The organism is Chloroflexus sp. (assembly GCF_049970315.1).
GTDB lineage: Bacteria > Chloroflexota > Chloroflexia > Chloroflexales > Chloroflexaceae > Chloroflexus.
Genome location: NZ_JBMFNE010000004.1, coordinates 108,296 through 165,966, shown reverse-complemented (window position 1 = coordinate 165,966; position 57,671 = coordinate 108,296). Strand labels below are relative to the sequence as shown.

Here is a 57,671-nt window from a genome sequence, read left to right as displayed (position 1 = left end):
CGTTGTGGAGTAGGTTGAGTAACATCGTAGCGCTCAATCTGACGAGTAGCGAGATTCATAATGTACAATGTAGTCCCATCAGGACTAATTTCCATATCGCCGAGACCGGTTTTTCCAACATCCTCTAGAATTGCCATATCATTCTGATCGCCGCTCGGACGATCACGACCTGTATTTGGTACGGTAAACGACTCATACCACTGCCCATCATCAAACCGATACTCATATACTCCCCCAACACCCAAAGGACCAAAACTGGTAAAGCGTCGGGTAAACGCGGCAGCAAATAACCGCCGAACGCCACTGATGGAGCCATCGTCATAAGCTAAGCCGTATACCGAACCAATACCACTATGGCGCGCTATTCGCTGACCATAACCACCCTGTCTCGTCCCAATCGACGCGAGCGGTTGTTTAGCACCACTGAGCGTCACGCGCACAAGGGCCGGATCGCTAGCCGGCACCGGTGCAAAGATCGTGTCGGCGAAACAGGTGGTAGCAATGGCTACATCTCCGTTCAAACACGCAACGGCACTCGCAAAACCACGACCATCGGTTTGGGCTTCAACAGATACCGGTAATGTCAGCAACGGTATGATCGCGAAGATAATAACAAGTATCCAACTGATACATCGGTATACAGATCGGTGGCAGCGAGTAAGAGCAGTCATAGCAGCTCCTTATGGTAGTTCGATGCATGCACTCACCCAAGGCGACACCAATCGGTGTCACCGGTGAGTACATTCAGTTTGCACAAACGAGCGGAATTAACGACCGACAAGAGGTACGTACACGGTGTGTACCGTCGGCGGGGTAGTAAACATCATCGGTTCGCTGGTTTGACCATTACCGGCCCGATCGAAGAGCTTAAAACTGATACCAGCAGCTTGAGTGGGGATAGTTTCAACGCCGATAGTGATTTGGAACGGCGTTGCAGCGGTGGCAAGACGCACTGTTTCCGGTAATAGCACTTCACTTTCGCGCAGGATATGGAACACCGGATCGCCGATTGACACTCCTGTGTGATCGATAAATTGCCATTCAATCGCCCACGGGAGTTGAGCATAGGTATCGGTAAATTGCCCGGTAATGGTCAACTGATGACCTTGATCGGCTGGCGCAATCGTTGCTGCAATTGCGGATATTATGGGTGGTGTAGTGTCGCGAATGATCTCAATTTGACGGAACTCAAGATTATTTGCTCTGTCAACAAATTCAAAATAGATCGTTATTGGTCCTTCGTTGAAAGGTAGCCTGTACGTATAGTATTCATCAGTAAGGGGAATATTATAACCCACCACCATATCACTGGTTATACCCGCCGACATAATACCGGTACATTCTTGATCGTCGAGTACCTTGATCTTAATGGTATCTCCATTGGTATAACCAACCATCGCACGCGATGACCATAAGAGATCAACCTCTACGTCAACCGACCGATCGATCGCGAACGGCGAACTCAACACAAACGTACTCCCATCCTGCTTGCGTAACTCAGCATAGAATGTGTGGTGCTGACATAAGGGGTTGCCGGTATCTGGTGGTGGTGATACATATTGATGTGCAAAACCGTTCCCAACCGGTAACTCTTCCCACGCATCGTCATCAGTTGGTCGTTCATTCCAACGCCAACGTAATTCTTGTGTCGTTGGCGGAAGATTGGCAAAGTCAACCAACACTTCACCAAACCGGTCTATGTAATTGCTAAGATACATCAATGGTCCCAGAGTAGAGGATTGAGCAACGACCCGATGTGGAATTAAGCTAACAGACCCGAGCAAGCCAACCAGTACAATGAATACAATCTGCCGACGAAGCCTCATTGTTCAACTCCTCTCAAATGTTAGCGGGTGAGCACATAATTAACCACATCACGTCCTAATGCCATTCCTTGCGATCCATCTATCACCCAATGCACACCACCAACAATCCGCGAGCGCGTCGCATCGTCGGCAAATTGGGCAAACACCTCACGATGTTGCGGAAAGGCAGCGATCAGGATAGACGCGGCTGCCGAACTTACAGAAGCATGACCTGACGGATACGAGGGATGCGGTGGTGTCGGTAGCTCTGGTTGCCACGAAGGATCGAGCGTTGCCATCCATTGCTCTGGACGAATAAAACCGTAGCGATACTTGTTGTTCCAACACGCTACCGTCGTGTCATGCATTGCTACCCCCAGATGAGCGAATAACGACGTTATCTGCATCTGATCGAGATTACTCAGAAGAGCTGTTGTAATTGCCGTCTTAAACCAGATCCCAGCAGGGGTGACCGTGCCAATGTCTGCATGCCAATGCCAGGCCAATTCCCGATGCTTATCGGTAATCGCCTGTTGGGCGCTGTAAAAAACCTTACGCTCCTCCTCCATCTGATCGCTATCCCACGCTGGTGGCGGCGGAAGGATGATGGTATCGCCGGCAGGCAAAGCTACCGTTTTCACCGCACCCCAATGCGGATCAAGTGGCAATTTATCCGTCTGCCAGCCACCCGTCATCGGTAATAACACCTCGACAAAAGCGTCACTACCATCCTGCTTGGCCCACGCTACGATCTCATCACCCACAACACGCCCGATTTGAAAACTGTATTCGAGTCGCTCTGGCGAAGCCGGATCGCGTAACCATAAACTCTGCCAACGTGCCTCTTGCACGTACTGGTCGATCAGATCGCTGTGCTGCGGATGAAGGTAGCGCAAGACAGACCAAGCAGCACCGGCGAGCAGCGCCGGTTGATCGACCGGTTCGACGGTACCGGCCTCTTGCCCGATGATCATGGCATCGTTCAAAGCAACCGATACCAACATTAATTCGCGAGCAGCCCGATTGGGCGTCACACCATCCTGGGCAATCAACGCTAGTAGTTTCTTTAGCCATTCGGCCGAAGATGTCACGGCTAGTCCTCGAAATGGCTCCGTCGGCGGTTCAGGGCTAACGCTGTTAGCCCGTGCGGTCAACAGTACTGCCGACGGATCGGTGACGAGCCAGAGACGTGGGATCAGTGGACTCGTTAATTTCCCCTGTGGTGGCCTATCGTGCATCGGTGTTGCACCGGGTAAAGGCAGCGCCGGCGCATTCGTCAGTGGTGCCGAACAAGCGGTGAGCATAACGAGGAGAAGGAGCAAGTTCACAAGACGCATGGAACACCTCGGCGGTTCAAAACGTGTGCTCATATATAAACCGCACGAGATGACAAAAAGATGCGCGGAAAATTGCGTAAATTGTAAAGACACTGTGGAGCCGGTTGGCGCCGGCTATGTACATGGCCTAGGAGCTGACATGGGTGAGATGAGGTAAGGTGGGGAATAGTATCTGTCCCGTCAATGAGGGGAACTAGAAGGAGATGTAGCTAGCTGTATACTACCTACACCTCCACCACAAAACCCTACATGGCAACGAGTGTCGCAGGATACTGCGCAATGCCCGTTGCTACCGAGTTATGACGAGGCACTCTCCACCAATGGCAACTGGCGTGCTTCACCGGCCAGCAAGGTCTGTGCCGCAGCGGCAATGAATCCACGGAAGAGAGGATGCGGCTGACCCGGACGCGACTGAAACTCGGGATGGAATTGGCTTGCGACGTACCACGGATGATCGCGCAATTCGATGATCTCAACCAACTGCCGATCCGGCGAGAGGCCACTAATCACAAGACCAGCCGATTCTAAGATGGCGCGATAGCGGTTGTTAAACTCGAAACGGTGACGATGGCGCTCCTCAACCCGATCACATCCATAGGCGGCATAGGCCCGAGTGCCCGGCACCAAATCGCACGGATATAGCCCTAACCGCATTGTGCCACCCTTCTCGGTAATATCACGCTGATCCGGCATCAGATCGATGACCGGATGCGTAGTTTGTGGATCGAACTCGGTGCTATTCACATCGTGCGTACCCAAGACGTGTCGGGCAAAGGCGATGGTTGCACACTGCATCCCCAAACACAAACCGAGATACGGAATGCCATGCACACGCGCATAATCGGCGGCAGCAATCTTACCCTCGATCCCACGTTCACCGAATCCACCCGGCACGAGGATGCCGTATACACCCGATAGCAGGCGAGCCGGTCCCTCACGCTCGACATCTTCAGCAGCAATCCAGCGAATATCAACATCGATTAATTGTTCGATGCCGGCGTGATGTAACGCTTCTACAACGCTGATATAGGCATCATGTAATTCAACATATTTACCGACGAGGGCAATAGGCAAACGACGCTTCTCTTGGCGAATCCGCGCCACCAACGATCGCCAGTCTTCGAGATCGGGTGGTGTGGCCGGCAAGCCCAACCGCTCAACCAGATAATCACCTAGCCCCATATCTTCAAGGACCAGCGGTACTTCATAAATCGAATCGACAGTTGGTACCGGTATCACCGCCCGCACATCAACATCGGCAAAAAATGCTATCTTCTCACGAATATCATCATCAATCGGACGATCTGCCCGACACAGGATCACATCGGCACTAATACCGACGTTGCGCAGTGCCATGACCGAGTGCTGGGTCGGTTTCGTTTTTAGCTCACCAGTGCTGATATGAGGCAATAACGTTACGTGAATGTAAAGAATATTGTCACGCCCGACATCTTTACGCATTTGGCGGATCGCTTCAAGAAAGGGTAAACTCTCAATATCACCAACTGTCCCACCGATCTCAACAATCACCACATCGGCTTGGCTGCTGCGAGCCAATGCACCGATCCGCGCTTTGATTTCGTTGGTGATGTGAGGAATGACCTGAATCGTCCCGCCTAAATAATCACCGCGTCGCTCTTTAGCAATCACCGCCGAATAAATCTGGCCGGTAGTAACATTACTGAGACGACTGAGATTAACATCGATAAACCGTTCATAGTGACCGAGATCGAGGTCGGTCTCGGCGCCATCGGCAGTGACGAACACTTCACCGTGTTGATACGGCGACATCGTACCGGGATCGACATTCAAGTACGGGTCGAGTTTCATCACCGATACTGAAAAGCCACGGCTTTTGAGTAAACGGCCAATCGAAGCTACCCCAATGCCTTTACCAACTGAAGAAACAACGCCGCCGGTTACAAAAATGTACTTCGTCATAGCAGAAGTTCTCCCCACCCTAAAGAATTTGTGGGTCGGTCAACCTTCGGGTTGAACCGACCCACACTGGTAGCGGTTTATCTTGTCCTAAAAACGATTGCATGCTTCACAATCGCAGACGATGAATATGTAAGAATTACCTCACCTACATGCAGTGGCTGCCAGTTGCCACCTGTTTTTGCACTTCAACCATTAAGTATACCACATGGAATAGAGAGCGCACTAACCGTTCATCGGACGTAATATTACAATCCGTGTCTGCTCGTCGTCGGCGGGTAATGCGTTGGCATTGATAACCAGCTTCTCCTCTGGCGTATACTCTTTCAGCCCCATTTCACTGACAAACTTCTCGAGCGGAGCCAGCGGTGGGTCGAAATCAACTTGTCCCATTGCATAATGCATCGGTATCACAAAACGCGGCTCGATCTGGCTAATCACATTACTTGCCGCAGCCGGCCCAATGGTCTCCCCACCACCAACCGGTACAAATAATACATCAACGTTTGAGCCGATCTCCTCAAGTTGACCGGTTGTCAATTCGTGACCGAGATCGCCAAGGTGGCAGAAGACGAGATCATCAAGATGAATAATATAGACCGTGTTAAAGCCACGCTCAGTGCCTTTGACGTTATCGTGAGAGGTTCGCACACCGGTAATCAATACACCGCCAATCTCATACTCACCGGGACCATCGACGACGAACACCCGATCACGCAGCGGACGTACCGCCGCAGCATTATTGTGATCGGGATGGTGGTGACTTATAGTCACAATTGTCGCTGTTGGACGACCAAGGTCAAAACCAATCGAGCGATGGTAGGGATCACAAACGATAGTACCATCGCGACCACGCAAACGAAAGCATGCATGACCTAGATATTGTACTTCTGCCATTGTCGCGTTCCTTATGATGACGAACTTGTGCCCGTGAGGCAAACTCTCTGTGGTATTCCCGATTTATGCTATGCATCGTACTGGTCGCCACCTACGCCATCCTGTCCACCGGCCCGCCCGCTTGGCGTGCCGGGCATCGAACACCCAACTGCACACGTTCATTTCCCCACGCTGTGCCGGGCACCACCCACCTACGCCATCTTGCCCACCGGCCCGCCCGTATGCTCATGCACATCACATCATCGCGTTCTACTGCCTAAGCCTTTATGAACAACGGAGCGCAGACCAAACGTTCGTCTACGTCTTCATCTAAAGATTGCAGTACAACAACAGCGAATGGGGTTTAACGACCTCAGCGCGAGTCTGCGCTCACCACAAGGACGACTGTAATCAGGCCAGCACGATTCTTTGCCCCAAACTCACTCCGGAACCTCATCTGACGGGTGCAATTCACGCCAAAGCAATTCGAGAATAGGGCGAACAATCTCGCCGGTAAAGCCTCGTCGCAGCAAGTAGCCACCGAGTCGGCGTTGAAAGACGGCCCAATCGGTGAGAGCTGCATAGCGTGCTAAGACAGAGCGGGCAACGGAGATAGCCCGTTCACGCTCACCAACTCCATCATCTTCCGCGGCCAACGCTGTCTCGATAACTTCCGGGTCAATTCCCTTCTGACGCAACTCAGCACGTAACACACGCTCACCGCGTGGCCGCAAAGCGCGACGGTTAGCGATCCAACGTGCAGCAAAGTCAATATCATTAAGTAGACCCAACTCTTGCAAGCGCGCAATAGTCTGAGCACATACCTCTTCGCCAAAACCCTTGCGTTGCAAATAGCGGTAAAGCTCAACAGTAGAACGCGGACGTCGTTCAAGTTGCTGTAAAGCCTTCTGCAACGCTTGATCGGCCTGTTCGCTGGTAACTAGTCGCTGCCAACCCTCCTCATCAACGACAACCCCAACTGCCAAACGCTCACGTACAAGGGTATTGAGGCTGATGCCAAGGGCAAACTCGCCGTCAATAAAAATAGTAACACGCTGTGGATCGTTCGTTTGTTGACGAATAGCAGTAATGGTACCGGTGGGCATAGCGCTGTCTGTAATGACGGGCACGTCACAATGAGGCAGAATCGGAGCACCGTTATGAGAACGGTACTCCACATTCCTATGGTATTACCTACTCCTCAAAGACACCATCGTCATCGCCAATATCGGCACTCGGTGCGATCGCGGACGGATTAGTTAACGCTTGCGCTTTAATCAGGCGTTCGATTTCATCAGTCAGCGCCGGATTATTCTTGAGAAACTCGCGCACATTTTCGCGCCCTTGGCCAAGCCGATCCTCGCCGAGGTAGAACCATGCGCCGCTCTTGCGGATGATCCCCAACTCGGTACCGATATCGATGATGTTACCCTCGCGCGAGATACCTTCGTTTGCCAGAATATCGAATTCGGCCTGCCGGAAGGGAGGGGCGACTTTGTTTTTGATCACCTTGACGCGAACTCGTGAGCCGATCGCCTCCTGGCCTTGTTTGAGCGTTTCAATCCGCCGAATATCAAGCCGTACCGATGCGTAAAACTTCAGTGCCTGACCACCGGTAGTAGTTTCCGGTGAACCGAACATGACACCGATCTTCATCCGCAACTGGTTGATAAAAATGACGACAGTACGACTCTTACTGATGGCACCGGAGAGCTTACGCAAGGCTTGACTCATCAGACGCGCCTGCATACCGGGCATCGAGTCGCCCATGTCGCCCTCGATTTCGGCCCGTGGCACGAGGGCGGCAACCGAGTCGATCACGATCACGTCGACCGCATTCGAGCGAACCAGCATTTCACAGATTTCGAGTGCCTGTTCACCGGTGTCGGGTTGTGATACCAACAGATCACTGATGTTAACACCACAACGGGCAGCGTACACTGGATCAAAGGCATGCTCGGCGTCGATGAAAGCACCTACTCCGCCCATCTTTTGTGCTTCGGCGATGATGTGTTGGGCAAGAGTGGTTTTGCCGCTGCTCTCGGGGCCAAAGATCTCGATCACACGCCCACGCGGTAACCCACCAATGCCAAGCGCAATGTCCAGTGCAATCGAACCGGTGGGAATAGCTTCGATAGCCAGCCGACTCCCAACCTCCCCCATCTTCATGATGGAGCCTTTACCGAATTTGCGATCGATCTGCGCCATCGCTGCCGCGAGTGCCTTTTCTTTTTCCGGGGTAATTGCCATCGCGGGCGCTCCTCCATTGTTCGTACTCACACGTGTTCTCCTCTTGCTACTCTAATCGATGGGGATGGTGCTGTCAACGCCGTTGCCTACCCCGTACATATGTGCTATAATAGCACAAGTGTACGACTATTGCAAGAGGGGCGTAGTTTTCTCCCTATTAGTATACCGCTAGACGCACCATTTTGATGCGCGCAGAGCAGAAATCTCATGTTTCAACTGTACATTCCTTTCGATGATGTACACCGGTGTGCCGCACGTCAATATGTTCTCGATCCCCCTACCTAAGGTTTCAGTGCTCATTCATCCCTTAGCTTTTCATCACACGAATAAACTGGCAAAATCATGGTATAGTGCAACTAGTCCAATTCCGATACCACACGAGGTTTGCTATGGCACGACGTATTCCACCGGGACCCGGCCAAGAATCGGTGTGGGATTACCCGCGACCACCCCGTCTGGAACCGACTACACGCCGAATCCGGGTTGTTTTTGCCGGTATCACCCTTGTTGATAGTCGGCGAGCACTACGAGTGCTTGAGACGAGCCATCCACCTGTTTACTACGTGCCGCCAGCAGATGTGCAAATGACGTTTCTGCGGCCTAATCCCGCTCGTTCTTTTTGCGAATTTAAGGGTGTAGCTATGTATTACGATGTCGTGGTCGGCGAACGGATTGCGCGTGAAGCTGCATGGTCGTATCCCGATCCAACACCGGCGTTTACCCCCCTCCGCGGGTACCTCGCGTTCTACGCCGGCCCGATGGATGCCTGCTACGTCGACGATGAGTTGGTCACTCCACAACCGGGCGGGTTTTACGGCGGTTGGATCACCTCTGACATTGTCGGGCCATTTAAAGGCGGGCCGGGTACATGGGGGTGGTAAGATAGAACGACCGGCAGGCTCCGCACTATGAGATGTGTTTAGACGAAGCGACCTCACTTTACACAGAAAGGAACCTCAATGCATGGATCAGATGAACGATTACAGATATTGCAAATGGCCCGATCTGAGGTATTGGCCGGACGCATGAGCCGGCGCGCTTTTTTACGGCTTGGGCTGGCACTTGGTCTCTCGGCAGGAGCAACCGCAATAGTAGCATGTAGCAACTCCTCATCCACACCCACACCTGTTCAATCTTCACCGACTCCTACCGGAGCTGGTGGTCGTTTGCGTGTCGCTACCGAGATTCCCGTACAACTCGACCCGGCATTCGCCTCTTCCGATGCCGAAATCCTGGTTTTGAATCATGTGTATGATTACCTGGTCGATATCGATGCCAACAATACCATTACACCTCGCCTTGCCCGTGAGTGGACGGTTAGCGATGATGGTTTGCGCTATCGCTTCACCCTTCACGACGGGGTAACATTCCACGACGGCAGTCGCCTGACCGCCGCCGATGTGGTATGGACGTTTAATCGCCTGCGCGACCCCGCTCTCCAATTGCCAACTGCCGATCTCTATGCCAATATTGCCGATATCGCCGAGGAAAACGAAACTACGGTTGTTTTTACCTTATCAGAACCTAACCCCTTCTTCCTCTACGATCTATCCGATAATCACGCCCTCATTCTGCGTGCCGGAACGACAAATGCAGCAACGTCGTTTAATGGGACCGGCCCCTTCAAGGTCGTCGAATATCGCACCGAGAATCGGATCGATCTGGTTGCAGCCATACCCTATTTTCAGGCCGGTAAGCCTCTCGTCTCTGCGCTAGAGATTATCTTCTTTGCCGATCAAGCAGCGGCCGTTGATGCATTGCGTGGCGGGCAGGTCGATCTGGTGCTGCGGATGTCAACGCCGTTGTTCCAAACGCTGCAACAAACCGCCGGCATTGTGACCGTACAAACGCCAACCAACGGTTTTGATCTGGTGCGATTACGATCTGACCGTGAACCGGGTAATAAACTAGAGGTGATCCGTGCGCTCAAACTGGCTACCGACCGGCAAGCTATCTTCCAACAGGTGAAGGCCGGGTTGGGTGCTGTTGGACGCGATAGCCCGATCGGACCGCTCTTTAGCGCGTACTATTCGGAAGAGACACCGTTGCCACCGCGCGATCCGGCGGCAGCCCGCGCGTTACTCGAAACGGCCGGTTATCGTGATGGCTTGCAGCTCGATCTCCACGTACCCGATTCAGGTGACCGACCTGATCTGGCAGTGGTGCTGAAGGAGCAGTGGGCTGAAGCCGGGATTGATGTTAACGTGATCGTCGAACCCGAAAGTGTGTACTATGGCGATGATCGGTGGCTCGAAGTCGATCTCGGGATTACCGGCTGGGGTTCACGTCCGGTACCACAATTCTATCTCGATGTGATGCTGGTCAGCGGAGCAATTTGGAACGAGAGCCACTTTAGCGATGCCGAATTCGATGCACTCGCAGCTCTTGCCCGCACCACGCTCAACGAGGACGAACGTGTACGAGCGTATCGGGAGATCCAGCGGATTCTGATCGAGCGCGGGCCAATTATTATTCCCTATTTCTTTGCTCAGCTTAGTGCGCACCGCGAGGGTCTGCGCGGATATGTCGCGAAAGCTTTTCCCGGTCGCACCGATTTGGCAAGTATTGCTGTTTAGACACGAACCCATCGTCACACAGCATGCCTGTGCGACGATGATAGTCCATTTTCCAGGCAGTTGTGACAAGAGCTATGAACGTTCGACAGGTTGGCCGTGCCTTCTTTGCCGATCCGGCAACTGCGGCCGGTACCATCATTGTGATAACTTTTCTCGTGCTGGCGCTCTTTGGCCCGATCATTGCACCGTACAGTCCAACCAAACAACATAGTAACGCTATCCGCCAACCACCATCACTTAACCATCTCTTCGGCACCGACCGCCTCGGTCGCGATCTGTTCAGTCGCGTGGTGTATGGAGCACGCGATATTTTGGCGTTGGCCGGTGGTGGTACAGCGCTTGCCGTGGTATTGGGTACACTCATTGGAGTCAGCACCACCTACCTCGGCGGTTGGATCGAAGAGTTAGTATTCCGCTTATTCGACGGGATCCTTGCTCTGCCTGCCCTATTACTGGCACTGCTCCTGCTCGGCGCTGTGGGACCATCACGTACCGGTGTCCTGCTCGTCATCGTTGTTGTCTACACTCCCATTGTCGCCCGAGTGGTGCGTAGTGTCGTCCTGTCGCTCAAACCGCGTGGTTTTATCGAAGCGGCCCGTATGCGCAACGAGCGGCTGAGTTATATTCTGTGGCGCGAATTGTTGCCCCTGGTTGCCCCAACTCTCGCCGTCGAGGCAGCACTACGCTTTTCATACGCAATTTTTTTGGTGGCGTCGCTCGGTTTTCTTGGAATCGGGGTACAGCCACCAAACCCTGATTGGGGTCTGATGGTTCTTGAAGCTCGTAACGAAGCTGTTCTCGCCCCTTGGTCGCTGTACGTGCCGGCAACAGCTATTGCCCTTTTGGTGATCGGAGTGAACCTGATGGCTGAAGGGGTGCGGCGAGCACTGAATACCTGATGGTTTGTGATCTACCACGATACATCCATGACAATATCTACCCTCGAAGTTCAGCAGCTTTCAGTGGTCTACCACACCAATGGACGCATGCTACCGGTCGTGCGCGACGTGAATTTCACCGCTGCCGCCGGTGAAGTCATCGGCATCGTCGGCGAGAGTGGTAGTGGGAAAAGCACGCTTGGGTTAGCCCTCTTACGCACTTTGCCGGCGAACGGTCAGGTCAGTAGTGGTCGGGTGTTGCTCGATGGCATCGATCTCTCCCAAATGGAAGGATCCGCGTTACGTGCTCTCTGGAAACACTCACTGCGACTGGTGCCACAAAACCCGCTAGCGGCACTTAATCCAACGCTGCATATCGGGGCACAGTTGATTGAAGCAATTGGCGGTAATCGGCGAGAAGCCGAACAGCAGGCCATTTCCCTCTTGACGCGCGTGCAGATTAACGACCCCAAGCGCGTCATGCGCAGCTATCCGCATGAGCTGAGCGGTGGTATGCAGCAACGGGTAATGATTGCGATGGCGTTGCACGGTACCCCCCGCCTCCTGGTGCTCGATGAACCGACAACCAGCCTTGATGTCACCACGGAAGCGGCTGTGGTCGACCTACTGGCGGAACTGATCCGTGAACGGCAACCGGTTTCCTTATTCATCTCGCACAATCTCGGTCTGGTAGCCCGCATCGCGACACGCACAGCGGTGCTGTACGCCGGTGAAGTAGTTGAAATTGCACCGACAGCAGCGTTGTTTTCCCAGCCCCGCCATCCCTACACGCAAGCCTTACTACGGAGCCTACCGCGACCGGGCTTGCGCTACGATCAACATCCATTGCAACCGATTGAAGGATCGATTCCGCAACCCGGTGAGCTAACGACAGGATGTGTCTTTGCCCCACGCTGCCCGTTGGCCGATACTCGATGCTGGCAAGAACGACCACCGCTGATCGCACTGACCGACGATCACGCGACGCGCTGCCACTACTGGTCACACATGACTGCTGAATCGGATAATCCATCGTTTACCATACCATCACCGAGTACCGGCAATGAGCCACTCTTGACCACGGTCAATCTCACGAAAACGATGATCCAACATCGTACCCTCACCGATCTGTTTCGGATCAATAAGACGCCGAATGTCGTTGCCTTGGCCGGCGTCGATCTCACCATCCATCGCAATCGCACGCTCGGTATTGTTGGTGAGAGTGGCAGTGGCAAAACAACACTGGCCCGCTGCATCATCGGATTAACTCCTCCATCGGGAGGCAGCATCGAACTGCTCGACATACCACTCGCCCCGCTGATCCAGCAGCGAACACGCGAGCAACTACGACGCTTGCAGATGGTTCTGCAAAACCCGCAAGAGGCGCTCAACCCGGCCCTCACAATTGGTGAGACACTCAGCCGACCGTTAATCCGGTTAGGGGGGATGGATCTACAGACGGCTCATCGTCGGGTTCCCGATCTCTTACGGTTGGTGAAACTTCCGCCTGAGTATGCCACACGCCGCCCTGCCCAACTGAGCGGTGGTGAGAAACAGCGCGTCGCGATCGCCCGTGCGTTAGCAGCAACCCCCGACATACTCGTGCTTGATGAAGCAGTCTCGGCCCTTGATGTATCGGTGCAGGCGGCAGTGCTCAACCTTCTCGCCGAAGTGAAAACTCAAACCGGCATTGCTTATCTCTTCATCACCCATGACTTGGCCGTCGTGAGCTACTTGGCCGACGATGTCGTGGTGATGTACCGCGGGCACATTATCGAGCATGGCCCGATCCATGCAGTGTTGGCCCCACCGTTGCATCCTTATACCGAAGCACTCCTCGCCGCAACCGAGCCACATGGCATTCGCATCGGTGAAGCAGAGACGACCATACCGGAACACGGTTGTCCGTTCCAGCCCCGCTGCCCGCGTGCGATTGGCGAAATCTGCGTGAGTACGCCGCCACCCTGGCGTGATGCCGGTAATGGTCATCGGATTCGCTGTCATATTCCATTAGAAACGTTACGGGCTACTCAGCAACCTGAATTGATTGAGCGTTAATCTGGTTATACGACGTATGGTTCGTTATCTGATTCGGCGAATAGTTTTACTCGGAGTGACGTTTCTGATCAGTTCGTTGATCATCTTTCTCATCTGCCGGCTCTTACCCGGCGATGTGGCACGGGTATTGTTAGGACGCGAAGCCGGCGAGGCAGCCCTCGCCAGACTACGCGCCGAACTAGGCCTCGACCGCCCATTGCCCATTCAGTATCTCGATTGGCTACGCGGCTTTTTCAGCGGTGATTGGGGTATCTCGTACAGTACGCGCCAGCCGATTCGTCCTCTCGTGCTTGAGCGGCTAGGCAATTCACTACTCCTTGCCGGTGTTACCCTCGCCCTCGCCTTACCCCTCGGTATTGGACTGGGAGTTTGGGCCGGTTGGCGGGCCGGAAAACCCGACGATACGATGATTAGTGTCGCGACCCTAGCCGTGACCGGTTTACCGGAGTTCGTCACCGGCTTATTGCTGATCGACATTTTCGCATTCCGTCTACGGTGGCTGCCTGCCAATTCCTCCATTCGGCCCGATGCAACTCTGCTCGATATTGTTCCCCAACTGATCTTGCCCGCTATTACCGCTACGCTCGTTTTGCTCGCCTATATTGCCCGCCTTACGCGCACCGGGGTTATCACCGAATTAGAGCAAGAGTATGTCCGCACTGCTATGCTCAAGGGTCTCGCTCCGCTATCGATCTTAAGCCGTCACGTTTTACGCAATGCTCTCCTACCTACAATCACGGTGATTGCGATCAGCTTTGGCTGGTTGATCAGCGGATTAATCGTAGTGGAAAATGTGTACAACTATCCCGGCATCGGTCGTTTGCTCACGTTCGCCATCGACCGCCGAGATCTGATCTTGCTCCAAGCAGTTGCAATGGTTACCGTCATGATCTTTGCGGTAGCAAACCTTGTTGCCGATCTGCTCTATGCGTTCCTCGATCCGCGTATCCGGCTGGGACAGGAAACAGAATACTAGTTGACGGGATACTGCCTTGCCCGTTACGAAAGCAGAAGGGGGGAGGGCGTTCCTCACCCCACCATACTATACCAAAACGAGAACGCTCCATTGTGTGGAATGCTCAATGCACCAGAAACTGATCGAGCAGCGTCACCACTTGTTGACGATACTGTGCCCAAGCCCGCCGGCCGATTAATCCCTCAAGCACATGTTCAAGACCTTCACGATTACTGAAATACGCCTCTAGGCCATCAGCGGGCCGCAACACATGCCCACTCCAAGGTTTTGCCCCATCGAAGATAATCCGCAGTGCCTGATCGGCGACAAAGAGACGATACTGTACAGGATTATCACTTTCACGTTTGTATGTCATCATCGCATACGTATTGGGTAGTCGATGCGTAGCGTCAAGACAGAACAACATTGTTAGCCCTCCATCAATATCTGTATGAGACTCAAAAACACCTGAACATTTGCCAAAGCCGACAAGTGTCAGGTGTTAATCGGGGCGCTGGAGGTCAGCTCAGCGCACATACACTGTACCACAGCACAAAGCACAAACATACCAACCGAGGGTGGATCAACGGGTGGAATAGAAGGTGGATTGAACGTTGGGTTGCAGATCATCCTCGTTTACGCAATGGAGTAGGTAGTTACCAAGAAGCACTGTGCAAGTGGTATAATGCGGTGCGACAGAGAGGAGGGTGCTTGAAATATCAACTAACCCTACATCCCGTCGCCGGAGCATGGCACAGCGAGCAGCTTACGCTTACGGTCGAGGGTGAATACATTCGTGATGTTGAATACCGACCGGCTACCGGTGATGGCGCGTATGCCCAACGTCTTCTCCAAGGTAGCGTAGAGAGTGCAGTACGGGCAGCAGCACGAGTCTGTCCGTATTGCAGTGTTGCCCACACCTTTGCGCTGAGTTTGGCGCTCGAAGCACTAGCCGAGATCACAGCACCATTACGGGCGCAAGCGATACGGGTTATAGTAGCCGAACTTGAACGTGCAGCATCGCATATGAATACGTTGGCGGCTCTTATAGCCGCCTTAGGCCTGAACAGTGCAACACGCCTAAGTCAACTGGAAACCCGGATTCGTTCAATCCTGTTGGCGCTCTTGGGCCACCACGAGGCTGCGTATATCCGGCCGGGTGGATTAGCCGAACCGCTCGACGAAGCACGCTTAGCTGACACCGAACGAGCTATCAACGAGCTACTACCACATATGATTGAACTTGCCGAGCAAACCATTCCGCGACGCACGTTGGTAGCGCGAATGGTAGACATCGGCGTACTCACCACCGACGCTGCCCGGCAATTTGGTCTAGCCGGTCCATTAGGACGAGCCAGCGACATCGCAACCGATCAACGCATCGATGCGCCTTACGCCGGTTATACCGTACTCACACCGGCTCTGGTCGTCGAACAAGGTGGTGATGTCCATGCCCGAGCAGTAGTCTTATTAATTGAAGCAATTGAATCCTTGCGATTGGCAGCACGTTGGTTGCATAACCTACCCATTGGAGAAACGTACACCGCATTTACGCTGAGGTTAGGTGAAGGGACGGCAACCGTTGAAGCACCACGCGGACCGTTGCGCTATACTGTGCGCAGTGATGGTCAACGATTGACGACGGTGGAGATCGGGATTGCGCCACAACTAGATCGGTTACTGGCCCGCACGCTCTTGCAAAACGCCGCAGTGGATGATACCTTGCTGATCGCTATCTCGACCGATCCTTGTACTGCGTGCTGGCGCGCAGCAACCTCTGCGATTGGACGCGAGCATCTACCATTGTAACGTTCGTCGAGACGACAGAGAGGGACACCGATCTGCACCGTCGCCATAATCCACGGATAGAAGTTTCATGGGTGTCACAATCGGTCTGATCGGCCTGTTAGCGGCAGCGGTAATGTGTTTTTTACTGACCACAACCGGTCTTACCCGCCGGATGGGATTATTTGCTGCGTTGGCCGCAGGACTAGCAACCGTCGGCGTTGCACTTGACCCAGTAGTTTTGGCTCCGACCGACCCGTTGCTGACTATCGGAGCAATCCCACTAACTTTACCATCAGCGGTTGCCCTCAGCGAGCGGGCAATCGTCGTTGCCATCTTGCTGAGTGGAACCGTTGGGTTACTGGCGCTTGCCTTGACGGCTCCGCCGTCAACAATCGGTTTGGGGGCATTATTTGGCTGGCTTCTCATCAGTCTGGCGGCAGCGTTATTGAGTTGGACTATTTCCCCGCTGAGTTTTTTTACCCCACTGAGTTGGGTACTAGCGGTGGTATCAGTGCATGGAAGTTTACTCGCTGCTAGTATGCAGTATGAACCAGATCGCTTACCGGGCTATCTCATCGCCGGAGCTGTGGCCGTCGTGGCGGCAAGTAGTCTGATCACGACGATGGCCCTCCAACCACCAGATACCTTACCGGCGCCGGTGATTGTGGTAATTGCCATCATCGGCGCCTTAGCCCTCGCCGGAGCACCACCGTTTGCCGGTACACGCCTCGATGCGGTCGGCGCACCGCCATTGATCGGCGCATTGACCGTTGGCGTAGTCTTACCATCGATTGGTTTAGGTTTTATCGTGCGCATCTTACCCCAATTACCGCCGCTGCCCGATCTGGCGAGTGCAGTGCTCGCGGCTGCCGGTACGCTCGGAGCATTGGGTGCTGCGTTCGGCGCATTACGGTCAACATCGGGCCGCGAACTCGTCTTTTGGCAAGGGGCAATGCAGGCAGGCTTGGTGGTCTGCGCTTCAGCAATCAACGATCCACTGGCCGGCTTAGCCGCATCGGCGTTGTTGTTGGTCATACCACTTCATGCGGTGACCGGCGGTTTGGTGGTAGCCGCGATCGAACGGCATCAAAGCAGCGATACGCTTGATGGTACACCGGCGCAGATTCGCTTACCACTCACCGGAGTGCTCTGGATGGTGATTACGGCAACGGCTACCGGCTTCCCCGTCAGTTGGAGCTTCTGGGGTTGGCGCTGGCTGAGCGAAGCACTGGTCACCCGACTTGCGTGGGCCATACCACCCCTGATTGCGGCAGCAGTGATAGGGTTGGCGGCCGGTCTCCCGCTCCTCTTTCGCTGTTGGTACGGCCGTGCCGGTGTCAACGAACGCGGTCGCGAACAGATCCTTGGCGTTCTTATACTCGCACCACTGGTGCTAGCGGGCATAGCGCCGTGGCTAGCGTGGCCGCTCTGGCTCAGTTGGTCACCCTTTGCTCCGCCAATCTTGCCCGCTGAGCCGATTGCATGGCCATTTGTCGGACTCGCTCTGGCTATCGGGATTGGTGGGTGGTTTCTCGCGCGGCACGCAGTCTCGTCACCGTCGCTCAACCCCGGTGAGGCAGTCATTCCAACGTGGCAAGGTATGGGTAAGGTACTCGGTTGGCCGGTCGAAATTGCCAACGCGCGCACCATGTTGACTCTGATCGGGCGCGGCCTTGATCGAGTAGCGACTCTGCTGCATACAGCGATGATCATCTTCGAGCAGCGCTACTATCTGTTTGGCGTGATTGTTGCACTGATTGCTATCCTCGTGTTGATGGCACAGTGAGCAGGAACGATATGACGATTGATATTTGGATCATACTGCTTAGCATCTCAGCAGGTGGTATCTTGTTGCTACGCGACTGGCGGCTCACTGTTGGGCTGTTACTCTTGAATTATATTGCACTAGCCGGTTTGCTGAACCAACAACCGTTTATTCCACCTGATCTTGGTCAGTTTGGGCTGAGTTCACTAGCCGTGATAAAAGTGCTGACCGGCCTTTGCGCCACTTCAATTCTTGCCGTAACAGCACTGACCTTTTCTCGTGACTACGGCCTCGAAGACCTTGACGAATTCGGGCAAGCGGAGCTACGACGCGCCTTGCGGGCAGCAGCTCGCCAACGCTCAACCGAAACGTTTCGACTCATCGATTATATGCTACCTTTTGGATCAGGCCTGGCAGCGCTTGGCACAAGTATCCTCTTACCACTTATCTACCCAATCGCTCCTAGCCCGGTCCTCGATTTCGCGTGGTACTGGCTCGCCCTCAGTGGCGTCTTAACCATTGCCACGGCAAGCGATGTCTTGAAGATTGGGCTAGGAATGTTACTCTGCACCAGCGGCATCGATCTGCTCTACAGCACCGTGATCAGCGCACCGGCGGCAAGTGGCTTGAAGATTGTACCGCTATCACTCCTCAGTACGGTGCAAATCTTACTCGCCTTAGCCATTGCATATCTTGCCGGCTTGGTCTACGGTCGCCTCAAGACACTCGCCATCAGCGAACTCTTCCGCGGATAACCATGCTGTACCTACTACTCATCTTCTTCCCCATCAGTATGGCGTTCACCACCTTCCTCTTGCGCCGTCGATCGCGGATCGCCATCGGATTGGCTATCGGCACCCTGATAACCGAACTCTTGCTCGCGGTGCAAGTGCGGGTTGACGATCCGATCCGGGTGTTGGGCGTGACATTACTCCTCAGCCCATTACATCAGATTTTCCTCTTTCTCTTTCTTGGAGTGGGCATCGTCACCCTTATCACTGCGCTGATCCTGCCTCACGGGGAAAATCTCAGCGCGATTGGTTTGCTTACGATCGGGCAGACCATCGCCATTCTAGTCATGCAAGACTCGTTTGTCACCGCACTCGTGCTCGTTTCAATTGGTCTCACCACCGTGCTGGCGATTGTCGATCTGCCGGTCGGTGCGGGGGTTTTGGTGAGTCGGCAAGTCTTAGCGGCGGCACTTAAATATCTGGTTCTGATGGTTGTCAGCGGGATTTTGCTCTACATCGCATATGTGCTCACCGACATCTTTCGACCGGGCGAACTGCCGGGACGAATCTCACCGGCCCGTTTCATTTTGGCACTGTTGGCTGCCGGTTTTGCGTTGCGGATGGCATTGACTCCATTTCATTCATGGCTGGTTGATCTCGTCTCATATAGCGGTTCTCTAGCCAGTATCTTGTTGATCGCACTACCGGCGCCGGCCAGTCTCCTCATCTTCCTGCTTACCCTCCAAAGTTTTCCCACGCTGATCTTTGAAGGTGGGCAGGCGCTCAACGTCTTGCGCACCGGGGCTGCAATCAGTGCCGTACTTGCGAGTGCTTTGGCGTTAACCGCGGGGTCACTACGTGGTCGAATCGCTTACCTTATCGCAGGACACTGTGGAATCATCTTCTACAGTTTTGCCTCATTGTCACTGCCCGGTCTGAGCGGGGCTATCTTAGGCAGTATCAACCTGGCATTAGGCGTAACCGCAGTCCTCCTCAGTTTAGCGCTGATCGAATATCCCGACGGACAATTAGCGGCAACAACACGCAGTGACCTGTTTTGGCAGCGCCCGATGGCCGGCGCGGGTTTACTCGGTGGTGGGCTGGCACTCATCGGATGGTTCCCGTTTCCGGGCGGCACGAGCTATCTCCTTGCATTACAGGCGGCCGCGGCCATCAACTGGATCGAAGTACTGGTTTTGGCAACAGCGATGGCACTTGCCGCTCTCACACTGGTACAGTTGACGATCCAGTATTTGCTGGGGACACGTGAATCATCACCAACCACTGAACCTCCACTACTTGAGGAATCTGACCTGAACCGGTTAGTGCCACCGCGTCACGTTGGCGAACCGATAGGGGTCGGTGGGCTTATCGGGGTATTGCTGGTTGTTATCATTGTGATCGGTCTCTTTCCCAACCTACTCTTACCAACTATCGAAGCCGCAGTGCGTAGTTTAGCGGTGCTGTCGGCCTCATAGTGCTGTTCGACGGTCATGGCACCCAGGTTATGATAGACGAAGAGAACGGGGCGATTGTACGAATGCCGATAGGATACTACCCGTTCGCGCCATGACCCATGGGCGCATACTGCACAATGAAAGGGTCTGGACCGTTTATGTGGATAGCTGAGTTGCTAGCACTCTTGATCTATCCGGGTGGTTTGTGGACGTTTGGGCTATGGATCGGGTATCGCGAACTCACCACATGGCAACTACCAACCAACGGCCAATTACGCTTCGCAACCGATCGACCCGGTTGGATGGCACTCGCCACGCTCTTCTGCGTTGCCGGTGGGCTTACCGGTCTACCGTGGCCGTGGCATCCGTCGCCACACGCATTTGGCTGGTTAGGGGCGTGGGCCTTGCTCGAGGTAGCGGCATGGCTGCCACTGTGGCCGACCTTAACGGCGGGAACTCCTCGTATCGTTCGTGCTGCTATGCGCGAGGCGCAGATCAGCCTGCTCGGTCGCGCATTACTGTGGGGCGTAGCAGCGATAGGCTTTAGCAACGACAATACACTGACCGGGGCAGCGCTTGCCGGGCATGGGCTGGTGTTGGTGAGCGGCCTCCTGAGCCTCCCGGCGGCGATCAATTGGGGGCCATTCGGTCCAGAACCGTCACTCGGTCCGCACGGTATTGTCGAAGGGCAGTCGACCAAGACGGCTGCTGCTATAACCTTCGCCCGTGACCTGGTAGCCGCGGCGCTGATTACGGTCGTCTGGCAAGCAGGTTTATCACTCGCCAGCGTGCCGGCGTGGGTAGCGGCAGTGACGATCATTGCGGGGAGTGTGGTCACGATTCTCAGCCTACGCTGGCTACAAGGCCGTGTACCCCGTTTTAGCGTACCGGTCGCACTGCGCTTTACACTGGGTTGGGCCGGCAGTACAGCCTTGTTGGCAGTGATAGTGTTAAGATAAAATAGCAATACCTGAGATTCGGTAGCCAAGTCACAACGGCGATCACTTTTGGAGCATCATCATGACCGAAGTCATCGTAGTTGAAGGTCTCACAAAGCGTTACGGTCATGTCTCGGTATTACGCGGAGTCAATCTGCGCGTGGTCGCCGGTGAAGTCTACGGATTGATCGGTCCGAATGGCGCCGGCAAATCAACCCTCATCCATCTTTTATTAGGATTTTTGCATCCCGATAGTGGGCGCATTCGCGTGCTTGGCAGCGCAGATCTCGAAGCACAACGCCGCTTCATCGGATATGTTCCCGAACGTCAGCGTTACCATACACACTACACAGCCCTTGAATACCTCACCTTTCTCGGCCAATTCGACGGTATTCCGCCTAAACGCTTGCATCAGCGTATCGACGAGCTGCTCGAATTAACCGGCCTAACCGCAATGGCCCATCGTTATCTGCGCACGTTCCCGAAGGGGATGTTGCAACGGCTCGGCATCGCCCAAGCCCTGTTAACCGACCCTGACTTGTTACTGATCGACGAACCGACCAGCGGGCTTGATCTCGATGGTCAGCAGGAATTGCTCACCCTTCTCAAGGATGTGCGACAGCGCGGTCACACGGTCTTGCTCTGCACCCACCGACTGGCCGAAGTGGAATACCTTTGCGACCGCGTCGGTATCCTCACCGAGGGCAAAATAATGCTCGAAGTTAACGTACCTGAGGTACGTCAAATCCCCGGCAGTATGGTCATTCAGACGGGACCACTCGATCTAGCGCTGCGCCAACGGCTTGAAATGATCGGGCCAGAGGTGCAAACCAACGAACACACCGTACTGATTAGCCCACATACATCTGAGCTACAAGCAAAGGTACTGCAAATCCTCCTGGAAGCGAAAATCTCCATCAACGTACTGGAACCACAAATGAGTCGTTTGATGCAGATCTATTTGCATACCGTTAGCGGTCAACCAACAGACAACCTAGTGGCATCTCCCGTAACGCGGATCTCGCTCCGTGACACGCCACAACCACCACCAACTGATGAGATAGACCCGATGCTTAAACGTCTCTTACAAATTGGTAGTATCAATTCCACCCGTTCTAAGGACGGTAAACAATGAAGTATACACTCGTACAAGCAACGCGATTAGTTCGGTTTAACTTGCTTGAGTACTTACGCTCTGGTCGGATCTTTTTTGAACTGGTGGCGACGGTTGCCTGCTATGCAGCTTTGCTTCGCCCGACCGATACCCCGATGAATGCCGGCTATCTGTTTACCGTGCTTGGATTGTTTGGACCACTGATGGCAATGATCACCACCGGTTTTATCATCGGGCTGGTTGACCGCCCTCAGGGGTACATCGTCTTGGCCCACAATGTTAGTCGTATCGCTTATTTACTGGGGGTGTTTTTCACGTCAGTTACGGTCGCAACGACAATGTACGGTATGCTCAGCCTACTCGTTGCCATCCTCAATCGGGCAATTGACCTTGATCTGATAGGCTGGATCCTTGCCACCTTACCCCTTTTCCTCAATATGTGCCTTGGCGCAGCACTCATTCTACTGCTATCACCATTGGTAGCGTCAACCGGGTGGCGCCTCTTTATCTTAGCCCTGGTAGCCGTTGCTTTGTCGAGTAACGTGATTAGTGGTCCTGTCATCAACCAAATCGCCGAACTGAGTCCTGTATTGGTCGACGTGCTACGGGCAGTACAGACGATACTGAGTAGCCCGCTCGTGCCGGTGATGTACGGCTACCACCTGAGTATTACCCGTACCTTCTCGAATATCACGGCGTGGTCGAATCTACTTGCCCAGTGGTCTCTCTTGCTCGCATTTCTCGGACTGGCGCACTACGCCTTCAAACGACGTGACCTGATCTTTAGCGCGTCGTAGGATCAGTTACCGGTACAAAGGCGATTGCATCTGCCCAGATCCCTCGCCGACGATCACCGGCCAGCGTTCCGGTGGCGACTAACGGTGTGCTTGTTGGATCGAATTGATACACTCCTAAATCGGCCCACCAATTCCGCTCAGCTTCTAGATCAACCGTCACTACCGTTTCACCATCGTGGTGACGGATGAGAAACCGCGCCTCTCGTGAGTCATCGTAGCCGTTGAGGGCAAATGGCACATACGCCAATACCCGATAGGTGCCGGCGGTAGGTAGTTCCGGTTGCCAGACTGCGACGCGCGGTGCAGCGAAATCACTCATCCGCCACGGACGTGACGTGCTAACTGCCAATTGCGACGGAGCAAACTGCGCGCTCCCGCCGTAGCCCATCGCTATCGTTTGCCATTCACCACTCGTGCGAAAACCAGGATCGCCGTCATCAACGACGATCACGTTTGGCGACGGCGATCCACAGGGCGAGGGCATATCAGCCCATAGCCAAACGCTGATCTGACCCACCGGATTCACAGCCCACGGATCAGGATCGGCACCGCACCAACCGTATGGATCGACATCACGGCCTAGATACTGAACCTGAAAGTGCAGATGCGCACCACGCGCACAACCGGTATCGCCGGCAATACCGATCACCGCACCACGTTCCACGACATCACCGGACGTCACCAAGACGCGTTCCAGATGCCAATACAGTGTTCGGTACCCGTTACCGTGCTCAATAATCACCGCACCCGCCGGCGTTGCACACCCATCATCGGAATAGCCGGCAAAGACAACCCGACCAGGTGCAGCGGCCAGTACCCGATCGGGTGGTCCCATAGCATAATCCCAACCGGTATGTCCATCGTAGGCAAACGCACGATCGGTTTCGGCCCGGCCCCAGTAGGTATGCAACGAACCGTTAGCCCGCAAAAATGGAGTATCGTGGTCGAAAAACGAGGTCACAGGCACGTTATGTTCTGCCGGACGCGAGAGAAACGGTGCTGCCGGCGGTGGCCAGTCAAGCGGGGCAAGACGCGGATCAAGATCGAACAGACGCTGATAGGTCGGGGCTACCGCCCAGAGTAACCCATCGAGCCGATCCGGAGTAGTCGTCGGGGCGAGCGCTCGACTGAGCACATACCGACTAAGATCGGTTGGCGCTCCGATCTGACTCCCATCGGCAAAGGTCAACGGTGGTAACTCGGTCGGACCAAGCAGAGCGTAATCACGCAAAGCTGCCCGCAGCTCGCGGGTCAGCCAGCGCAACTGGTTAAACAACCCTCGCCGGATGCCGTTATCGCCGCGAAAGCCGGCAGCCCACACCAACTGCCCATCACTCGGATTAGGAGTACTGAGCAGACCACTCTGTAGTTCCATCAGGCTAAGCAACAGACGGGGACTGATACTGTACAAATTGCTCAACACGACCAACACATCGGTAAACGAATGGCTGCGCCCACCGACCACCGTGCGGATGGTAGCCAGCGGACTATTACGTGCTTCTAGAAACGCTTGAATCTCAGGCCCACTAAATTGGTAATCGTAACTGAGCCGTTGGGGATCGAACAGCGGATGGACGGCAGGGGCAGGTGTGGGGGGCACAACCGGTGGCTGTGTTGGCGTGATCGTTGGGAAGACGGTGGGAAGTGGTGTCGATAGGACGGTCGCAGTTGCCGGTTGGGAGCCAATGACCGTTGGGGTTAGCGGCGGTGGTGACGGAGTCACCGGCGGCAATGGGGCCGTGCAAGCCGTTAGGCAGATCAGCACAATCAGCAACAAGCGATGCATAGTGCGATAAAGATAGCCGAAAGTGAGGGAACGGTCAAGTGCGGGAGCGAGGGTGTGGCATCGGCCATCGATACAATTGGCGGTACATCACTTACAGGAGGCAGCCAAACCGAGGGGTATGCCGATAAATAAGGAGATGCTTACAAAAGTAACTCTTTAACAGCAAAAATCACTGAAGGAACACGAAACAACGTAAGGTACTCCCTAAAAGGCCTAAGGTGCAGCAACTACAGAATTGGTGTTCACCGCAACTCGAACACCTCTTTATCAACCGGCTCAATCTCAACCGGATAGTGGCCGGTAAAACAGCCGGTACAGAAAGTCGCCGGGTCACGACCGGTCGAGCGGATCAAACCCTCAAGGCTCAGATAAGCTAGACTATCAGCACCGAGATGCTGGCAAATACCTTCAATCGACATCCGGTGTGCGATCAGTTCTGGGTAGGTAGCCATATCAACACCGAGGAAGCACGGATGACGGATCGGCGGAGATGAAACACGCACGTGTACTTCACTTGCTCCCGCCTCACGGAGCATCCGAACAATCGGGCCGCTGGTATTGCCGCGCACAATACTATCATCAACCAGAACGACCCGTTTACCGGCCAGATTATCGGAGAGTGCATTAAACTTAAGCGCGATACCCAACTTACGCAGCCGGTCGTCGGGTTGGATGAAGGTACGACCGATATAACGGTTTTTGATCAAACCCTCCGAGTAGGGAATGCCCGACTCTTGGGCATAGCCGATAGCAGCCGGTGTTGCACTATCGGGCACGGCAATCACCACGTCGGCATCACACGGCGCTTCCCGGGCCAATTCGCGCCCTTGTGCCACACGCATGGCATGAAGCACCTTTCCGTGCAATACGCTATCAGGGCGGGCAAAGTAGATGTATTCAAACAGACAAGCTGCAATCCGCGGCGAGGGCTGGTGTGAGATCACCTGCGGGCCGTCGAGAGTGATTTTGAGGATTTCACCCGGCTCTATCTCACGCACCAACTCGGCCCCAATCGTACCAAGCGCACAGCTTTCCGAGGCAACCACCCACCCCTGTTCACCCAACCGACCGAGACAGAGCGGATGCAGACCCCACGGATCACGCACGGCGTAGAGCGCATCACGGGTCAGCACGGTCAGACAGTAGGCACCTTGGGCGCGCACCATAAACACTTTGAGCTTCTCTTCCCACGTGCGCCCCTCGCCACCCGCCAGCATTTGGGTGATCACCTCGCTATCGCTACTGCTGGTTAGACCCACACCACGTTGGAGGAGTTCGCGACGCAGTGAAGCAGCATTGGTCAGATTACCGTTGTGGCCGACGGCCAATGGCCCCAACGCACTCTCGACGACAAACGGTTGCGCATTTTCAAGTTTCGACGAACCGGTGGTCGAGTAGCGTGTATGGCCGATGGCCAAATAGCCACTGAGTGGTCGTAGTTTATCTTCATCGAAAACTTGGGCAACAAGACCCATGTTTTTATAGTAGCGAATACTACGACCATTACTTACTGCGATACCGGCGCTCTCTTGGCCGCGATGTTGGAGGGCGTAGAGACCAAAAAAGGTCAACCGGGCAACATCCGCATCGGCAGCAACGATACCGAACACCCCACACTCGTGACCCGGTTTGTCTTGGGGGAAGAGTACATCGTCCGGTGTATCAGTGATGGTATCATAAGACGTAGTTACGCCTGAGAGCGATTGCATGATAAGAGGTTCCTCCTGCGCGCAGGTTAGGAGACGACATTGCGACATTGCTATCTATAGAAAGTATAACACGGATTATGACCATACCATTCGACAGTACGCCTCCCCGCAGTAGCATCTCATGGGCCAAAGGCTGCGCACTGACGGCGATTCTCGGCATTGGATTAGGCATAAATGCCATCTTGCGACTGGTGGAAATCGGCGTAACCCTCTTCGCCAGCGGCGATACAGGGCGCATGATCGTCATCTGGATTAGCGTGGTTATCGGTGCCGCGGTATGTGGGCTGTGGGTCTGGATCGGCAGCGGAGCTGTGCGTACAGCAGCAGTGCGCTGGTTGGCTGCCTTACCATTACCGGCAACCCTGGCACTGACCATTATGATTCCCTCTGCCGAGAGCCAACTGCTGATGGTTACTCAACTCGGACTAAGCCTGATCTACACACTGGTTTTGGCATGGCTGATACGTCGTCCGCTACAATGGCAGACAACTCCAATCCTCTTCAATGCAGGGGCCTTCCTCGCGTTGCCGTGGCTAGCTATCGGCACGCCCGGTTCGTGGGTCGACGTAGGTCTCGCCTTAACACTCGGTGCGACGATAGGCTGGGCTGGCGGTCAATTACTCGCATGGCGACCACCGCTCAGTTGGGTACACGGTGAGGTACCGATGAGGGTCTGGCTCGGCGAAGGGGCTGCGCTCAGTCTCCTCCTGCTTGTGCTAAGTCGTGCGCTCGGCCCGAACGGTGCAGCCCTGTTATTCTGCTGTTGCGCACCGGTCGGGGGCTGGTTATGGTTGGCAATTGGGCGGCACGTCGATGTGAAAGCTATCGTTCCCCTCTCGGCGCTCTTTGGTCTCTTCTTTTTTGGGGTGCCACTCGTCCTGACGGACTCCGACGCATTAGTGCCATTGTTATTGTTTGGTAGCTTCCCCGAGGGGTTTCATCTAGCCTTGCTGGCCGCTCTTGGGCAGGCATTACTGGCCTTACTGGTCATACCATTAGCCCTTTTTCTCCCCAATCGTCTTCTCCACACCGCCGGTGCAGCACTTGTGGCAGTGGCCGGGCTGACGCTGCTCATCGGGGGTGGACGAGCAACACCGGCGGGGGATCGCTGGTTCGTGGTGTTGCGCGATCAAGCAGATGTGAGCGACCTCACGACTATCACCGATTACCAAACCCGCCGCAGCGCTGTGTATCGCCGTCTAACCGATCATGCCATCGCAACGCAAGCCGATCTTCGAGCAGCGCTTGACAGCTTAGGTGTGCGCTACACACCCTACTATCTCGTCAACGCCTTAGAAATTGAAGGCGATCTCCCACTGCGTCTTTGGTTGGCAAACCGGCCCGAAGTGGCCGAGGTGATGCCATCACCATTTTTACGCCCGTTACCGCTACCACTCCAAACAGCGCGTGGCGACGAACCATCACCTGATGAAACACCCACCAATCTCACCGTTATCGGTGTACCGGAGGCCTGGGCATTAGGAGTGCGTGGCGCCGGCATTCTCATCGGCCAAGCCGATTCGGGGGTCGATGCTGAACATCCTGAATTGAGCGATGCGTATGCTGGTCAGACAGAAAACGGAGTCATCCACGCTTATCATTGGCTCGATCCGTGGACGGGTGCAGAAGCACCGTATGATCACAATGGGCACGGTACCCACACTCTCGCGACAATCTTGGGAAATCGGGTCGGGGTAGCACCGGATGCGCAATGGATCGGGTGCGTCAATCTGGCCCGCAACATTGGTAACGCACCGCGCTATCTCGACTGCATGCAATTCCTCTTTGCGCCGTACCCACCGGGCGGCGACCCTTTCCGCGACGGCAACCCGACACGAGGTGCGCACATTCTCAACAATTCATGGGGCTGCCCGCAAGACCTCGAAGGCTGCACGTCCACATCACTCCAACCGGCCGTCCGTGCGCTCCGTACCGCTGGCGTCTTCGTGGTTGCTAGTGCCGGCAATGACGGCCCGGCATGCAGTTCAGTCAACTCCCCTCTTGCCATCTACGCCGAAGTGATGACGGTCGGCGCTGTGAATAACGAGGGCCGCCTGGCGCCATTCAGCAGTGTCGGTCCGGTTGTCAGTGATGGTAGCCTCCGCCCTAAACCCGACCTACTCGCACCGGGGGTAGAGGTGTTATCGGCGTTTCCTAACAACAGCTATCACCGAGCTAGCGGCACTTCAATGGCCGGACCACACGTAGCCGGAGCAGTGGCCCTCCTCTGGTCAGCAAATCCTGCTCTGATTGGAAACATTGACGCGACCGAGCAGATACTCCGCGATACTGCTCGTCCCTATCCCTTCGACGATAGCGACCGGTGTGGTGCAGGGAATGGCACCGGAGCCGGTATTCTTGATGTTGCATCCGCAGTCCGCCGAGCACTGGCACGATAAGCACGAACAGTTATCTCACAGTGGTCGTGGACACACCACAATAGCTCCTCCTTATCTTGTTGCGCCACCGACAAACATGCTCGTTCTCCATGCGATCACACCGTTTGCCCGATATGATACACTCTACATGTGGGATCACGTCGACTGTCACTATTCAAGCTATGATTCGCTACCAACGGACTGCGCTCGCGTTTCTCGGTCTGCTCTCAATAGTAACCCTGATCGCTGCGCTCAGCACGGTCGGTGATGCAACGTTGCGCAACGACTGGTCACGATTGGCCGGGATGTCAACGTGTCTTGGCGTAATGCTCGGTTTGGCGTGGCTGACACCGCTCCGACTGCTGAAGGTTGGCGGGCGATTAACGCTGATCGCCATTGAATTGGCCGCCACTGCATGTGCCCAACTACTCACTGCCGCACCATTGATCGACTATATCTATCTCGTGCTCGTCCTACAGGGAATCATCCTCTTCAGACCATGGTTGTGGACATTGATGGCGGTGAGTGTGTGGATCATTTGGGCAATTGTACGCTATCAACTCTCGAACGATATATTGATCTGGCTACAAAGCAACCTTGCGATTGCCTTTCCCGCGGTTTGCGCCATTATTGCAGCGTTTATCTATGCGCGCCACGTTCATCGTAGCGAGCAGGTGCAGCAGAAGCTCCAACAGATGCAGCAACACTATACGGCGCTATCGACATTATTACGCGATATACAGCAGCGTGTCGCACGGGAAGAGCGTCAGCGGCTGTTGAACTGGCTCACCGGCGAGGTACAGCAGACATTGGTCTATGCAGAGCAAGGGCTGACCACAGCCTTGGCGATGGCACAATCGAACCTCAACCGCTTACAAACCGCACTCGATGTACCACGAACAGCAACGGCAACGGCGATTGCCCGATTACGGGCGACCGTACAGGCCCTACGCTACGTCCCAAATGACACGAAACCGACACCGTATAGAATGCTGGCCGGGGCGTTCGATGAAGTGCTGATCTCGTCGCTGCCTAATAATATACTGGCTTGGTTACTGCCATCGCTCTTTGTGGGCCTATCGTTAGGGCTGGTATTCCTCCAATCCCGGCCTCCCTCGCTACCTATACTGCTTTGGCTCGTGGTATTAGGCGGTCTGTTGATCGTCACCAATGCCTACACACAGTACGTCCGCCGCTCCATCTTTATTCAGATCGGCCTGGTAGTACAAACAATTACGATTACCCTCATGGCCGCCCTTACCAACTTGCTTCCCCTATTGTGGGGACTGTTGTTGGTCGCTTGGCAGATGACCAGTCGCCTCTCACGGTGGCAACTGCTCTTCTTCAGCGGAATATGGCTCCCGTTACTAATGATGATCGGCTACATCCAGCCAAGCTTTCGCGACTCTACGACTATTATGAGCTTATTGGTGGCGGTAATGCTCGTCAGTGGCCCGTTGCTGTTGGCTCGACGCCAATTACGTCGTCGCCAGCAGGTCGAACAACAGGTTCAGTTGCTTGAAACCGAAATAAAACAGCAAACTGACGAGGTGCAGCGGATTACCATCGCCGCCGAACGTTCGCGTCTTGCCCGTGAAGTACACGACGATCTCGGCTCCAAACTCGTGTTAATGAATCTTGAACTGCAACTCGCCACCGAACTGGCCGGCGAAGATCCGGCTAAGGCACGTGACCATTTAGCGAACAGTCGCGAATTGTTGCATAGCGCATGGCGCAGTTTGTTAGCAGTGGCCGACGCTGAGCTACCGTTTCAACCGGCAACGCTAGTCCCAGCGCTACACCGGCTAACCCAACAGTGCGCACAGAGCACCCAGGCTACCGTGACTATCGACATCGAAGGCGATTTGGCGCAATTATCGGCACAGGTAGCACATTGTATCTACCGCACGGTGCAAGAGGGGTTGACCAACGCCTGCAAACACGCCCACGCTGCCACCATGCATGTCCAGGTGCGTGCAGCCGACGGTTACGTGGTAGTCACCGTCACCAACGATAACCGTCCACACCAAGTATTACCCCCTGTTGATTTGGGAAATGGCAGTTTTGGTCTATTAGGTCTGCGTGAACGGGCCGAGGCCCTTGGCGGCGGGTTAGAGGCGGGACCACTCGCCGAAGGTGGCTGGCGACTACGGCTGGTGTTACCCTACGAAGGTGAGGAATAGCGATGGCAATCCGGGTGCTCATTGTTGATGATCAAGCGTTGATTCGCACCGGTATTGCGACGTTATTGGCGCGCAAGCCGGATATTGAAGTCGTCGGGCAGGCCGGCAATGGCCGTGAGGCGCTCAACCTCGTCGCCAAGCTCGATCCGGATATTGTATTAATGGATGTGATGATGCCGGAGATGGATGGGGTTGAAGCAACCCGACATCTGAGCGCGCGCGGCCCACGCCCGGCAGTCATTATGCTCACGACCTTCCCAGATGATGAACGTGTGTTACAGTCGATTGCCGCCGGCGCCCGCGGCTACCTCCTCAAAGATGTTGATCATCGCGTATTAGCCGATAGCATCCGTACCGTTGCTGCCGGCGGTGCGCTCATCCATCCGCAAATCACAGCCCAACTCTTACCACGTCTTAGCCAATTGGCGACACCGTCCGCTTCGCTCCCTAGCCCCTCAGCCGAACCGTCCATCGCACTGACCCCTCGCGAACGAGACATTCTTCGCCTACTGGCACAAGGCTACACGAATCAAGAGATTGGCGAAGCACTCGCACTGAGTATTGGGACCGTCAAAAACCATCTCAGTGTGATCTTCGCCAAACTCGCCGTGCGCGACCGGACTCAAGCCGCTTTGTGGGCACGCGAGCATTTACGGTCGTGAACGTTATCGCGACCCACCCGCTGCCGGTTGCTCGCCCTATGAATTTGTGCAATTCTCGTTGACAATTGTCATGCTACACGGCAGCAAGCCTGATGAACTCGCACTAGAGCGGATAACAACTGGCAACATGACCTGGTACGTCGGTGGCGCAAGTAATCCCTTGGCCGTGTACATCACCGAGTTACCAGCTTGGTCTCCTGCTGTGATGATCAAGTGAACATCCGGCCAATTGCGCGGCACCAATGCGCGCCAGAGACGCCCATCGGTAGTGTCTTGGGTGAAGGTTAGCGGTGTCCACGTCACATTATCGTCAGCAAGGTAGACGGCCGTCACCGTTACTTGCGGGTTGGTCGGGTGATCAGGATCGCTGATCACGACTTCAATCGGTGTCGATACATTTTGCGGAATAATATCTTGACCGGCGATACGTACCCGCTCGATCACCGGCGGATTCTGATCGGCAAGTGCCGTCTCAGCACCAGATGCTGCCGGATCGGTATAGATGACTTGAAAGACGAGCTGAGTATAGGTGCGCAATGTACCGGTGACACCGTCGGTAGTGCGAAAGACGGCGGCTGTGCTAATCAACGTATCACGCTGGCCTGCACCATCACCGAGGCGGCTATGACCAAAAAACCGGTCTGGTAGCCAGAAACCGATGCCGGCACTAAAGTCGGGTTCGATGGTGGTCGTGATGAGCGGGTCAAACGTCTCGGTCACAATTTGGGTGACAGTCGGGTTAAAGTTGTCAACCGTATTGTACTGTCCACCGAGGAAAATCACATCTCGCACCACTAACGGTACGCGGTTATCATCATCATCATCACTCCCCGAAAGCGCTGTAATATCGTATGCAAAGGCAGGTAAACTCGGCATCCCGATCTGGTTATAGTCAAAGACGGTAACGGTAGGTGTGATGTTAAAGGTACTGTTAAGCAAGAAGGTATCGCTAATCGTCACATTGCTCGCGCGGAGGCGGACGACTGAACCGGTACGCGTGGGTTGGAGATAGTTTGGATCGTAATTGATCGTAAATGTAATAGTACGGGTCAACTGACTGCTACCGATTGGCTCTGGTGCCGTGCGGTCGTCAACCGGACGTTCGGCATTGAGGTCTTCAACCGGCGCATTCAATGGGTTATCAACGAAGAGCCGCTTCCACGGTAAGCCATAAAGGGTAGTTATTGACAGTATCTTGTAATCGTAAGCGTTCAAGCCAAACGATGTCCGTAGATAGCGGATTTTAGCATTGACCAACGCTTCACCAATACTGCGGCCAACGTAAGTGAAACCTTCAGGAGCAGCCGAATCGGGACGTGTCTCATTCCGCAGCAACTCTTGCGTCAATAACACCGCCAGTCGCTCACTGTAATCAACTCCGTCGAGTGTGCCATAGCCGTAGCCGGTGTTACCGATCCAGTTACCGGCATGCCGGTTGAAGGCTTGGGGAAAGTCGGCAGTATACCGACTGACCGGGATCGTCGCTGGTGATTGGAGGATCGCATTGGACGGTACGTTGTAACCGCTATGGCAACCGATCGAATAGTAGATAGTATTGTAGAAAAAGCCAGGGCATAGCGATGGGTAATAATCGCACGACGAAGTCGGTCCGCTACTGCTGTACTGCACTGCCAGGATGCGCTCGGCGGGAAAGTCGGGATTGGTACCACTCCTGACCGCTGGAAGAAGCTGCCAATGGTCGAAGTGGGCATTCAATGAACTCAGTACCGTTTGGGTACGGGAATAAACGTCGAGCGGCGTAGTGAAGAAGCCGGTCGCGTCAAGTGGTTGTTCAAGCCACGCATTCTCAAACGCGGTTCGATTCCACGTATTCGTAATTAACAGTCGCTTGGCAACACTATCTGTCGTCGCTTGGCCGATAGTATTGGCAATTGCCGTCGCCCCGTCGATTAAGAAATCATACCCGGTTAGCGAAAGTGTTGGCGTATAGAACGAATCGGCCCGTAGATCGATGGAGTCATCCCACCCCGGTACATTCCGACGCAAAAAATCGACAATCTCCGTAGGCCGTTCCACAATCCGGCCAACCGCTAAGTCTGGGATAAACAGTGGAAAGCCGTAGAAGCGGTAGGGTCGGTCGGTACCGTAGGGATTATCACTGAGGAGCATACGGTTACGAAGGGCGGCACCCAAGGGATTATCGGGTGAAATAAGGCTATTCCCGCCACTATTCGGATCAATCGTCTCTAAATACTTTAGATAATCGGCCTCGTTCGCAATCGTCGTCAGATCGGGCAAGCGGAAAAACGGGATAATCTCATCACTCCCGATCAGCACAATGTTGCGCACGTTAGGATACGGTGTTGTTTGCACATTCTCATCACTGGGTTCGACATTGTTGTCTACAGAAATCTGGTAGCCTACCCGTACCTCACCCGAACGACCATTGCCTGTTGGATCGATCATCGCCTCGATCACATGGTCGATAATGCTGGCGAGATAGTTGGCATACAGTGGGTTACGCTGGTTATTAGTCTGAACCGAATCCTGTAACAATTGGCTAAACGGAGTCGCACCACTGCCCGTGACAACGGTGAGATCGGCCATGCGTTGTTCGACCTGCCCCGCGGCGAGGTTTCAGCGTCGCACCACTGCCCGTGACAACGGTGAGATCGGCCAAGTCGATCACAAACCCTTTTTCTTCAATCAGTGGAGTTTCGTTACTACTCCACACCAATGTTGCGGGGCTCGTATAGAACTGAAGGGAATCATCTATCGCCAGAATGTTGCTTAACTCATCTGGATAAACCTCTTGCATTCGGGCAGAATTGATAATATAAAGGGTGGTCACCTCAGGATCGGGCACATCGGTGAGGACCTGAACGTGAGGAGCCGGTCCGAGCGATTGGAGCGTACTTCGATTGAGCGTAATCGTCAGTTGGTAGGGAACAGGACTCGTCTCACCGGCACTTGCCGGTGCAACCGCGACAAAATAGCGCCCCGGGTGCCAGACGATGGTTTCGATCTGTTCGTCGCGTGTTCCCGGATTAACGCTGATCGAGGTAATCTGCCCGCCGATTGACGTAATCTGCCCACCGATCGAAGTGATCTGCCCGCCAATTGACGTAATCTGCCCACCGATCGAAGTGATCTGTCCGCCAATTGACGTAATCTGCCCGCCGATCGAGGTGATCTGCCCGCCGATTTGCGTCACATCTTCCAGGCCGCTTTTCCCAAGATCGAACTCAAAACTCTCAGTAGCACCTCCCTGTCCGGTCACAGGATCGACTCCGCCACCAAAAACGAGGTCGTAATCGGCTTGTAAATTCGTCAACGTCACCGTAACCAATGAGCCGGGCGCATCGATAGTGAAAGCAAAATAATCAATATCACTCGATGACGCGATCACACCCTCAATCGGTTGACGCCAGCTATCAGTACGGCCGATGGCAATGGATTGCGCAGTAACACCAGGTGGCGTGATGCTACCGTTCGGTTCGCTTTCGCCAACGAGGGGCAATTCGGTCACGGTCGAGAGCTGGATCGGAACTTCAGCAGCCGTTGCCGGGATCGATGTCGGGGCGAAGGCAAGTGGTGCTGCCAACAGGCTCAGAATACTGACAACGAACCAGATACGTGACATTGTCTTCAACTCCTCCTAGATCGGCAAAGCCTGCGCGAGCGCTAAATCGCGCTGCGCATCGAGATCGATAAAGATACCAATCGCCTCCGCACGCGCCGCAACTGCTGCTGATACATTACCATAGGCAAGCGCTAAACGAGCTTGATGATAACGAACTTTCCCCAACTCATAACGATTTTCAAGTTGGATCAACATCGCACTGCTCTGCTCAAACAGTTCGGCAGCAATCGCCAGATCACCGGCAGCCAGTGCAATCTCACCCAGTACTCGATGCGCGATTGCTGCATCATCAGCTTGACCCAGTTCTTCAGCAATTGCCAACGAACGCTGCGCCTCAGTACGAGCACGTTCCAGATCACCGAGCGCCAACGCCGCAAGCGCTGTTAATCGCAACACTTCAGGTAAAAAGCTGCGCGCATTAATCGCTTCAAGTTCACCGATAGCGGTAGCGAAGAGTTCATCGGCCTCAGCGGCTCGTCCTTGATAGAGCAGCACTTCGCCCCGATTGTAGCTTGTTACCGCTACTCCCAACCGTGAACCGAGTCGTGCAAAGAGACCGCCTGCCAGCCGATAGAGTTCATCGGCCCGTTCAAGTTGATTACGACCGACTAACACCACGGCCAGATTGTTGGCCGTCCGCGCTGTAGCCAATACATCACCGATGCTCTCCGATAATGCAATTGATCGCTCAAACACGGCAATCGTCTCAACCCACCGCCCGGCCTGGGTATAGATCCGACCGAGATCGTTGAGGACATCACACAAACCGGCCGGTAGGTTCGCCTGTTCGTACAGCAGGCGAGCCTGATCGAGAGCCTCAATCGCTTGTTGGCGGTCGCCTTGATAACCGGCAATGTTGCCGATGATCTTAAGCGCACGCGCTTGGTCGGTGATCTGCTCGGTGGTCACGGCCAAGTTGTATCCGATCCGTGCCCATTCCATCGCGTGGACATAATCACCGGTACGATAGGCAATGCCGGCGCCGAGGATATAACACCGCGCTGTCTCGGCCTGTAACGCGCGATGCGCACGTGCCATACCCATCGTCAGCAACTCGAAGGCTGCCTGGTAACGTGACCGGCGCTCTTCAACGGTTGCCAGCATACGGTGCATCCGCAACCAGCGCTCACTTACCGGTTCATCGCCTACCGGTAAGCTAAGTTGGAGCGCTTCGCGAAAGTGATGCTCAGCTTGTTCGTAGTCACCCAACACGAGATAGAGATCACCGATTGCTTCGTGCATACCGGCAACCTGTTCGATCAATTGCGCTGGTGGCAACACGGTGGTCAAACGTGGAGCAAGATTGAGCGCCGTTGTATACAACGCCAACGCATCACGATTGGCAAAACGGCGACGTGCCTGCTCTGCGGCGCGCAGATGATATTCCAACGCCGGTTGCCACTCCTCAGCTTGCAGGAAATGCCACGCGAGCACGGCATATTGCTCTTCAAGCTGATTGGCAGCAATCTCCTCGATCCGACGCGCCACCCGCGCGTGTAACATCCGCCGGCGCGCGTAGAGGATACCTTCGTAAGCCACATCACGCAACAGCGCGTGGCGGAAGATATAGGCCAAAATCTGCTCCTGCTGGTCGGCTTGGATCAGTTCGCTCTCAATCAAACGTTGCAAGCCCTCGTCCAAGGCCAACGGATTGGAATAGACCCCTTCAACGACCGGGCGAGGGAAGCGTCGCCCAATCACCGCTGCTACCTGTACCAATTCTTGACGCGGTTCATCAAGCCGGTCGAGCCGGGCAATGAGGAGACCTTCGATGCTGCGCGGTACCTCAATCGTTTCGAACAGACGGGTCAGTTGCCATACCCCATCGGATTCACGGCGTACAAGCAGCCGATCACGTACCAAGGCTCGCACCAGTTCTTCGATGAAAAAGGGATTACCTTGTGTGCGTTCAAGCAGCGGCAACATCTCAGACGGTGGGGTACCGTCAAGCAAGGCGGCCAGCAACCGGTAGCTATCATCAGCAGACAACTCGCTCAGCTCAATACGCACCGTCCCCGGTAACGCATCCCATGGCATTGGCATGACCATTTCGGGTCGGTACGTCACCACCAAAGCTAACGTTCGTCCCGCGAGCATCTTGCTCAACCGTTCGAGCACCTCCAGCGAAGCCGTATCCGCCCAATGGCAATTTTCGAGAACGAGTAACAACGGCTCACGGGCTGCCGTTGCCGGGAGTATCTCGACCAGTAATTCTTGGAGTCGGTCATGGCGCTGTTGAGGTGACAAGCCAGCGGTCAGCGTCGTCTCGGGTAACGGCACACCCAACGCATCGCGTAACAGCGGGATAAATCGGCTGAGCGCCGGTACAAGCCGCTTAACACGCACCGTAATGTCGGTAACCAACTGTTCAGGCGCAGTCCGTAAATCGAGCCCTAACGCACTCAAGATAGGGTTGCGGATCGCCGCGTAGGGCATACGCTGCTCGTAACTCTGGCAATCCCCAAACAGAATGGTGAATGGTGGTACTTCCTCTTCGGTTACGTGTTGCTCAGTTGAGGCAATCACTAGTTGTTGAATAACCTCCTCCGCCAATCGCGACTTCCCCGCACCGGCTTCACCAACCACAGCAATCGTGGTACCACGACCTTTCAAGGCAGCACGTGCTGCAACCAACATTGCAGCCATCTCACGATCACGACCGATGAGCGGTGCTACGGCAAGGTTTGCATCATTCTGACGTGTGGCAACTGCCGCGATCCGTACCACCCGTACCGGTATCACCGGCTCGTTAAAACCCTTAAGTTGCAACGATGTCCCCGGTTCGAGGACAAACTGCCCCTCAACTGCGGTTTGGGTGCTAGACGACAGATAGATGGCATCTGTGGGCGCTGCTGCCATCAACCGAGCCGCCAAATTCACTGCCGGACCCATTACGGTATACTCATAGCGGGTTGCGCCACCAACCCGCCCGGCAAAGACCGTGCCGGTATTAATACCAATCTTCTGAGTGAGCGGTGGTACCGCCGTACCCAGCAATTTGGCAATCTCTTGATTCGCTTCAGACAACGCCTCACGCAATTCGAGCGCACACCGGACTGCCCGCGTTGGATCATCTTCATGGGCAGTCGGTGCGCCGAACAATACCATCAGCTTATCACCGTGGGTATACATATCGACTTTGTTGACGATACCATCATAACGATGGACAACCGCCTGGGCCCGTTGGTAATAAGCGTTGAACACGGCAGCAGCCCGTTCCGGTTCGAGCTGCAACGTATTCAGATAGATCGAAAAAGCATAGACGTTGGCAAAGAGCACCGTCACCGGACGAAACTCACCCAATTCACCCGCAGCCGGATCGAGAAAGCGACGCGGTAAGCGATGGACTAGGTATGGTTGGAGCGCAGCCAATTGGCACGCCAAGCGATTGAGTGTCGCCAGATCGTTTGGCCCCGCTAACGGTAACGGTAACGGCGCCGAGATCGAGCTGGTGGTAGCAGCTAAGCTCAACAGACGATAAAAACCCTTGCTCCGCGCTTCGACCTGATAGGAATCCAACAAACGTAACGTCTGTTCGGTAATGACCACTTCACCCGGCGCAGCAATCTCTTGCGCCAATGCAACTCGATTCACTTCCGAACCGGTCACGACCAATTCGATATGGCTCTGATCACCGACTTCAGCGGCGAACACCTGACCGGAATGCACACCAACCCGGAGTCGAAGGGTAAACGGACCGGCGCGTGTCTTTAGGTTGGTAAACTCCTCCATCCGTGCTTGCATCGCCAATGCGGTAGCGCAAGCAGCGATGGCATGTTGATCACCCAAGGTAGTAGCATCAAAGAAAACGGTCAACGCATCGCCACCAAACTTAAGCAAAGCGCCATTACGTGTGTGGACTTCGTACAAGAGTGTGTCAAACAGCCGGCTGACAACCGCCGATACCTCTTCGGCACCCTGCCGGCCTAATACCGACAGACGCTCTGACAACGCGGTAAAGCCGGAAAGATCGGCAAAAAGCAGCGAACCTTTCCAAAACGCGCCGGTAGTACGACCGGGCTGCGGGTTGATGAGTTGGCGTTGCACGATTTGAGCCGGAATGTACGCTGCATACGCAATGAGCTGGGTCCGCAAACTCTGCCCAATGTGCGCACGCACCGATGCCGGTAGCGTGCCGGTAGCAGCAAGTTCGGCAGCCTGATGAGGATCGAGATAGTTCATCAGGTCACGCCATTTGATCAACGAACCGGTCATAGCGACTTCCATAGGTTACTCCGGCGAACGGGAAGCAAGCATCTTCTATTCTAAACGTTTTGTCGCCGGAGATTGGTTTATAGTTACGCTTTGCCAAACTGGTGCGTGATAACCTTATTGTGCAGCGAAAGAGGTAAAAAAAGAAGAGGGTAAAATGAGCGACTCGATAAAAAATTTTTTAGTGACCTCTTGACAATATCTTGGTGGAGGTGTATACTCGTCACACTTGCTATAAAGTGTAATAATAACACTAACTAAGGAAAGACCCATGCTCGGCCAACTGTACGAAACTACCGGCGACACCGCCGCTACCCTCATCGCAGAGATCAACGACCTACGCCGTCAGCGCAATGCCATCATTTTGGCCCACAACTACGAGTACGGCGAAATCCAGGAGATCGCCGACTATGTCGGCGACTCGCTCGGTATGGCACAGGCCGCAGCGCGCACCAATGCTGATGTCATTGTAGTATGCGGCGTCTACTTCATGGCCGAAACGGCAGCGATTCTCAACCCACAACGCACGGTCCTGATCCCTGACGCCAATGCCGGTTGTTCGCTGGCCGACTCGATTACGGTCGAGCAGTTACGCGCGTGGAAAGCGGCAAATCCAGGGGCAGTTATTGTTAGTTATGTCAATACCAGTGCTGCCGTGAAGGCCGAGAGTGACTATTGCTGCACCTCAGGCAACGCCGAGCGTGTGATCAATGCTATCCCCGCCGACAAGACCATTCTTTTTCTGCCCGACATGTTTCTCGGCAGTTACTTGCGCCAAAAGACCGGGCGCCCGCTTAAGATTTGGGCTGGCGAGTGCCATGTGCATGCCGCTATTCGCCCTGATATGATCGAACAGAAGCGAGCAGCGATGCCCGATGCCGAATTCCTCATTCACCCTGAATGCGGTTGTGTGAGCAGTGCCATGGACTATCTGGCCAGTGGCGCGATTGATCAGCGTGGTACCCATATTCTCTCAACCGAAGGCATGATTGCCTACGTCAACCGATCATCGGCCAGCCGTTTTGTAGTTGCGACCGAGATCGGTGTTTTACACCGCATGCGTAAGGCCAATCCCAACAAGCAGTTTGTCCCGATTGACGATTCGATCAGTTGTCGCTATATGAAACTGATCACGCTGGAAAAAGTGCGCAATAGCTTGCGCGATTTACGTGAACCGGTGAAGGTACCACCAGAGATTGCTGAGCGAGCACGGGTGGCTATCGAACGGATGTTGGCGCTATGACCGTGTTGATGGCGTTATGTATACACGAGCTGCGGAGTACTCTATGGATCCCATCCCAGCCCCACGCAGTGCAGTATCGTTCGTGCCCCCTGCCTGTGATCGACAGTTTGACGTGTTGGTGATTGGCGCCGGTGCTGCCGGTCTCACAGCAGCGTTAGCGGCAGCAGCAGTCGGCGCACGGGTTCTCGTCTTGGCCCGCGGGACGTTGCCCGAAAGTAATTCAGCGTGGGCACAAGGAGGGATCGCTGCTGCCCTCGATCCCACCGACTCACCACATCTCCACATTGCCGATACGCTGACTGCCGGCGCCGGGTTGTGTGATGTGGCCGCGGTGACGACGCTCGCCCACGAGGCGCCGACGTTAATGCGTGAATTAGCCGCTCTCGGTGTACCCTTCGAGCGCGACGCCGATCGGTTTGCGTTGGGGCTAGAAGGCGGTCACTCCCGTCGGCGCATCGTTCATGTTGGTGATGCAACCGGCTGGGCAGTAACGCGCATTTTAATCGACCGAGTACGAGCCACCCCTCGAATTATCGTGCGTGAACAAGCCCAAGCAATAGAGTTGCTCACTGCCGGGAAGCGCGTGGTTGGCGCCCTCGTCAGACTGGCTGATGGTACGTGGTGGCGGGTGCTGGCCGCAGCTACAGTGTTGGCAACCGGCGGGGCCGGCGCCTTGTACGGCCTCACCAGTAACCAACCGATTGCGCTTGGTGAAGGCATCGCGTTAGCTTACCGTGCCGGCGCAGAAGTCGCCGATATGGAGTTTGTGCAGTTTCACCCTACCGTTTATCGTACCCGTGATGGGCATGGCTTCCTTATTACCGAAGCCGCACGCGGTGAAGGGGGCCGTCTCTATACACCGTCAGGCCGGCGCTTTATGCCCGACTACGATCCGCGTGCCGAACTGGCCCCCCGTGATGTAGTGACGCGCGGAATTATGGCAGCGATGCAAGCCGAGGGGTGTGATTATGTCTTGCTCGATCTGACCCATCTCCCCGCCGACCGTATCGAGCACCATTTTCCTACGATTGTTGCCCGCTTGCGCGCCGATGGGATCGACCCGGTGCGCGATCCGATCCCGGTTGCACCGGCAGCACACTATCTGATGGGCGGGGTTCGCACCGACCTCAACGGTGCAACGAATCTCCCCGGTTTGTTTGCTGCCGGCGAAGTGGCTTGTACCGGTGTACACGGCGCGAACCGGCTGGCAAGTAATTCGTTACTCGAATGTCTGGTGTTTGGGCGGCGAGCCGGTGAAGTAGCAGCAACGTGGCGCCGCATACCGTTGCCGTTGCCCGATCCTCTTCCGGTGAATCTGACAACTACAGCAGTACCGGTAGCGTGGCGGGCACACTTGGCAACGATCATGCGTGCTGCCGGTCCCCTGCGCCATGGCGATACGTTACGTCAGGCATTGATCGAATTAGAGGCGTGGCCAATGATCGCCGATCCGTTCGATCCCGAAGCGATCACCGCAGTGAATGCTGGACTGACTGCACGTCTGATCGTGGCTTCAGCCCTGCTCCGCACCGAAAGTCGCGGTGGTCATTTTCGCCAAGATTACCCCCAGAGCGATGAAGCTTGGCGTAGACACACCATCCTTCGCCGTCGCACACCACCGTGCTTTGCCGCAACCATTGCACCACCGCCAGAGCGGAGCAACGATGAGCGAGCCATCCCCCAAGTCGCGATGATGTAGCGAATTCGGAAAACGGAAGACGGCATAGCTTGAGACGCAAGGATAGATTATGGATATACCACTTCACCTGATCGACACCATTGTCAGCCAAGCGCTCGCTGAAGACATTGGTAACGGCGACATTACCACACTGGCTGCTATTCCGGCCAATATCACAACCACAGCCTACATTGTGACGCGCGAAGCCGGTGTTATTGCCGGCTTACCCCTCGTTGCGGCAGTCTTCCGCCAGCTCGATCCGACGGTACGGGTCACGTGCCATATCACCGACGGCACCCCCGTCTCCGCCGGCACAACAGTTGCAACCCTCACCGGATCGGCCCGTTCGATTCTCAGTGGGGAACGGGTGGCCCTCAATCTGCTGCAACGGCTAAGCGGGATCGCCACCCTTACCGCCCACTATGTGGCGGCTATCGCCGGTACCCGCGCACAGATCATTGACACCCGCAAAACAACCCCCGGTCTGCGCGTGCTCGAAAAGTATGCAGTACGAATGGGGGGTGGTCGTAATCACCGCTTCGGTCTCTACGATGGCGTGATGCTGAAAGATAATCATCTGGCGATCCTTGCCGCACACGGGGTTGATCTGGCGACTGCTATCGCCCGTGTACGCGCTCAGATCGGGCCAATGGTGCGGCTCGAAGTTGAGGTAGAGTGCGTGACCGATGCCATTATTGCTGCTGAAGCCGGAGCCGATCTGATCCTGCTCGACAACATGCCACTCGACCAGCTCAGAGCAGCGGTACAGGCGGTTGGTGGACGGGCGAAAACCGAAGCCAGCGGTGGCGTCACTTTACAGACAGTGCGCGCGATTGCTGAAACCGGTGTTGATTACATCTCGGTAGGAGCCTTGACCCATTCGGTACGCGCACTCGACATTGGGTTGGATTGTACCGAGGAACAACGAGGATAGCCATCTACACCGTCACTCTTTGGCCAGATGCTGAACCCGCAATTGCCAGAGCAGCCCTCCGAGCGCCGGGCCAAACCGTTCAATCAGTCGTTGGCGAGTACGGCCCTCGTTATAGCGCTGACGAGCAAAGTTTTGAATTTCCTGCTCATCATTGCCGACCCGGAGCGTTTGCATAAGCTGAAACGAGGCATCGTTAAGACCCAGTGTTGCCGCAACATCAACAAGACGACCGATCGATTCGTATGGCGGCTCAAGCAACACCGTCGCGTGAGTATAGATGCCCTGCTCGCGGATAGCTGCGATCAGTTTACGCACCTGGGCACGACTCTTTGCCGAATCAAAGACGCTCGTCGCCGTCAATACAAAGGTGAGTGCCTCGCAACCGGCTAGTTCCAGATGCCGAATCTGCTCTTCACTGAGCTGAACTATCGATACAGTAGCTTGCCATTTAACCGGCAGATTGGCACGGGCGAGGTAGTCAACAAATTCCGCGAACCATTGCGTATCAAGGGTCAGTTCCGGTTCATAAAACAGAACGTGGCGAATACCTAGCTCTTCACTCAGCGTGCGTAGCTCCTGAGCGATCTGTCGTGGCTCACGAAGATACCAACGTCCGTGGAAGCGCCAACCAATCACGACCGGTGTTTGTACTTCGCTACCTGGCGCACGTAATGCATAGTGTTCAAGCGAAAGGAGATGACGAGCCGGGTAGGCCAGCTCATCAGCCGACACCTCAGCCGAGTGATTTGTCCCGTCAAACCATGCAAGCACACTGGTCACGGCTGCGATCGCTTCACTCCCGGTCCGGCGCACGAAGAGCGGTAACATATCGGGGTAGGTCTGGTGAAGCTGACTAACAGCCTGCTCGATAGCGTTCGTATCGTCACCGGCAACGATCACGCGCTGCGGCTGGAAGGTCTGGAGACGGCGCTGAATATCCTCCCAACTCCCTTGCGGATCGAGGGCACGGTCGTAGATCCGTACAATCGCACGGCGCTGCTCAAGCATTGCCGCTACATACGCAACAGTTAACGGTGGTAGATGGTTGTCGTGTGTGCTAGGTAGTGCAATAATAGCAACTTTCACACCGACTCTCCTGTCCCGAATGATGTTTTAGGCAACCATCATATCGTTCCGATACAGAAGCTGTGTGAACAAGAACGGTAACAACGAAACCATTTGTGAGATACCATCTTGCCGATTTCTTGCGATTTACCGGTTTTGATGCGCTCAAAATCAGTCTGCAAAAAGTGTAGCACATTGTAACCGTTTATTCATGTAACAATTTTGTCAGAGGAGAACGCCATTACGTATAGCTCGACACCTACGCCAACGGTCCGTTTCCACCGTTCAAGCAAAGATTACGACGAGGCGGTACTACCAAAACTACGTTCATGTTCTAGCGGCAAGGAAAACGAGAAACGTGTCCCTTTCCCAACCTCACTATACGCAACCCAGATCTTACCACCATGCGCCTCGACTAACTGTCTACAAATCGTCAAACCAACACCCATATTTTCACCGACCAACATACCATTGCCCCTGCTATAAAAGGGGGCAAAAATCTTATCCCAATACTCAGGCGCAATACCCTTACCGGTATCGGTAACGTGAATCAGAATCTTATCCTGCTGTTGTTCTGCACTCACAATGATTTTTCCACCTCGTGGTGTTGCCTTCGTTGCATTTTCGATCAAATTGGTCAAGACCTGCCTGATCCGATCTGCATCGACAATAACCTGCGGTAACTGATCCGGTATATCTGTGATCAGCTCAACTTCGTATTCTAGCGCTTTCGGTCGTTGTTGGATACAACTGGTAATAATAATATCAATGATATTTGTGCGCATCGGAGTGATAGTAAACTGACCTCTTTCTAAGCGATTTAATTCGATCAAGTCGATGATGCGCTTCTTGAGCACATTAACGCTATCGTTGACTTCTTGCAACAGCTCAGTTTGTCGTTCATTAAGATTACTGACCTTATTACTCTCCTTGATAAACAGATTCAGAAAACCTTGCAATGTATGTAATGGATTTCGCAATTCATGCGATACCTTCGCCATGAAGTCGCGTCGTTGCTGTTCCCGTAATTTCTGATCGGTAATATCATGCAGCACAACGACTGCCAGGCGCGTCTCCGATGATGGATTGACAAGGGTACCTTGGATCCGATAATACCGCGCTTGCGCACCATCAGCGTCTTTTACTTCTACTTCCTCACTCAGTGACTCGCCGCGTTGGAACAACTGAGTAGCAAATGCAGCGAGTCGGGTGTGAAGTATACCTTGATGTTCGGCACTGTACTGGAGCGCACGCCGCGCAACTGCATTGTCGAGATAGATCTCGCCGTGATCGTCATAGACGATCAAGCCATCGGCCATGTCGTGCAAGACAGCACTCAACATAGCACGTTGTTTACTCAATTGGACGTGCAGCTCGGCATTGCGAATAGCGATCATGGCCTGAATGCTAAACGATATCAGATGGCGTTCTTCGCTTGGTGAGAAAGCCCCTTCTTGCCGGCTCACAATACTCAACGCACCACGCACACAATTGGGTTGATCTGGATCAAAGAGGGGGACACTTAGGGCTGAGCGGAAATTGTGGGCGGTCAGGGTCACCCACTCTGGGCACAGGCCTATTTCGTGCAGATCAATCGAGACGGTACACTTATTGGTCATCACAGCTTGTGCCAAGGAATCCGCCCAATCGGTGGTATGGCGATCGGCATATAATACTCGATGTTCGAGCGCGTCGCCATGGATCAGACTCAACGCAGCATCGTCAATCCGCTGCAACCCCACCATATAGCTGAGTGAATCAAGAATCTGGCGTAAGACATCATCAAGGCTCAGCAAACTACTAATTGCCCGCAGGCTTTCGCCTAAGGCCTCCATTCGCCGTAAACGATCACGCAGATCGTTGTTCGCGGCCTCGAGATTGGTCACTTGTTGCTTCTGCTCACGCCGGAGCTGGTCGTAACGTATCCGCCATTCGCGCGCCGCCTGATTACGCCGATTGCCCACAAAGAGCACAGCGATCAACATGAGCCCGCTTAGCAAGACACTGCCAAACGAAAAGAGGGTTTTCGGCGAGACGGCCACGAGTGGAGCAGTTACAGATGGCACAAACCCAACCCCGATCAGAATCGGGATCAATGCCGGCCAAAATGAAACAAACCGGTAACGCCATGCACGTAGAGCACCAACACCTTGCACAATAACCAGTGCTGGCGTTAAACCGGCTACGCTGACAAACCAGATAATTGTTAGCAGATCACCAATTGCCGCACCGATCAAGAGCCGCCCGGCATTCAGGCGCTCTTGGCGGAGCAACCGTAACCAGACGATAGTAAACACCCCATATGCGATGATGCCCCACCATAGCAGCGATGAGAATTCGAGTTGTGTGAGTATCCAGCCTAAACCTAATGCCGGTAACGGTAGGAGACGACGAAGGAATGTTTGTAGTCGTTCGGTATTAGACCACATGGTGTCAGTCAAACTACTCTTACCTTATGGCTCAAACTTGTAACCAAGATTGCGAACGGTGATCACATGGCGGGGATTGTTGGGATTTTCCTCGATTTTGGTGCGGAGACGGCGAATGTACACGGCCACCAAGTTGCTTTCACCTTCGTAGTCGTAGCCCCAGACTTTACTGAGAATTTGGGAGACATTCAAAATCCGCCCCGCATTTTTCATCAGATAATAGAGGAGGCGAAATTCGAGGGGAGTCAGTTCAACCGTGCGTCCATCGGTAAAGATAACCTTATGCTCGACGGGATCGAGTGTAATATCACCTTGGCTGAGGCGGGTTGAGGTGTTGAGCACATCGGCATTCCGCCGCCGCAATACCGCTTCTACACGGGCCAGCAACTCCGACGGTTCGTAAGGTTTGACCAAATAATCATCGCCCCCGATTTGCAACCCCATGACGCGATCCTGCAGTTGCGAACGCGCTGAGAGGAAGATGATCGGTACTTCAGAGCTGCGCCGGATCTGCCGACAGACATCGAAGCCGTCGATCTTGGGCATCATAATGTCAAGCAGGATGAGGTCAGGATTGTGCTGCTCGATCATCTGCATAATGCTGGTCGCATCATGTGCGCGCAGGACACGGTAGCCTGCCTCTTCGAGAACGTAAGAGGTTAGTTTGGCGCTTGGAACATCATCATCAACAACTAAAATATTCATAGGACCATCCTCTTTGACATTATTGGAGACACCGATCAACTCCGTACATTACAGCTTATTCATTGTACCACTCACAACGCGATTTTGGCTAGGGTGAAAATTACAACTCGTGTACCCGCTACCGCATTCGGTAGCGGTAGGCGCAGTGACATGCTTACTATTTTTGTAGTATAAACACACCGTGCCACAGGAGCTGTGAAATAAACCTGCTTATTCAAAAGTACCGAAGCAACAAAAAAAGGTGGGCCGAAATATTCCTTTCGACCCACCGACAATTGTAACTGTGACGACTGCTACACCAATAATGCCCGTTCGCGGACCCGCCGTCGAGCCGGTAACACCGCCGGACGCACCGGCTGACGGAACGGCAACGGTGCCGGCAGCGCTGTCGGTTGCGGACGATACCCGAGCAACCGCATAATCGTCACCTGATCTTGCTGTGGGGTGAGACGTGAGCTGAGCCGACCGTTCCGCTCTTCGACGATGAAACGTGCCGCTTCTGGAGTAAGGCAATGGTGCGCACCACCACGTCCCGCAATCATCTGCTGATACGCCCCAATCCCGAAGATCGCCAAGATCAGACCACCATCGGTCGTCGGCAACCAGAGGGGTGGTTGTTCGGGCCGTGGATAGATATCGTCGCTATCGCAGGTACGCCGACCGGCTAGCCGCACCGGACGTATCGGCTTGTCCCAATCGGTTAACGGCAAGATCACGAACTCTTGTCCGCTGACAAAGAGTGTGTCAGGGAGCATCACCATCAGCGAACCGTTGACCAGATACCAATCAGGTTGACCTGCTTGTCCAGCTTTGACAGCACCGACTTCTACCAAATAGGCACTGTGCGTCGCGACTGTATAGCGCCCAAACTCACCGATCAACTCAGGGGTCGGTACGCCATATTCAGCACAGAGGTCACGCACGGTGATCATCAGCCGGCTCAGAAAGCGCCGGTAATCGAAGCTGAAGGTTAATTGATACCCCGCTGTTGGCATCCCACCGCCGAAATTGAAGTAGCGCAAGGTTGGCACACGCCGACGCAGACGGCAGTAATGTTCCACCGAGGCACGCAATGTATTTAGAAAATGGTCTTCGTCTTCGATCTGGCTACCAACCATGGCGTGGTACAGCACCAACGTGTGATGAGTATCGGCGATAAGATCGGCAGCCTGTTCGATCTCGGCTGCCGTAAGACCGAACCGGTCATTGCCGGGGTGACGCCCATCGCGATTACCGGCCGCCCGCTCGCGCACGCCAAACTGGAGTGGCACCGGCGTATCCAGTAGATCACGCAGTTCGGCAAGATCATCGAGAACTGGGATTACCGTCTCGCAACCGTCGAGACGGATATTGCGGATTGCTTCACGGTAGGCCGGCTCTTTCGAGCCATTGCAAAAGATAAATCGATCACGGGGCAAGATTCCTTGCCGCCAGAGGCCATGGGCAATAATCAGATCGGTCGTTGCGGAGGTTTCGTAGTGAGCACCGGCAGCCAGCGCTGTTTGAACAGCCTCAGCAGCAAAATTAGCTTTCGTGGCATAGGCATAGTGAAATACTGCTGGATACTCGGTTGCACTACGTGCTTGCGCAGCCCAGTTGAGCATACGCTGCACCTGCATGGTAATCTGCGGGGTGTACACCACTTCCAGCGGCGCACCGTGTTGGCGCACCAACCGGTTTAAGTTGAGACGATCGCCGAAGTAGAGCTCACCGTCGTAGCGGCTCACGAAATCGGTCAGGCGGCCCTCACCGGCAAAGCCGGTCTGCTGTGTAATCAGGTCGGCAAAAGTTAGCGTCTTCAACTGTACCACATTCCTCCATCATAGCAGCGGGCGATAACCCGCAAAGCGAACACACGACAAGACGAGCCCTCTCCCACCGTTCGCGGGCAAGATCATTGACACACAGCGACTACCGTCACCGCAACCACGGTAACGATCAACCCTTGGCTAGCAAGCGATTCAGCACTTGGGGATCAAAAAAGGCCCTGCACCTGATGCAGTGGCCGGGGGAGCAGGAGTGCGCAGCGTCACTCGGGCGCGGCTAGCAGGCGATGCGCACCAATACGCGGCATGCATGTGTGCAGTTTGGGAAGCGCTGAATCGCGCGTATGTTGTATGCGCCGTCCATACTGCCTCACACTAGCCCACCCGACGCCGTCTCCCATCCAAGGCGACACTTGTCGCGACAACGGCGCTTTCCGCTCGGCGTTCGGTGTTGCGTGTTACGTGTGTCGGGTGCCTTCCCGAAACGCGAAACCCGTAACCCAAACGTAACGGGGGGCGCGAATGACCCGGTCGATTGGCTCAACCGGATGCACATTGTACATCTAATACGCGGGAACGTCAATAGGACTCATCGCAACAGTTTTGTCGAAAAGGAGGGATACCGTGGCATGCCGACGGCATCGTCCGGTAGCACACCACGCGATGCTGCGCCCTATACTAAGGCGAGTACTATGCGGTCACCGTAGGCAGCTCATTGTCTCCTTCGAGCCACAGCCGATACGTTGGTGGATGACGCCAACGAGTTGCCTGCTCAAAGGCATACGCTAATCTGATCAGCATTGGTTCTGACCACGCTCCACCGATGAAATTGATAGCGATAGGCAAACCAAATGCCATCCCTGCCGGCACCGTAACCATCGGGTAGCCAGCTCGCGCAGCGAGCGAGCTGCTGCCGCCGGGATAGCGATCACCGGCAATGAGATCAATCGGCCAGGCCAAACCTGTGGCCGGCGCAACCAACGCATCAAGCTGCTTTTCGTAAAGTACGGTATCGAGCGCCTGCCGCACAGTATCACGACTAGCGGCTAACGCCTGCTGATACGCCAGATCATTCAGATCACCGACTGCTGCTGCTTGCAACAACAGCTCTTGACCAAAGAACCGCAATTCGTGCTCGGCATACCGCTCATTGAAGGCAATCAGTTCGGCCAGCGAACGCGGTGGCGGAGCGGTAGCCTGCGGATCGGGTACACGAGAGGCAAGATACCGGTTGAGCGTATCTTTGAACTCGTAAATGAGCACCGTCAATTCGGCCTCACTAAAAGCGAGCAGTTCATTAGGTAACGTTACCGGATCAACGATATGCGCGCCGGCATCAATCATCGCAGTCAATGCGTTCGCAAAGGCCTGTTCAACGTGACGACCAAAGCCGGCAAAGCGTTCGCTGCGCAGCACGCCAATCCGTGCCCCGCACAACGCATCGGCTTGTAAACAGGTGCGGTAGTCGGGGCGAACATGGTCGGCCGCTGCTGCTGTCGCCGGATCACGCGGGTCAGGCCCGGCAATGATACCTAGCACCGTGGCGGCATCGGCGACACAACGGGCATGTGGCCCGACGGTATCCTGCGTAAAGCTGATCGGAATAACCCCGGCACGACTGGTCAGCCCTACCGTCGGCTTAATCCCCACCACTCCGCACAACGCCGACGGGCACGAAATCGAGCCATCAGTCTCGGTACCGATAGCGACCACACACATACTGGCAGCGACGGCAATTGCCGAGCCTGAGCTTGACCCACAGGGGCTACGCGAGAGAACATACGGATTACGTGCCTGCCCGCCGCGCGCACTCCACCCACTTGAGGATGCGGTGCTGCGGAAGTTGGCCCATTCGCTCATGTTAGCTTTGCCCAAAATCACCGCCCCCGCAGCCCGTAACCGAGACGCAACCGTCGCCTCGGTTGCCGGTCGCGAACCGAGTAGGGCCAACGAACCGGCCGTTGTGGCGGTATCATCGAGCGTGTCAATGTTGTCTTTCAGGAGGATTGGAATGCCGTGTAATGGACTGCGTGGCCCTTGCGCATTACGCTCGGTATCGAGGGAAATCGCCGTTTTGAGTGCTGACGGGCTGATCTCGATTACCGCATTAAGACACGGTCCCGCCCGATTAAGCGCTTCAATACGTTCGAGACAGGCCATCGTCAAGGCTTCAGCGCTGATCGCGCCGCTATCCATAGCCGCTTGCAGCTGGGCAATGGTCGCTTCATAGGCGAGCACACCTATCGCATTAGTTGGATCCAGGTTACTCATAGTTTTCTGCCATCCAGAACATGCGCGACGGCCTGTTCCTGCCCCGATTGCACAAAGCAATCGTCGCTGACAACCGCCACGTTGCTGCTGCCGAGAGCACCCACCTCTCCCTGCTATCGGTCAGACTCGTCATAGGGAGGGCAGGTGCAGTTGCCAGCCGTTTGCGATTGCGCGCTGGGGTGTGGTCCAGACCACGAACAGCGCTACACGCCAGGCACGTCCAGGTTCGACTATGCACCGTGCGCGTTTCGTTCGTTATGCCATCGACCGAACACCGACAGCTCTGTGGGGAAGGAGCGATCCGCGATACCGAGGTGCGTCCCGGAGCGGTTCGCCGTAGCTTCACTATGCCCCATCGCTCACGTCGCTCATCGCCCGTGCGCAGGGACAGCGACGATTGCGGTCCGTTCGTACAACCGGCATCAATCGCCCCTCGTACTCCCATTGTTTTGTTACCATGTCGTGACGGTGACACCGTGCAGCTTTGCCACTTGCCCTATACACCTAAAAGGTTCGGTGAGTTTAATGACACCCTAAAATGTACCTTTGTAAAGCCTAGCGTCTAGCTCCGCTGCCACAATGCAGAGATGTAACCGGACTACGCATAATAGTGTCACAAAACCTTGACCGGGTTCAACAGACCGGGTCGTTCACGGTTGGCCGCTTCGATCGCCTCGGCGGAACCCAACACCGCAACGTGACCGTGATCACGCAACGCTGCGGCAGCTTCGGCGAAGGCAACAAAATCGGCCGGGGTGGTCGCCAACACTTCATCACGAATCTGCTGGCGATACTCGTCGCTCACGCTGGTCAGGTAGCGCACCAGCGCGGTGTATCCCTTGGCATCCGGCAACTGGTAGGCATCCATATCGCCAATAGTGCCGATAATCGCCCGTTCGACCGTCGCCGGATCGAGCGCCGTTTCACGCAAGAAGGTCGCCATCTCGTCGTACACATCGAGCGTGCGCAAGAGATTGGGGTCACGGTACGAGGTAGTAATGAACAGGCCGGTGCTGCGGTCGTAACTACCGCCGGCACCATACGCCCCACCCTGAATACGGATGCGGTCGAGCAGGTAGTCGATGCGCAGGTGGCGCAACACCACCATCGCCGAGCCACCGGGCCGAACGCCGTAGGCATGGAGATTTACCCCTTTGGCAACGTAATTCACCTGTGCCGGAATGATCAACCCCTCACCACCGTCAACACTACTTACCGACCACTGCACCGGCGTATAGGGCACATCAGGAAGTTCGGCAAGAAATGCCGTCAGCATCGGCATGATCATCTCTTGCCCACTGGCATCAAGGGTCAGGTTCGCCACCAACCCGTGCCGATTGATCAGTACCGTCCGCACCGCTTCAAGGTCGGCCAACACACTTGGCCAATCGTGCTGCACACGCTGCTCAAGCTCGCGCAAGAAGAAAATGGCGGAAACCCCACTCATTTGTTCCTCGGCCCATTCCGCCGGAGCAAACCGTGCAGCAAGACGTTGGCGAGCATACGCATTGCCTGCTGGTATGAGTGACGACTCGCGGTTGGCCCGTGAGCGCAGAACGATCTGCCTGAAGCGCTCACAGTTATCGAGATTCACCGTTAACAGAATCTCGCTGAGCAAGCGGAATAGCTCGCCGGCTTGGCCGAGCGTACTTTTGCCACGGACCATCAACCGACCAACCGGCTGCCCCGAAACAAGGTCGGTTGCCGTCATCGGCGCAGCGGCGATCCCGCCGGTCTCACGCCCGATGCGCTGGAGTAAACGGACAAAATCGGAGGTGGCCGTACCCATTTCGGTGAGGGCACGGGCAAAGAGTGGCACGTAGGGCAGTAAGTGCGGTGGTAAGGCACGCAGATCAAAAGCCAGATCGAGATAAACGATGCCGTTGGTAAATAGATTGTGACGCAGAAGCGTTACGCCACCTCGCTCATCAATATCGGTCGGAATCCGCTTGATCGTCCGGTCGAGATCTGACAAACGCAGGGTCGGAATCGTCGCCAACGCCTCTGGCGGATCGGGCGTCTGCTGCCATTCGACGAGCGCCTGCGTCTCGGCGACCAGCGCCACGCGCTTGGCCTCATCGAGGGTCGCGGCGAAGGCGTCAATCCGGGCCTGCTCGGCAGCGGCCAAACGGGCAGCATGTTCGGGGTCAGGGCGTAAAGTCACGCGCGTCCGGTGTGGATTGTTGAGCAGCAGCTCACGGATCATACGCTCAAAGAGATGGTCGCCGTTCTTTACGGCAGTCTGCACTGCCGCCAGTGGAGCCTCGAAGCGCAACGGTGCAATCGGGTCATCATCATAGAGCCATGTACTCAGCGCGCGCAGCATCAACACCAAACCACGCGGAAAGCTACCGGTGTTGTTTTCGCGCAGGCTAAACTCAAAGGTATTAAAGGCTGCTGCTATCGTCTCGGTATCGATCCCTTGCTCGGCAAGTTCGTTGAGGGTACGCAGGATCAGCTCTTCAACCTGCCCTGCATTTGCCGGATCGATCCCTTTCATTCCAACCGAAAAGGTCTGTTGCAGCAAATCACTTTCATACCCGCCAATGACCTCTTCGCCTAACCCGGAATCGATCAGCGCCTTGCGCAACGGCGCTGCTGCATTCCCCAGCAAAATGTAGCCCAACAACTCGCGCGCCATCAGCTCGGTCGGATCGCGATTATCATCGAGGAGCCAATTGAGCATCACCATGCCCTTTTGCTGGGACTCATCGGCAGCACTAAAGGTATACTCCAAGACACGTGGCTCGCTGAAACGGGGCTGCTTTTCGATCTGAGAGGGTGGATCGATGCGCTCGAACTGGCTCAGATACTCATCGAGTTTGCGCAATCGCTCCTCTACCGGATCATCGCCGTAGAAGAAGATACGCGCATTGGAAGGATGATACAAAGTCTCGTGAAAGCGCTTAAACGCTTCATACGTTAGATCAGGGATCGCCAGAGGATCGCCTCCCGATGAATGGCCATACGTTGTATCGGGGAAGAGCGACTGCTGCGAGTAGCGATAGAGCATCCCATCGGGCGACGAGTAGGCGCCCTTCATCTCGTTGTAGACCACGCCCTTAATGGTGAGCGGTGCATCGGGCGCCGGCAGTTCGAAGTGCCAACCCTCTTGCTTGAGTACTTCGGGCGTGATACGTGGGAAGAAGACTGCATCGAGATAGACATCGACCAGATTGTAGAAGTCTTTCAAATTGGTGCTCGCAACCGGATAGGTTGTTTTATCCGGGTAGGTCATGGCGTTGAGGAAGGTATGCACCGATCCCTTCACCAAGGTAAAAAATGGGTCTTTAACCGGATACTTACGCGAGCCACAGAGGACCGAGTGTTCGAGAATGTGGGCAATGCCGGTCGAGTCGCGGGGTGGAGTCCGAAAGGTGATACCGAAGCATTTATTCTCATCGTCATTTTCCAGCGAGAGCAGTTCAGCGCCGGTCTTGATATGACGATACAAACGAGCGCGTGTATTGAGTTCGGGGATGAATTCATCGCGCAGTAGCTCAAATCCGTACAGATTCGTCATGACAACCTCATCTGGTACAATACGTTCCTGGTGTGCTCAATGGTATTGTACCAGAAGGCTTTACTTTGTGGCACCTATGCAACAACACACCGTTTCGATTATCTGCACCGTGCGTGACGAAGCCGATAACATTGCCGCGCTGCTTGATTCAATGTTAATGCAGACACGCGCTGCCGACGAGATCGTGATTAATGATTGCCAGAGTGTTGATGAGACACCGGCCATCGTTGCCGCCTACGCTGCGCGCTACCCTCGGATCAAACTGGTTCGTGGCGGACACAATATTTCCTCAGGGCGGAACAACGCGATACGTCACGCACGAGGTTTGCTCATCGCCAGTACCGATGCCGGTCTGATCCTCGATCCGCACTGGCTCGCCCGCATTATCGCCCCGCTCGAAACCGGCGACGCCGATCTGGTTGGCGGCTTCTTCCATCCCACGCCGCGCTCACTGTTTGCGCTTGTCCTGGGCGAAACCAACTATCGTCGCAGCAGCGAGATCGATCCGCTCGCATTCTTACCCTTCGGTAAATCAATGGCTTTTCGCAAAGAGGTATGGGAAGCAGTAGGCGGCTTTCCCGAATGGGCCAGCCACTGCGAAGACCTGCTCTTCGATTTGGCCGTTGAGCGCGCCGGCTTTCGCCGCGTTTTTGTCCCAGAAGCGGTGGTACACTTTGCACCGCGTTCCACCCTCCGAGCCTTTATTCGCCAGTATTACCTCTACGCTCGCGGAGATGGTCGGGCCGGGTTGTGGTCACAACGTCACGCGCTGCGATACGCCGTCTATCTGACGCTCAGTGGGCTAATGGGGATTGCCCTAAACCAACCGCGCCTACGAGCACCGATTGGAGCGTTGATCGGGCTAGGGGTCGCTGCGTATACCCGTGGTCCTTATCGCCGACTTTGGTCGAAGCTCCGCGGCCGACCGCTCGGCGAAAGGCTCTTCGCGCTGGCATTGGTCCCCCTGATCCGGCTGGTCGGCGACGCGGCCAAGATGGTTGGCTATCCGGTTGGTTTGTGGCGACGGCTTCAGCATAACGGGAGGGCCGCAGCATAATGCGGTGGTGATGGTTGTTCACCCCACACAATTTATGGTGTGGCCTCCACCGGACGCCGGCGACGTTTGACGAACCGGTTGATTCGGTCAATGAGCACCACAATAATGGTAATAACTACGATCTTGATCAGCACCTCACCCATATCGGTTATATGAGCCAACGACGGCACTTCGTCGATGTGGTGCTCGCTGCGCCCGACGAACTCCCTGCCACCCTGCTCTCCACCGAATACGAACTCACCACGTTCACGCCCACGAAACCCCTCTTCACGACTCACCATCTGCGTCACCGGCAACAGATTATTCACCCGCAGCCAGTTAAATCCCATCGCCACCAACACCGCCACACCCACAATAATCAGGATTCGTCCAATCGTTTCATTACGTCACCTCTTCGATCTGTGCTGCTACCAAAGCGGATTGTTAAAGCGTGGTGCAGTCGCGATCAGATAAGGCGACAAACATCACACCGTCGATAAGAAAATTGCGCCAGTTTTGATTGGTTTGCTTCATATCCCACCTCTGTCATGCTGTGTTCTTCTTAACTTCTACTTTAGAAGGCAATTGTGAAGCAGTTGTGGATCGGCTTGACAAAGATAATGAACATCTGAAGTCATCATCCACGGCTATTCACAGTCTTTGTCGATGCGCTTGAGGTGAACCGATAACCTTCCATCGATCAGCCCCCGAACCATAGGAGACCATACCGTTACCGAACTACGCACCTCTAATCAAAAAAATAGCGCGAGGCGATAGTTGCCTCGCGCCGCTCACGGGATCGCAGCAAGATTAGCGTGTTTTGATGCCGAACGGCAAATAGAGTGGGCAGAAACCAATTGCACTGGTGACGAGGAAGACGATAGCGAGAATACCGCCGATCCATGCCAGCGCACCCGACAACACACCGGTCACGATCATCACAATGAACAGAAGCGCAATAACGACGCGCGCGATCCGGTCAACATTCCCCATATTTGGTGTCATTGCTTTCCTCCTCGTCATAGTATTCCTGTTATGCCTATTACTACTATAGCCAAACGGCCAGCGTCGATCAGTGACAAAGTCACGTTGGCTGGAATCTGGAGTGCGGTAGTCAAATGCCGCACGGCTTATCACTCAGACGCAAAGCGAGTAAAGACGCAGAGGGAGTAAACGCAAAGGCGCGAAGGGCGCAAAGGACGCAAAGCGTTTTGGGCATCGGCA

The 57,671-nt window shown here is 54.9% G+C and carries 40 protein-coding genes (1 of these 40 cut by a window edge); 19 read left to right on the top strand and 21 right to left on the bottom strand.

Features of this window, described 5'->3' with window-relative positions; translation table 11 throughout:
* The 7 genes from ACP5OT_RS04505 to recA form a co-directional block, all read right to left on the bottom strand.
* Nucleotides 1-671, bottom strand: the 5' end (the start) of a protein-coding gene (locus ACP5OT_RS04505; protein WP_428131439.1) for an SdrD B-like domain-containing protein. Its footprint begins 3,889 nt before the window's first position; the window shows 671 of its 4,560 coding nt (coding positions 1-671); its start codon is at nucleotides 669-671; the stop codon falls past the left edge of the window.
* A gap of 96 nt (nucleotides 672-767) precedes the next feature.
* Entirely contained in the window at nucleotides 768-1,826 is a 1,059-nt protein-coding gene (locus ACP5OT_RS04500) for a hypothetical protein (protein ID WP_424676596.1), read from the bottom strand.
* A gap of 20 nt (nucleotides 1,827-1,846) precedes the next feature.
* On the bottom strand, nucleotides 1,847-3,142 hold the full coding sequence (locus ACP5OT_RS04495) for a vanadium-dependent haloperoxidase (RefSeq protein ID WP_424676595.1): 1,296 nt from the start codon (nucleotides 3,140-3,142) through the stop codon (nucleotides 1,847-1,849).
* Nucleotides 3,143-3,439: 297 nt separating this feature from the next.
* Complete coding sequence (locus ACP5OT_RS04490) at nucleotides 3,440-5,083, bottom strand: CTP synthase (protein ID WP_424676594.1); 1,644 nt, start codon at nucleotides 5,081-5,083, stop codon at nucleotides 3,440-3,442.
* 222 nt (nucleotides 5,084-5,305) lie between these two features.
* The gene (locus ACP5OT_RS04485) at nucleotides 5,306-5,977 is read right to left on the bottom strand and encodes an MBL fold metallo-hydrolase (RefSeq protein WP_424676593.1); all 672 of its coding nucleotides are present in this window, start codon (nucleotides 5,975-5,977) and stop codon (nucleotides 5,306-5,308) included.
* 419 nt (nucleotides 5,978-6,396) lie between these two features.
* The gene (locus ACP5OT_RS04480; protein WP_424676592.1) at nucleotides 6,397-7,062 is read right to left on the bottom strand and encodes a regulatory protein RecX; all 666 of its coding nucleotides are present in this window, start codon (nucleotides 7,060-7,062) and stop codon (nucleotides 6,397-6,399) included.
* An 88-nt stretch (nucleotides 7,063-7,150) separates the two neighbouring features.
* Complete coding sequence (gene recA / locus ACP5OT_RS04475; RefSeq protein ID WP_428131510.1) at nucleotides 7,151-8,206, bottom strand: recombinase RecA; 1,056 nt, start codon at nucleotides 8,204-8,206, stop codon at nucleotides 7,151-7,153.
* 389 nt (nucleotides 8,207-8,595) lie between these two features.
* Here recA and ACP5OT_RS04470 point away from each other — a divergent pair, with 389 nt between their 5' ends.
* The 5 genes from ACP5OT_RS04470 (at nucleotide 8,596) to ACP5OT_RS04450 (ending at nucleotide 14,694) form a co-directional block, all read left to right on the top strand.
* A complete protein-coding gene (locus tag ACP5OT_RS04470) occupies nucleotides 8,596-9,087 on the top strand; it encodes a DUF427 domain-containing protein (protein WP_424676590.1) in 492 nt (163 codons plus the stop codon).
* A 78-nt stretch (nucleotides 9,088-9,165) separates the two neighbouring features.
* Entirely contained in the window at nucleotides 9,166-10,782 is a 1,617-nt protein-coding gene (locus ACP5OT_RS04465) for an ABC transporter substrate-binding protein (RefSeq protein ID WP_424676589.1), read from the top strand.
* A gap of 74 nt (nucleotides 10,783-10,856) precedes the next feature.
* Nucleotides 10,857-11,681, top strand: a complete 825-nt coding sequence (locus ACP5OT_RS04460) for an ABC transporter permease (protein ID WP_424676588.1) — start codon at nucleotides 10,857-10,859, stop codon at nucleotides 11,679-11,681.
* 27 nt (nucleotides 11,682-11,708) lie between these two features.
* A complete protein-coding gene (locus tag ACP5OT_RS04455; protein WP_424676587.1) occupies nucleotides 11,709-13,718 on the top strand; it encodes an ABC transporter ATP-binding protein in 2,010 nt (669 codons plus the stop codon).
* A 16-nt stretch (nucleotides 13,719-13,734) separates the two neighbouring features.
* The gene (locus ACP5OT_RS04450; RefSeq protein ID WP_424676586.1) at nucleotides 13,735-14,694 is read left to right on the top strand and encodes an ABC transporter permease; all 960 of its coding nucleotides are present in this window, start codon (nucleotides 13,735-13,737) and stop codon (nucleotides 14,692-14,694) included.
* 103 nt (nucleotides 14,695-14,797) lie between these two features.
* Here the strand turns inward: ACP5OT_RS04450 and ACP5OT_RS04445 are convergent, their stop codons facing one another.
* On the bottom strand, nucleotides 14,798-15,100 hold the full coding sequence (locus tag ACP5OT_RS04445; protein WP_424676585.1) for a hypothetical protein: 303 nt from the start codon (nucleotides 15,098-15,100) through the stop codon (nucleotides 14,798-14,800).
* A gap of 284 nt (nucleotides 15,101-15,384) precedes the next feature.
* On the opposite strand from ACP5OT_RS04445, the gene ACP5OT_RS04440 reads away from it, so the two are divergent.
* The 7 genes from ACP5OT_RS04440 (at nucleotide 15,385) to ACP5OT_RS04410 (ending at nucleotide 23,263) form a co-directional block, all read left to right on the top strand.
* A complete protein-coding gene (locus ACP5OT_RS04440; RefSeq protein WP_424676584.1) occupies nucleotides 15,385-16,482 on the top strand; it encodes a hypothetical protein in 1,098 nt (365 codons plus the stop codon).
* A gap of 67 nt (nucleotides 16,483-16,549) precedes the next feature.
* Nucleotides 16,550-18,247, top strand: coding sequence for a hypothetical protein (locus tag ACP5OT_RS04435; protein WP_428131437.1), 1,698 nt, complete (start codon nucleotides 16,550-16,552; stop codon nucleotides 18,245-18,247).
* A gap of 11 nt (nucleotides 18,248-18,258) precedes the next feature.
* On the top strand, nucleotides 18,259-18,981 hold the full coding sequence (locus ACP5OT_RS04430; RefSeq protein ID WP_428112660.1) for a hypothetical protein: 723 nt from the start codon (nucleotides 18,259-18,261) through the stop codon (nucleotides 18,979-18,981).
* A 2-nt stretch (nucleotides 18,982-18,983) separates the two neighbouring features.
* Nucleotides 18,984-20,435: a proton-conducting transporter membrane subunit gene (locus ACP5OT_RS04425; RefSeq protein ID WP_424677034.1), complete on the top strand. Its 1,452-nt coding sequence runs from the start codon at nucleotides 18,984-18,986 to the stop codon at nucleotides 20,433-20,435.
* A 137-nt stretch (nucleotides 20,436-20,572) separates the two neighbouring features.
* Entirely contained in the window at nucleotides 20,573-21,373 is an 801-nt protein-coding gene (locus tag ACP5OT_RS04420; RefSeq protein WP_428131434.1) for a hypothetical protein, read from the top strand.
* A 61-nt stretch (nucleotides 21,374-21,434) separates the two neighbouring features.
* Complete coding sequence (locus ACP5OT_RS04415; RefSeq protein ID WP_424677036.1) at nucleotides 21,435-22,487, top strand: ABC transporter ATP-binding protein; 1,053 nt, start codon at nucleotides 21,435-21,437, stop codon at nucleotides 22,485-22,487.
* Complete coding sequence (locus tag ACP5OT_RS04410) at nucleotides 22,484-23,263, top strand: hypothetical protein (RefSeq protein ID WP_428131432.1); 780 nt, start codon at nucleotides 22,484-22,486, stop codon at nucleotides 23,261-23,263. Before ACP5OT_RS04415 ends, ACP5OT_RS04410 begins: the two co-directional genes overlap by 4 nt.
* On the opposite strand, the gene ACP5OT_RS04405 is transcribed toward ACP5OT_RS04410, so the two are convergent.
* Together ACP5OT_RS04405 and purF are read right to left on the bottom strand one after the other, a co-directional pair.
* Complete coding sequence (locus tag ACP5OT_RS04405; RefSeq protein WP_428131429.1) at nucleotides 23,250-25,049, bottom strand: peptidoglycan DD-metalloendopeptidase family protein; 1,800 nt, start codon at nucleotides 25,047-25,049, stop codon at nucleotides 23,250-23,252. The two genes, ACP5OT_RS04410 and ACP5OT_RS04405, sit on opposite strands and share 14 nt — an antisense overlap.
* 242 nt (nucleotides 25,050-25,291) lie before the next feature.
* Nucleotides 25,292-26,758: an amidophosphoribosyltransferase gene (gene purF / locus ACP5OT_RS04400; protein ID WP_424677039.1), complete on the bottom strand. Its 1,467-nt coding sequence runs from the start codon at nucleotides 26,756-26,758 to the stop codon at nucleotides 25,292-25,294.
* A 77-nt stretch (nucleotides 26,759-26,835) separates the two neighbouring features.
* On the opposite strand from purF, the gene ACP5OT_RS04395 reads away from it, so the two are divergent.
* From ACP5OT_RS04395 to ACP5OT_RS04385, 3 genes are all read left to right on the top strand, one after another.
* Nucleotides 26,836-29,157: a S8 family serine peptidase gene (locus tag ACP5OT_RS04395; protein ID WP_424677040.1), complete on the top strand. Its 2,322-nt coding sequence runs from the start codon at nucleotides 26,836-26,838 to the stop codon at nucleotides 29,155-29,157.
* Between the two features lie 161 nt (nucleotides 29,158-29,318).
* A complete protein-coding gene (locus ACP5OT_RS04390; RefSeq protein WP_424677041.1) occupies nucleotides 29,319-31,319 on the top strand; it encodes a sensor histidine kinase in 2,001 nt (666 codons plus the stop codon).
* 2 nt (nucleotides 31,320-31,321) lie between these two features.
* Nucleotides 31,322-31,981 carry a response regulator gene (locus ACP5OT_RS04385; RefSeq protein ID WP_424677042.1) on the top strand — a complete coding sequence of 220 codons (660 nt, stop codon included), beginning with the start codon at nucleotides 31,322-31,324 and terminating at the stop codon, nucleotides 31,979-31,981.
* Nucleotides 31,982-32,017: 36 nt separating this feature from the next.
* Here the strand turns inward: ACP5OT_RS04385 and ACP5OT_RS04380 are convergent, their stop codons facing one another.
* From ACP5OT_RS04380 to ACP5OT_RS04370, 3 genes are read right to left on the bottom strand one after another with little or no spacing between them, the layout of a single operon-like run.
* Nucleotides 32,018-34,549 (bottom strand): peptidase, encoded by a 2,532-nt coding sequence (locus ACP5OT_RS04380; RefSeq protein WP_428131427.1) that lies wholly within the window; start codon nucleotides 34,547-34,549, stop codon nucleotides 32,018-32,020.
* Nucleotides 34,503-35,585 carry a hypothetical protein gene (locus ACP5OT_RS04375; protein WP_428131425.1) on the bottom strand — a complete coding sequence of 361 codons (1,083 nt, stop codon included), beginning with the start codon at nucleotides 35,583-35,585 and terminating at the stop codon, nucleotides 34,503-34,505. Before ACP5OT_RS04375 ends, ACP5OT_RS04380 begins: the two co-directional genes overlap by 47 nt.
* Nucleotides 35,586-35,600: 15 nt before the next feature.
* Nucleotides 35,601-39,812: an adenylate/guanylate cyclase domain-containing protein gene (locus ACP5OT_RS04370; RefSeq protein ID WP_428131423.1), complete on the bottom strand. Its 4,212-nt coding sequence runs from the start codon at nucleotides 39,810-39,812 to the stop codon at nucleotides 35,601-35,603.
* Between the two features lie 256 nt (nucleotides 39,813-40,068).
* Here ACP5OT_RS04370 and nadA point away from each other — a divergent pair, with 256 nt between their 5' ends.
* The 3 genes from nadA to nadC are packed head-to-tail and all read left to right on the top strand — an operon-like array spanning nucleotide 40,069 to nucleotide 43,652.
* The gene (gene nadA, locus ACP5OT_RS04365; protein WP_424677046.1) at nucleotides 40,069-41,040 is read left to right on the top strand and encodes a quinolinate synthase NadA; all 972 of its coding nucleotides are present in this window, start codon (nucleotides 40,069-40,071) and stop codon (nucleotides 41,038-41,040) included.
* A 43-nt stretch (nucleotides 41,041-41,083) separates the two neighbouring features.
* Entirely contained in the window at nucleotides 41,084-42,739 is a 1,656-nt protein-coding gene (gene nadB / locus ACP5OT_RS04360) for an L-aspartate oxidase (RefSeq protein WP_428131421.1), read from the top strand.
* A gap of 49 nt (nucleotides 42,740-42,788) precedes the next feature.
* Complete coding sequence (nadC, locus tag ACP5OT_RS04355) at nucleotides 42,789-43,652, top strand: carboxylating nicotinate-nucleotide diphosphorylase (RefSeq protein ID WP_424677354.1); 864 nt, start codon at nucleotides 42,789-42,791, stop codon at nucleotides 43,650-43,652.
* A gap of 12 nt (nucleotides 43,653-43,664) precedes the next feature.
* Here the strand turns inward: nadC and ACP5OT_RS04350 are convergent, their stop codons facing one another.
* From ACP5OT_RS04350 to ACP5OT_RS04325, 6 genes are all read right to left on the bottom strand, one after another.
* Nucleotides 43,665-44,738: a hypothetical protein gene (locus ACP5OT_RS04350; RefSeq protein ID WP_424677355.1), complete on the bottom strand. Its 1,074-nt coding sequence runs from the start codon at nucleotides 44,736-44,738 to the stop codon at nucleotides 43,665-43,667.
* A 275-nt stretch (nucleotides 44,739-45,013) separates the two neighbouring features.
* Nucleotides 45,014-47,158 (bottom strand): ATP-binding protein, encoded by a 2,145-nt coding sequence (locus ACP5OT_RS04345; protein WP_424677356.1) that lies wholly within the window; start codon nucleotides 47,156-47,158, stop codon nucleotides 45,014-45,016.
* 12 nt (nucleotides 47,159-47,170) lie between these two features.
* Nucleotides 47,171-47,851: a response regulator transcription factor gene (locus ACP5OT_RS04340; protein WP_424677357.1), complete on the bottom strand. Its 681-nt coding sequence runs from the start codon at nucleotides 47,849-47,851 to the stop codon at nucleotides 47,171-47,173.
* 293 nt (nucleotides 47,852-48,144) lie between these two features.
* Entirely contained in the window at nucleotides 48,145-49,662 is a 1,518-nt protein-coding gene (locus tag ACP5OT_RS04335; RefSeq protein ID WP_424677358.1) for an arginine decarboxylase, read from the bottom strand.
* A gap of 645 nt (nucleotides 49,663-50,307) precedes the next feature.
* A complete protein-coding gene (locus ACP5OT_RS04330; RefSeq protein WP_424677359.1) occupies nucleotides 50,308-51,888 on the bottom strand; it encodes an amidase in 1,581 nt (526 codons plus the stop codon).
* A 613-nt stretch (nucleotides 51,889-52,501) separates the two neighbouring features.
* Nucleotides 52,502-55,411 (bottom strand): insulinase family protein, encoded by a 2,910-nt coding sequence (locus ACP5OT_RS04325; RefSeq protein ID WP_428113016.1) that lies wholly within the window; start codon nucleotides 55,409-55,411, stop codon nucleotides 52,502-52,504.
* A gap of 76 nt (nucleotides 55,412-55,487) precedes the next feature.
* On the opposite strand from ACP5OT_RS04325, the gene ACP5OT_RS04320 reads away from it, so the two are divergent.
* Complete coding sequence (locus tag ACP5OT_RS04320) at nucleotides 55,488-56,468, top strand: glycosyltransferase (RefSeq protein WP_428113014.1); 981 nt, start codon at nucleotides 55,488-55,490, stop codon at nucleotides 56,466-56,468.
* A 32-nt stretch (nucleotides 56,469-56,500) separates the two neighbouring features.
* Here the strand turns inward: ACP5OT_RS04320 and ACP5OT_RS04315 are convergent, their stop codons facing one another.
* Nucleotides 56,501-56,821 carry a hypothetical protein gene (locus tag ACP5OT_RS04315; protein ID WP_424677591.1) on the bottom strand — a complete coding sequence of 107 codons (321 nt, stop codon included), beginning with the start codon at nucleotides 56,819-56,821 and terminating at the stop codon, nucleotides 56,501-56,503.
* A 436-nt stretch (nucleotides 56,822-57,257) separates the two neighbouring features.
* Complete coding sequence (locus ACP5OT_RS04310; RefSeq protein WP_424677592.1) at nucleotides 57,258-57,452, bottom strand: YgaP family membrane protein; 195 nt, start codon at nucleotides 57,450-57,452, stop codon at nucleotides 57,258-57,260.
* Nucleotides 57,453-57,671 lie beyond the last annotated feature (219 nt).

Coding starts and splice junctions, on each gene's coding strand:
- ACP5OT_RS04480 (WP_424676592.1), bottom strand. CDS start 7,062: ATGCCCACCGGTACCATTACTGCTATTCGTCAACAAACGAACGATCCA.
- ACP5OT_RS04430 (WP_428112660.1), top strand. CDS start 18,259: ATGACGATTGATATTTGGATCATACTGCTTAGCATCTCAGCAGGTGGT.
- ACP5OT_RS04410 (WP_428131432.1), top strand. CDS start 22,484: ATGAAGTATACACTCGTACAAGCAACGCGATTAGTTCGGTTTAACTTG.
- ACP5OT_RS04405 (WP_428131429.1), bottom strand. CDS start 25,049: ATGCATCGCTTGTTGCTGATTGTGCTGATCTGCCTAACGGCTTGCACG.
- ACP5OT_RS04420 (WP_428131434.1), top strand. CDS start 20,573: ATGTGGATAGCTGAGTTGCTAGCACTCTTGATCTATCCGGGTGGTTTG.
- ACP5OT_RS04460 (WP_424676588.1), top strand. CDS start 10,857: ATGAACGTTCGACAGGTTGGCCGTGCCTTCTTTGCCGATCCGGCAACT.
- nadB (WP_428131421.1), top strand. CDS start 41,084: ATGGATCCCATCCCAGCCCCACGCAGTGCAGTATCGTTCGTGCCCCCT.
- ACP5OT_RS04375 (WP_428131425.1), bottom strand. CDS start 35,585: ATGTCACGTATCTGGTTCGTTGTCAGTATTCTGAGCCTGTTGGCAGCA.
- ACP5OT_RS04465 (WP_424676589.1), top strand. CDS start 9,166: ATGCATGGATCAGATGAACGATTACAGATATTGCAAATGGCCCGATCT.
- ACP5OT_RS04415 (WP_424677036.1), top strand. CDS start 21,435: ATGACCGAAGTCATCGTAGTTGAAGGTCTCACAAAGCGTTACGGTCAT.
- ACP5OT_RS04325 (WP_428113016.1), bottom strand. CDS start 55,411: ATGACGAATCTGTACGGATTTGAGCTACTGCGCGATGAATTCATCCCC.
- ACP5OT_RS04495 (WP_424676595.1), bottom strand. CDS start 3,142: ATGCGTCTTGTGAACTTGCTCCTTCTCCTCGTTATGCTCACCGCTTGT.
- ACP5OT_RS04455 (WP_424676587.1), top strand. CDS start 11,709: ATGACAATATCTACCCTCGAAGTTCAGCAGCTTTCAGTGGTCTACCAC.
- ACP5OT_RS04390 (WP_424677041.1), top strand. CDS start 29,319: ATGATTCGCTACCAACGGACTGCGCTCGCGTTTCTCGGTCTGCTCTCA.
- ACP5OT_RS04330 (WP_424677359.1), bottom strand. CDS start 51,888: ATGAGTAACCTGGATCCAACTAATGCGATAGGTGTGCTCGCCTATGAA.
- recA (WP_428131510.1), bottom strand. CDS start 8,206: ATGGCAATTACCCCGGAAAAAGAAAAGGCACTCGCGGCAGCGATGGCG.
- nadC (WP_424677354.1), top strand. CDS start 42,789: ATGGATATACCACTTCACCTGATCGACACCATTGTCAGCCAAGCGCTC.
- ACP5OT_RS04470 (WP_424676590.1), top strand. CDS start 8,596: ATGGCACGACGTATTCCACCGGGACCCGGCCAAGAATCGGTGTGGGAT.
- ACP5OT_RS04320 (WP_428113014.1), top strand. CDS start 55,488: ATGCAACAACACACCGTTTCGATTATCTGCACCGTGCGTGACGAAGCC.
- ACP5OT_RS04380 (WP_428131427.1), bottom strand. CDS start 34,549: ATGGCCGATCTCACCGTTGTCACGGGCAGTGGTGCGACTCCGTTTAGC.
- ACP5OT_RS04450 (WP_424676586.1), top strand. CDS start 13,735: ATGGTTCGTTATCTGATTCGGCGAATAGTTTTACTCGGAGTGACGTTT.
- ACP5OT_RS04500 (WP_424676596.1), bottom strand. CDS start 1,826: ATGAGGCTTCGTCGGCAGATTGTATTCATTGTACTGGTTGGCTTGCTC.
- ACP5OT_RS04435 (WP_428131437.1), top strand. CDS start 16,550: ATGGGTGTCACAATCGGTCTGATCGGCCTGTTAGCGGCAGCGGTAATG.
- ACP5OT_RS04395 (WP_424677040.1), top strand. CDS start 26,836: ATGACCATACCATTCGACAGTACGCCTCCCCGCAGTAGCATCTCATGG.
- nadA (WP_424677046.1), top strand. CDS start 40,069: ATGCTCGGCCAACTGTACGAAACTACCGGCGACACCGCCGCTACCCTC.
- ACP5OT_RS04340 (WP_424677357.1), bottom strand. CDS start 47,851: ATGAATATTTTAGTTGTTGATGATGATGTTCCAAGCGCCAAACTAACC.
- ACP5OT_RS04310 (WP_424677592.1), bottom strand. CDS start 57,452: ATGACACCAAATATGGGGAATGTTGACCGGATCGCGCGCGTCGTTATT.
- ACP5OT_RS04425 (WP_424677034.1), top strand. CDS start 18,984: ATGCTGTACCTACTACTCATCTTCTTCCCCATCAGTATGGCGTTCACC.
- ACP5OT_RS04370 (WP_428131423.1), bottom strand. CDS start 39,812: ATGGAAGTCGCTATGACCGGTTCGTTGATCAAATGGCGTGACCTGATG.
- purF (WP_424677039.1), bottom strand. CDS start 26,758: ATGCAATCGCTCTCAGGCGTAACTACGTCTTATGATACCATCACTGAT.
- ACP5OT_RS04385 (WP_424677042.1), top strand. CDS start 31,322: ATGGCAATCCGGGTGCTCATTGTTGATGATCAAGCGTTGATTCGCACC.
- ACP5OT_RS04490 (WP_424676594.1), bottom strand. CDS start 5,083: ATGACGAAGTACATTTTTGTAACCGGCGGCGTTGTTTCTTCAGTTGGT.
- ACP5OT_RS04445 (WP_424676585.1), bottom strand. CDS start 15,100: ATGTTGTTCTGTCTTGACGCTACGCATCGACTACCCAATACGTATGCG.
- ACP5OT_RS04485 (WP_424676593.1), bottom strand. CDS start 5,977: ATGGCAGAAGTACAATATCTAGGTCATGCATGCTTTCGTTTGCGTGGT.